Origin of the sequence: Rhodococcus sp. MALMAid1271 (assembly GCF_049195265.1) — a bacterium.
Classification (GTDB): Bacteria; Actinomycetota; Actinomycetes; order Mycobacteriales; family Mycobacteriaceae; genus Rhodococcoides.
In genome coordinates, this window is sequence record NZ_JBMIRQ010000023.1 from 1 (window position 1) to 46,451 (window position 46,451).

Genomic DNA, 46,451 nt, shown 5'->3' on the forward strand with positions numbered 1-46,451 from the left:
GAGGTACGCAAAAGGCGCACGACGGGGGTTGCTGTGCCCTGGCCCGCTTCGAACTTCCTGCTCCGCTCTGGCCAACTGTGTCTGCTGCCACATAGGATGCGCAAGATTGAGTGTGACAGTCAGTTGCAGATATTCCCGCTACCTGGAGGCCAACGTTGAGCAAGACTCTCGAAGCCACGATCGACATCGCCGCGAGCCCCGAGACCGTCTGGAAGATCGTGTCGGACCTTCGGCGAATGAGCGAGTGGAGCCCGCAATGCACGAAGATGAAAGTCCTCGGCGGGTCCGTCGGCACCGGCACCAGGACGCTCAACATCAACCGCAAAGGCCTGCTCGTCTGGCCGACCACAGCCAAGGTGGTCACCTTCGAACCCAATCGCGAACTCGCCTTCCGCGTGATCGAGAACAAGACGACGTGGTCCTACACCCTCACCCCCAGGGCAGGTGGGACGACCGTCGTCGAGAAGCGGGAAGCCCCCACAGGCACCTCGAACGTGTCCTCGCTACTGGTCAAGCGTTTCCTCGGGGGCATCGACGAGTTCGACGTCGAACTCGTCGAAGGCATGAACACCACCCTGCGTCGCATCAAGGCCGAGAGCGAGAAGCTCGGCCGAAAATAAACATTCTCAGGAATGTTTCAGGTTGGGACCCCAGGGGCATGCGGGGTTTCGACAATCACACGACACAAACGGAAAGTGGGGGCATCACACATGTGGGCATTCATCGTCTACATCATCATCGGCGGGATCGCCGGCTGGGTCGCTAGCAAGATCATGAAGACCGACGCTCAAATGGGCATCATTCTGAACATCGTCGTCGGCGTCATTGGAGGCCTCCTGGGCGGCTGGGTTCTGCGCCTGTTCACCGACGTCGATGGAAGTGGCTTGTGGGCTACATTTTTCATCTGCCTACTCGGTGCCGTCATCCTGCTGTTCCTGGTCAAGCTCGTGACCGGTCGCAGCCGCGTCTGATCGCACTCGCACTTCCCGACTGCCGGGGCGTCTCACGTACTCTGTGAGGGCCCCGGCAGTCGTGCATCTGCGCGCCTCGACTGTTGGCAGCACCACGACATGCCAATACCTGCCCGACGAAGTAGTAAGAGGAGACCGTGGCACGCCGTCCCGCCCCGATTGGTCAACCGCCACGCACCGGAGTGGCTCACATCGTCGATTTGGTTCGTGAGACGGTCCCGCCGCTGCACCCGGCAGGCCTACCGTTCGTCGGAGGCCCGCTCGCCGTTGCAGTGCTCGGCCGCAGGTCCAAGTGGGTACGAAACGCCGGCCTCGTGGCCGCCGGAGCCTGCGCCACCTTCTTCAGACACCCGTCCCGAGTGCCGCCGAACCGTCCCGGCGTCGTCGTCGCACCTGCCGACGGGCTCGTCACCCTCGTCGACACCGCAGCACCCCCGGCCGAACTCGATCTCGGCACCGAGCCGGTACCGCGCGTGAGCATCTTCCTGTCCGTTCTCGATGTGCACGTCCAGCGTGTTCCCGTCGGTGGCACGGTCATCGAGGTCGTGCATCGCCGGGGCCAGTTCAAATCCGCGGATCTCGCCGAGGCCAGCGAGGTCAACGAGCGCAACAGCATGCACATCAGAACCGACTCGGGTCACGATGTCGCCGTCGTCCAAATCGCCGGTCTCATTGCCCGACGCATCATCAACAACGCCACCGTCGCGCAGACCCTGACGATCGGTGACACGTACGGCCTCATCCGGTTCGGCTCGCGCGTCGACACCTACTTCCCCGCAGGCACGACACTGCTGGTCGAACGAGGTCAACGCGCAGTCGGAGCCGAAACCGTTCTCGCCGAGCTACCGCAGTAGCGATTCGATGATCACCAGACGCGCCAAGCCGCCTGCTGCCATCCGTCTGCTTCCCTCCGTCGTCACCATTCTCGCGCTGTGCTCCGGGCTCTCCGCGGTCAAGTTCGCACTCGACGGTCAGCTCGGAACAGCCCTCGCGATGATCGGTGCCGCAGCGATCCTCGATGCGCTGGACGGTCGAATCGCCCGATTGCTCGACGCCACCAGCAAGATCGGTGCCGAGCTGGACTCGCTGTCCGACGCCATCTCGTTCGGTGTAGCTCCCGCACTGGTGTTGTACGTGACGCTGCTCGAGGGCAGCAGCGGCGGCTGGATCATCGCGTTGGTCTACGCCGTGAGCATCGTGCTCCGGCTCGCACGTTTCAACACTCTGCTCGACGAGGACGACACCCCCGCTTACGCCCGCGAATACTTCACCGGCGTTCCCGCTCCTGCCGGTGCCCTCATCGCGATGACGCCGATCGCGGCCTTCGAAGAGTTCGGCGAGGGCTGGTGGGCGTCGTTCTACGTCGTCGCCGGTTGGTCGATCTTCGCAGCCGCCCTGATCGTCAGCCGCATCCCCACACTGGCCCTCAAGACCGTCTCGGTGCCGCCGCGGCTGGCCGCGATACTGCTGGTTCTGGTGGCGCTCCTCGCTGCCGCGCTCATCACCTTCCCGCTGGTCCTGCTCATGGGATTGGTACTGGCCTATCTGGTGCACATTCCGTTCGCAGTCCGTTCGCAGCGCTGGACTGCTGCTCGGCCCTACACGTGGGATGCCAAGCCTGCCGAACGCCGCGCCGAACGCCGCGCCATCCGCCGCGCACCGGGAAATGCCCGCCGCTCGCAGGCGCGCCTCGGCCTGCGTCGTCCGCGCAGCTGACGAACCAGCCATTAGGTTGGACCGGTGACCTCATCAAGCTCGCCCGAGCTCGTACTCACTGCTCGCCTCAACACCTCGGCCGCCGATGCCAGGCGCGGCGTCGTGCGACTGCATCCGGAGGTACTGGCCGCCCTCGGTCTGCGCGAGTGGGACGCGCTCTCGCTCATCGGTTCTCGCCGTACTGCTGCCGTCGTCGCCGCGGCCCCCGAGGGTTCGCCGCAGGGCACCGCGCTCCTGGACGACGTCACCCTCTCCAACGCCGGCCTACGTGAAAACGCCTCTGTCGCAGTCGGACCCGTCACCGTCTACGGCGGCAGAACCGTCACGGTGACAGGATCCGCGCTCGCAACCGGCTCCATCTCCGAGACCACCCTGCGGCAGGCGTTGCTCGGGAAGGTGCTGACGGTGGGCGACACGGTGTCACTTCTCCCCCGCGATCTCGGACCCGGCACCTCGACCACATCGGCGACGCAGGCGCTGTCGAGAACATTCGGGGTTGCCTGGACCACCGAGCTGTTGACGGTCTCGGCCGTCGACCCGGCGGGTGGACCGGTCAGTGTGCAGCCCAATTCGGCGGTGAGCTGGGGAACGGGCACCGTCACCACAGCCCCCGCAACGCCGTCGGCATCGGTCCAGGTGCCGAGGGCGACGGAACCGCGGGTGAGCATCGGGGACCTGGTGGGTGTTGGCCCTGCGCAGGCCAAGCTCACCGAGTGGCTGCGGCTGGCACTGGACGAGTCGGAGCTGTTGGCGACTCTCGGCGCGTCACCACATCTGGGGGTACTGATCACCGGGCCGGGAGGGGTGGGCAAGGCCACGCTGGCACGCGCGGTGATCGGCGAACGCCCGTGCGTGGTACTGGACGGTCCGTCGATCGGCGCGCTCGAGGCCTCCGCTCGGGTCGAGCGAGTCACCGCCGCCGTGGACGAACTCGCCGGCTCCGGCGTCCTGTTGATCACCGACGTCGACGCCTTGTTGCCCTCGGATCCCGAACCCGCGTCGACGTTCGTACTCGATGTGCTTCGCCGCGGCGTCGACACTCCGGGTCTGGCCCTGATCGCGACGACGGCTCATCCCGAGGCCACCGACGCGAGACTGCGCGGTCAGGAACTGTGCGATCGCGAGCTCACTCTCACGCTGCCGGATGCGGCCGGGCGCAAAGGGCTGCTCGAGCACCTGCTGAAGAAGGTCCCCCAGGGCGATGTCGATCTGGTCGAGATCGCATCACGGACGCCCGGTTTCGTCGTTGCCGATCTCGCCGCGTTGACCCGTGAAGCGGCGCTGCGGGCGGCGGCGCGCGCGTCGAACGATGCGGCACCGGCGGCGTTGATCCAGGAGGATCTGGTGGGTGCGCTCCAGGTCATCCGTCCCCTGTCGCGCTCGGGCGCCGAGGAACTGGCCATCGGCAGCATCTCCCTGGACGACGTCGGCGACATGGTCGAGACCAAGCAGGCGCTCACCGAGGCGGTCCTGTGGCCGCTTCGACACCCCGATTCCTTCGCGCGACTGGGGATCGAACCACCACGCGGCGTGTTGCTCTACGGGCCACCAGGGTGCGGCAAGACGTTTCTGGTTCGCGCTCTCGCCAGCTCGGGTCAACTGAGTGTGCATGCGGTCAAGGGCGCGGAGCTGATGGACAAGTGGGTCGGCTCCTCGGAAAAGGCTGTGCGAGAGCTCTTTCAGCGAGCCCGCGACTCCGCGCCCTCCTTGATCTTTCTCGACGAGGTGGATGCATTGGCTCCCCGACGCGGGCAGAGCTCGGACTCCGGCGTCGGAGATCGGGTGGTGGCGGCGCTGCTGACCGAGCTCGACGGCGTCGAACCGTTGCGCGATGTCGTCGTTCTCGGCGCAACCAACCGGCCCGATCTGATCGACCCTGCGTTGCTGCGGCCCGGCCGACTCGAGCGTCTGGTCTTCGTGCCACCGCCGGATTCCGACGCCCGGGTGGACATCCTGAAGGCGTCGGGCAAATCCATCCCGCTCGCCGACGACGTCGATCTCGAATCGCTCGCCCGCGATCTCGACGGCTACTCCGCCGCCGACTGCGCGGCGCTGCTGCGCGAGGCCGCTCTGACGGCCATGCGTCGATCGATGGATGCGGCCGACGTCACCGCCGCCGATGTCGCCACCGCTCGGGCGACGGTCAAACCGTCGCTCGATCCCGAGCAGGTGGCGCATCTGCGGGCCTACGGGAGTGCCTAGCGGCAGGAGTGGAGCCTGCGGAACGACCCAGATGAGCAGTGGCGTGGTTAGGTGCCGCTGAGGGCACTCAACCGCACCACTGCCGAAGGCACTCACTTCCAGCGCGCGAGCACCTCTTCGGCCCGCTTGGCCAATTCCATCTGGAAGATCGGCCCGAAGCTGATGCGACCGACGCCGAGGGATGCGAAGTGCGACAGGTCGCCCTCGGCCGGGTTGGCGATGGCGTTGATCGGCAGCGGGAGTTCTTCGGCGAGGCGCTTGTAGTCGGCGTCGCTGTGGAAGCCCACGGGGTAGAGCGAGTCGGCTCCTGCTTCGGCGGCCAGCTTCAGCCGCGCGATGGCGCGGTCGACGCGGTCGTTCTCGTCGCCGATTGCCTTGACGAACAGGTCGGTGCGGGCGTTGATGACGACGTGCACGTCGGTGGCGTCCGATGCCGCGCGCAGTGCGCCGACGAAGTCTGCGTGCTCCTGCGCCTCACGGAGTCGTCCGCCCTCGCTGTGCACGGTGTCCTCGATGTTGAGGCCGACGGCACCGGCGGAGATCAGGCCCTCGATCAGGCGCTTGGGGTCCTCGCCGTACCCGGACTCGATGTCGACCGACAGCGGGGCGTCCACGGCTGCGGAGATCTGCGAGATGCGGGCGAGGAGTTCGTCGAAGGTGATGCCCTCGTTGTCCGGCTTGCCGATGGAGTCCGACACTGGGTGGCTTCCGACGGTCAGTGCGGTGAAGCCTGCCGATACGGCGAGGTTGGCCGACCAGGCGTCCCATACCGTCGGCAACACGACGGGGTTGCCCGGCTGGTGTAGCTCGAGCAGGGTGCTGGCTTTCTGGGACAGGTTCGTCATGAAAACTCCTTCGCGGTGGCCTCGGGAGAACGTACGTTCTCTCGTGCACCAACATACGCGCTTCAGTCGATCAGATCGAGCGCCTTCATCCGGTCGAACACCATCAGCGACCCCGGAGCGACGTCGGGCATGGCTGCGTACTCGTCCCGGGTGAAGTACCTGATCTCGGCGATTTCGCTGGTGGGCGTCGGATCGGCGCTGAGGTCGGCCAGAAAGCAGGTGATCTCGAGCGGCGTGCCTGCCGGGTGCCCCCATGCCTGACACTCGAAGACTCCGAGGACCCTGGCGTCGATCACCGCCGCGTCGAGTTCCTCCCTGATCTCTCGGTGCAGCGCCTGCTCGGGACTCTCGCCGGGATCGATCTTGCCGCCGGCCATGTAGAACGCGGTTTTCCCGACCGATCGCGTCTGGATCATTCGGCGATCGCGAACATAGGCCAGACCGGCAGTACGAATGAGCTTCGGATGGGTCACCGCCACAGTCTCCCCGACTCGTGCCCACACGACCGTTTTGTACCGGTCGGCACGCGGCCCACCACGCAAAGTACGATAGAACCCGATCGATTACGTGCTGCCGTTCGGGAGCCGATTCGTTATTTCACAAACAATCACGCCGAATTTCATACCGATTTCAAGACCCTACTCATCGCCGCCCTACGACCACCGCATCGGCCTCGCCGCCGATGCGACCGAGACGACGGAGTGTTTTTTGCTCGCTATCCTTCTTGCGCATGCCGCGGCTGCGCTTCTTGCACCGCTGCTCGTTCGGTGGTGGGGTCGCAACGCATTCTTTCCGCTTGCTCTCGTCCCGCTGCTGAGTCTGCTCTGGGTGTTCGGCAACTGGAACTCCGAACAGACGCTGAGCATCGAATGGGTCCCCGGCCTGTCGATGAACATCGACATGCGATTCGACTCCCTCGCAGCCCTCATGTCGCTGCTGGTGTTGGGGATCGGTGCCCTGATTCTGCTGTACTGCGCACGCTACTTCGAGGACGACGAGCCCCGGCTGGGTCTGTTCGCCGCCGAGATGGTCGCATTCGCCGGTGCCATGTTCGGGCTGATCACCAGCGACAACATGCTCGTCCTGTACGTCTTCTGGGAGATCACGACGGTCCTGTCGTTCCTGCTCGTCGGCCACTACGCCGAACGGGCCTCCAGTAGGCGCGCGGCCACCCAGGCTCTGCTCGTCACCACCGCAGGCGGCCTGGCGATGCTGGTCGGCATCATCATCCTCGGCCAGGTCTCCGGTACCTACAACCTCTCGGAGCTGGTGGCGAACGCACCGTCCGGCTGGTTGCCCGGGGTCGCGATCGTGCTGGTCCTCATCGGCGCGCTGAGCAAATCGGCCATCGTCCCCTTGCACTTCTGGCTCCCCGGCGCAATGGCCGCCCCGACGCCGGTGAGCGGCTATCTGCACGCCGCCGCCATGGTCAAGGCCGGCATCTACCTGGTGGCGCGCCTGGCACCGGGATTCGCCGATTCGGGTCCGTGGCGCGCCACGGTGATCACGCTCGGGTTGCTGTCGATGATCCTGGCCGGTTGGCGAGCACTGCGCGCATTCGATCTCAAACTCGTTCTCGCGTTCGGCACCGTCAGTCAGCTCGGATTCCTGATCGTGCTGGTCGGCATCGGCTCGGAGAAGGCGATGCTCGCAGGCCTGACGATGGTGATCGCGCACGCGATGTTCAAAGCGGCGCTGTTCATGGTCGTCGGCATCATCGACCACACCACCGGCACCCGCGACATCCGCAAACTCGCCCACCTCGGCAAGAAGGCCCCCTGGCTCGCCGCCATCGCTGCGCTCGCGGCCGCGAGCATGGCAGGCCTACCACCGCTGCTGGGGTTCGTCGGCAAGGAAACCGCCCTGTCGGCCGTGATCAGCACCCCGACGCTCGATCCAACCGTCGCAGCCGTCGTGGTCGCCGGCCTGGTGATCGGGTCGATTCTCACGGTCACCTACAGCATCCGCTTCGTCTGGGGTGCCTTCGGCCGCAAGCAACTCAAGCGTCCGAGCCCGTCGGTGAAGAACATGCACGCACCGGCCGCACTGTTCCTGGCAACGCCTGCTTTCCTGGCGGTACTCGGACTGATCGCGGGATTCGGCTCCTCCATCGTCGACCGCATCGTCAGCCCGTACGCGCGGACCCTGCCGTCCTACGGCCAGGAGCCCTACCACCTGGCCCTGTGGCACGGGTTCAACCTGCCACTGGCGCTGACGGTCATCGTCGTCACCGGCGGTGTCGGATTGTTCATCGCCCACCGAGTGGTCAACCGGCTCAAGTTCGAGCATCCCCCGCTCGGCAACGCCGACCGCACCTACGACAACGTCCTCAAGTTCATGGACACGCTGTCCATCCGCCTCACCGGCACCACACAGCGCGGTTCGCTCCCCCTCACTCAGGGCACGATCCTGCTGACGCTGGTGCTGTTGCCGATCATCGTGCTGGTCGTCGGGCAGAAGCCGGGACTGAACTACACGCTCTGGAACACTCCGCTCCAAGTGGTCATCGGATTGATCATGGTCGCGGGTGGCATCGGCGCAACGGTCATGCGCAACCGTCTGGCCAGCGTCATCCTCGTCGGGCTCACCGGCTACGGCTGCGGCGTCATCTTCGCCATCCATGGAGCTCCCGACCTGGCCCTGACTCAGTTCCTGGTCGAAACAGTCACCCTCGTGGTGTTCGTGCTGGTGCTGCGCAAGCTGCCCGCCGAAGTCGCCGACCGGGGCGCAGCCGGGTCTCGCGGTGTCCGCGCCGCGCTCGCCGTGGCTGTCGGAGCGACCGTCAGCGTGTTGGGAGCGTTCGCGATGAACGCCCGCAGCGCCGCTCCGGTATCCTTGCAGTTCCCCGAGGCCGCGTACGAACTGGGCGACGGCAAGAACATCGTCAACGTGATCCTGGTCGATATCCGCGCCTGGGACACCCTCGGCGAGATCTGCGTCTTGCTCGTCGCCGCGACGGGCGTGGCCAGCCTGGTCTTCCGCAACCGCCGGTTCGGCAGCGCTCCGCGGGTGTCCGACGCCCCGGCATCGAGCGCCCCCACATCGAACTCGGATGCGAAGTTCGCGGCCGAGACGACGTGGTTGCTCGGCGGTGAGCTGATCGATCCGCGGCATCGCTCGTTGATTCTCGAAGTCACCACCCGGTTGATCTTCCCGACGATCATGGTGCTGTCGATCTACTTCTTCTTCTCCGGTCACAATGCCCCCGGCGGCGGTTTCGCGGGCGGACTCACCGCGGGCCTGGCGCTGGTGCTCAGATACCTGGCCGGCGGACGGTACGAGCTCGGTGAGACGGTGCCGATCGACGCCGGAAAGATCCTCGGCCTCGGATTGATCTTCGCGGCGGGCACAGCGGTGGCGTCGATGTTCCTCGGTGCCCCGGCGCTGTCATCGGCCACGTTCGAGGTGACATTGCCGATTCTCGGTGACATCAAGCTCGTCACCGCATTGTTCTTCGACCTCGGTGTGTATCTCATCGTGGTCGGGTTGGTACTCGATGTGCTCCGCAGTCTCGGGGCACGTCTCGACGCACAGGTGGAAATGCAGAGCCAAGCCCGAGTGAGCGCCCCATGACCGCTGATCTCGGAATGCTGTTCATCGTGGCAGTGCTGGTCGCTGCCGGTGTCTACCTGCTGCTCGAACGCAGCATCACCAAGATGCTGCTCGGCCTGCTCCTGTTCGGCAACGGCGTCAATCTGCTGCTGCTCACGGTCGGCGGTCCGGCAGGCGGCCCGCCCATCGTCGGCCGTGACAACGCGGTCAATCAGCAGATGGCCGATCCGCTGGCGCAGGCAGTGATCCTGACAGCGATCGTCATCACCATGGGCATCGCGGCATTCGTCCTGGCGCTCGCGTACCGGTCGTTCACGCTCAACACCAAGGACGACATCGAGAACGACCCCGAGGACGCCAAGGTCTCCCAGCGCCGGTCGATGGCCGAGGCCCCCGACCGTGACCGCTCGGACGACCCGGTGACAGGTGAACCCAGCTTCGGCGGTGACGCGTTCGACTCGAAGGGCAATCCGATTCCGATGGATCAGCTCGAGAATCTCGAAGACCTCGAGTGCTACGAGGACATCCGGGAGAACGACTTCGATGACGACGAGCCGGGCGTCGAGGGACTCGACGGGCTCGACAATGCAGAGAAGGACGAGAGCGCGCCGAACAAGAAGAAGGGAGACCACAAATGACGATCTCCCCGCACGTGATCGATGTCCTGACTCCGCTTCCGGTGCTCATTCCGATGCTGGCGGCTGCCCTGACGCTGGTGCTGGGTCGACGCCCCCGCGCGCAGCGTTTCATCACCCTGGTCGCGTTGACCGCGGTGGTCGCGATCTCGTCGATGATGCTCTATCTGGCCGATCGGGACGGCGTCAGCGCGCTTCAGGTCGGCGGCTGGGATTCCCCACTCGGGATTTCCCTTGTCGTGGACCGGCTTTCGGCGATGATGTTGCTTGTCTCGTCCATCGTGTTGCTGGCCGTCATGGTGTACTCGATCGGTCAGGGTATTCGCGACGGGAACGAGAATCAGCCCGTCTCGATCTTCCTGCCGACCTACCTGGCGCTGACCGCGGGTGTGTGCAACGCCTTCCTCGCAGGCGACCTGTTCAATCTGTTCGTCGGCTTCGAGGTTCTGCTCGCCGCGTCGTTCGTACTGCTGACGCTCGGAGCGAGCGCCGATCGAGTCCGTGCGGGTGTGTCGTACGTGATGGTCTCGATGGTGTCCTCGTTGATCTTCCTGATCGGTATCGCCTTGGCGTACGCCGCAACCGGGACGCTGAACCTGGCGCACATCGCGGTACGGATGGACGACGTTCCGCCGGGCACGAGAACCGCAATCTTCGCTGTTCTGCTGGTCGCGTTCGGCATCAAGGCCGCTGTGTTCCCGCTCTCGACGTGGCTACCGGACTCGTACCCCACCGCCCCCGCTCCGGTCACCGCGGTGTTCGCGGGTTTGCTGACGAAAGTCGGTGTGTACGCCATCATTCGCGCACACACGCTGTTGTTCCCCGACGGCTCCCTCGACAACGTTCTGATGGTCTGTGGTCTGCTGACCATGCTCGTCGGCATTCTCGGCTCCATCGCGCAGAGCGACATCAAACGGCTGTTGTCGTTCACGTTGGTCAGCCACATCGGTTACATGATCTTCGGCGTGGCTCTGTCGACACAATCGGGACTGTCGGGCGCAATTTATTATGTCGCCCACCACATTCTGGTGCAGACGACGCTGTTTCTCGTGGTCGGACTCATCGAACGGCAGGCCGGTTCGTCCTCGCTGCGGCGACTCGGTGGCCTGGCTGCGGCCAGCCCGGTTCTGGCGATCGTGTTTCTGGTTCCTGCCCTCAACCTCGGTGGCATTCCCCCGTTCTCGGGCTTCATCGGCAAGGTCGCCCTCCTGCAAGCCGGTAGCGAACAAGGCAGCGTGCTGGCCTGGTTGCTCGTCGCGGGCGGCACCGTCACCAGCCTGCTGACGCTGTACGTCGTGGCGAGAGTATGGACCAAGGCGTTCTGGCGAGCTCGCGCCGACGCCCCGGAGGGAGACCTCGCGGACAACAGCCCGTCCGCTCTGCTCGACGACTCCTCCGATATTCAGTTCGGTGATCGCGAGGACGTCGGCCGAATGCCTGCCTTCATGTTGATCCCGACCATCGGCCTCGTCGTCGTCGGTTTGGCCATGACCGTATTCGCCGGCCCGATCATCGACATCAGTGATCGCGCTGCCAGAGACCTGCGGGATCGATCTCTGTACATCGATGCCGTTCGCGGTGCGGAATTCGTCGGCGACCAGGCCTACGAACAGGCGCGCGCCGAGGAGGAGGGCACCCGATGACGATGAACCGCTCCCTACTGCTCCGCGTCTGGACGCTGGCATGGTTGACGGCGATCTGGGTCCTGCTGTGGGGCAACGTCTCTGCGGCCAACATTCTCGGCGGCATCGGCGTCGGAGTGCTGATCATGGTGCTCCTGCCGCTGCCGCGCGTACCGGTCGAGGGCCGAATCCACGTGTTCTCCCTAGTCAAACTCGCAGGCGTGTTCCTCTACTACGCCATGGAATCGAGCTTCAGCGTTGCGTGGCTGGCGATCCGGCCGAAAGCTCCGCCGGTCACCGGGGTGCTGCGCTGCCGCATCGCAATCAAGTCCGATCTGGTGCTCACCCTGTTCGTCGACGCAATGAATCTCGTGCCCGGCACCATGGTGCTCGAGATCGACCGGACCAGACGTCTGCTGTACGTACACGTGCTGGACATGGGCACTCAGAAAGCAGTCGACGGCTTCTACGCCTATGTTCGGCACCTGGAGAAACTGTTCATCGCAGGCTTCGAGCGCGACTCCGACTGGAAGCCCAGTCCCCTGCACCATCAGGAGTACGAGCAGTATCACGGAGTGTTCGGCGACGATCCGAAATCCGGCGATCCGGACGCCCCGCGAGACGACAAGAAGACCGACGACAGCAGGAAGGGAGAGTGGTCGTGACCGTCGTTCTCGCCATCGCCGGCGCTCTTCTGCTCGCCGCTGCGGTCCTCACCGCGTACCGACTGCTCGACGGGCCGAGCACGCTGGACCGACTGGTCGCCATAGACACGATTCTGGCGGTCTCGATGTGCGGCCTCGCGGTGTGGGCCGTCTACAGCCGCGACACCACCCTGGTACCGGCCATCGTTGCGCTCTCGTTGGTCAGCTTCGTCGGATCGGTCAGCATCGCACGATTCAGGGTGAAGGACGAATGAGCACTACTGTGAGGGACCAATGAGCACCGTTACTCAGGTCATCGCTTCCGTATTCATCCTGTCGGGAGCTGTGATGGCATTCACCGCCGCCGTCGGCATCGTGCGTTTTCCCGACACGCTGTCGAGGATGCACGCGGCCACCAAGCCGCAGGTGGCCGGCCTGATCATGGTGTTGATCGGGGCCATCATCAGCCTGCGGGGCAACGTCGACATCTGGATGCTGCTGCTCGTCGGAGTGTTCACTCTGGTGACCGCTCCGGTCATCGCACACACCGTCGGCCGCGTCGCCTACCGAGAGCAGCGGGGACGCGACGGGCTGCTGATCGTCAACGAGAGGGAACCGAACGACTCCGATCGGTGACCTGGTATCACGAGTGGAGATCGGACACCAAGTACTCCACGACGGCACGCAAATCGCCGCCTGATGTCGCCGCAACCGCACGTTGACGCTGATACGACGCCCCCAGCCGGGGAATATCGGCCACCGCGGCGAGCTCGTCCACACAGTTCAGACGGACGGCGGTCGGAGTCAACCTCTCGAGCAAGTCGCTCAGGTCATCGGTGACCAATCGCTCGTTACTGTCCGAGTCCACGATGATCTCGGCGTCGAGTCCGTATCGGGCCGCCCGCCACTTGTTCTCCTGCACGTGCCACGGTGGGATCGACGGCAATGTCTCCCCCGCTTCCAGCCGCTCGTCGAGGTTCACGATGAGGCAGTGCGTCAGCGCGACCAGCGCAGCGAGTTCCCGCTTGGTCGACGCCCCGTCGCATACTCGGACCTCGATGGTTCCCCACTTCGGTGCCGGCCGAATGTCCCAGTGCATGCCGCCGAGTTGTTCGATGACCCCGGTCTTGAGTTGGTCGCGAACGAATCCCTCGAACTGCGACCAGTCCTCGAACTGGAACGGAAGCCCTGCCGTCGGCAGCTGCTGGAACATCAACGCGCGATTGCTGGCGTATCCGGTGTCGTTGCCCGCCCAGATCGGCGAGGATGCCGACAGCGCCAGCAGGTGCGGGTACTGCAGCAACAGCGAGTTGAGAATGGGAAAGACCTTGTCCGGGGACGACACTCCCACGTGCACGTGCACACCCCAGATCAGCATCTGCCGACCCCACCACTGAGTTCGAGCGATCAACTCGTCGTAACTCGGCGAGCTGGTGAGCTGCTGGGTGGACCACTCGGCAAAAGGATGCGTACCTGCCGAGAACAAGTCGATTCCCAACGGATCTGCTGCGCGTCGCACCAACTCCAGGGAGCCACCCAGGTCCGCCATCGCTTCACCGACGTTCTCGCACACACCGGTGACGAGCTCGACGGTGTTGCGGAGCAACTCCTTGGTCACCCTCGGGGTGTCCCCGGCCAGTTCGTGGACGCCGTCGATGACCGCCTCGGCGGAGTTGACGAGATCTCGCGTGTTCCTGTCGACCAATGCGATCTCCCATTCGACGCCGAGCGTCGGGCGCGGGGAGCTCGCGAAGTGGATCCGGGGAGCGCTCAAACTACTGGAGTACCGCGCACGCAGCCCTGGCACCGGCGTCGCCGGTCATCAACGTAGTCGTGTCGGGCACCGCCGCACCGTCGGGAAGGGTGTAGCGCGGCGGAATATTGGCGAAGTTGTCGGCACCTTCGTGCACGATCACCGAAGTTCCTGCGCCATCCGCGCGCAGATCGTCGAGCGTGATCGCATCTGTGGTGGTGACGAGGCGGCCGGTGCCGTCCTCGCCTACCTGAATGGACGTCAGATCACCGCTGGCGGGATGACCGGTTCGGCCATCGACCTGCAGGTGGCCGCCCGCGGACAGGAACGCACCCGGTTCGCCGCCGGTGGGTGCCACCGAGTTGGGCTCGCACGCGGCGACGGTGTGGACGTGGAATCCGTGGAAGCCGGGGGTCATGTCCTCGACCTCGGCGGTGACGGTGAGCTTGTCGCCCTCGGACGTGAACGTCACCGTGCCGACCTGCGCCCCGGACGGGTTGCGCAACGTGCCTTCGATGGAGTCGGCGGAGTCCGACCCGCCCCGTCCGTCTCCGGCGACGGCTGCCGCCGACGGATCGGATTCGCCGGTCCATACCGGCGGCACGGTTCCGGGTACGTCGGAGGCGACCTCACCGTTGCTGCAGGCAGAGAGCCCAAGGGCCGCGATCGCGAGGACCGGCACCACATAATGCAGCGATCGTGTCGCAGTAGTGCGTCTGTTGAACATGTCCATCGGAAATCGCTCCTCTTTCAGGCAGTTTCGCCGGGCTCGAAAAATGATAACGTGCCGCCCGATTCGGAAGAACCGGGCACGATCTCGAAGGCCGAAATTACTGGGTCACGATGACTACCACGCCGGTCGTGGACTCGAGCGAGCTCGGCTTGGCCTCGGCCGGGACGCCGAGTTGCGTGGCGATCGCCTGCGCAGCCTGTTCCTCACCTGCAGCGGTGCCGTAGTAGACGGCGCTCTGCGCGAACTGGGCTTCGTTGAAGTTTCCGGTTTCGGTGACCGTCCACCCGTCGGCAGTCAACGTACCGGCCGTGTCGGCGGCGAGACCGGAGATGTTCGAGTTGTTGAGCACTCGCACCTCGACGTCGGCGGGGGTACTCGAGGTGGTGGTCTGGGGTGCACTGCTGGTCGACGCGTCGCCGACGGGTGCCTGCGAGGTAGGCGCGGCTGCCGGTGCGCTCGTGGTCTCGGCTGCGGCGGTCTCGGAGGAGGAGGGCTCGGCCGCCGCCTCGTCGGAGTCCGAACCGGTGAGCGAGAGCGCACCGATCGCTGCGAACAGAATCGCCAGCGAGATCAGCACCATCGCCAGCGCGCGGAGTGGTGGCCCGGTCTGTTCCGGGTTGGGGCTGCTCACGTACTCGACCCTAGCCGACCGTCGACGAGGACTCGGAACACCTGATCACGGACCCGCTCAGACGTCGAAACCCAGGCGTCGAGCTGCGCGGGCCTTCTGCCGACTGGCCCGCAGTCGACGCAGACGCTTGACCAGCATCGGATCCGCGGCAAGGGCTTCGGGACGATCGACCAAGGCGTTGAGGATCTGGTAGTAGCGGGTTGCCGACATGGAGAAGAGTTCCTTGATGGCCTCTTCCTTGGCTCCGGCGTACTTCCACCACTGCCGCTCGAAGGACAGGATGTCGTGCTCTCGTCGACTCAGTCCGTCCGCGCCGACCTCGTTCGGGTCCTGAGTGCTGTCCGAACTTCCCGATTGCTGAGACTGGTTCGAGTCACGCGCTGCTGCGCCGTCCATCCCACTCCTCGACTTCTCGACTCCCAAGGGCCTGCGTGATCACCGAACTCGCGCGACAACCGAACCCTGGGAAATCTGCTACCCCCAGTGCTGCCGGCGTCCGTACGAACACCGACCGAACCTCGAGCGAATTACACAGTTGTACTTCGGCCATCATTCAACCATGCTCGACGCCCGAGGCACGGCTCCGACGAAGTACCGGCGCGTGGCGTGTTCCGCGGCTTCGCTTGCGCGACGCCCAGGGTCGATCCGCACCTGACGGTTCACTATCGCTCTTCGTCGGGGAAATCCCGCGCCTCGACGCCGATACCGAACAACCAGGTGCGGTTGCCCTCGGCCAGGTCACGTGAGCGACCCACTATCCTTGTCGACCATGGCAATTCTTCCCATCCGGATCGTCGGCGATCCGGTGCTGCACACCCCTACCGCTCCCGTCACCGAGTCACCCGCCGAGTTGGCCGAGTTGATCGCCGACATGTACGAGACCTTGGCCGCCGCCAACGGTGTCGGTCTCGCAGCCAACCAGGTGGGCGTCGGCAAGCGTCTGTTCATCTACGACTGCCCCGATCAGGGTTCGGACGGGAAAATGATCCGCCGCCGCGGCGAGGTCGTCAACCCGGTGCTCGAAACCTCCGAGATCCCAGAGACGATGCCCGATCCCGAGGACGACGACGAGGGCTGCCTGTCGGTGCCCGGTGAGCAACACCCCACCGGCCGCGCGGACTGGGCCAGAGTGACCGGCACCGACGCCAACGGCGATCCGGTAGATATCGAGGGACGGGACTTCTTCGCTCGGATGCTTCAGCACGAGGTGGGGCATCTCGACGGCTTCCTGTACACCGATGTTCTCATCGGTCGGCATGCCCGGGCGGCCAAGAAGGCCATCAAACGCGCCGGATGGGGCGTGCCGGGACTGAGCTGGACGCCCGGAACGGTCGACGATCCCTTCGGCCACAACGACGAGGACTGATCGACTCGATGGCCACGCAGTGAGCGCCGCCGTGGGCTCGCGGGTGATGCTCCGATACCGATTGCCACCCGGGCACACCCATCCGATGACGGACATCATCGGCGAACTGGTGGCAATCGACGCGCAGGCGGTCTCGGTCCGCGGCCGCGACGGCGCGCTGGTACAGATCGCGGCCGATCGCGTCGTCGCATTGAAACCGTTGGGCCCCAGACCGATTCGGACTTCCGAGATCCGCGCGCTCGAGGCTGCTGCCGCCGACGGCTGGCCGGGCGTCGAACGTGAATGGATCGATGGCTGGCAGCTGCGCTTCGGGCACGGGTTCACCGGCCGCGCCAATTCGGCGTCACCGCTCGAGCCCGGAGCCTCGACGAGTGCCGAGACGCTGTCGGCGATCACCGCCTGGTACGCCGCACGCGCACTGCCGCCCACGCTGTCATTGCCCGACCGCCTCGGCCGGGCCCCGGACGGCTGGTCGACCTACAACGAGAGCGCCGTCATGGCTGCGGACATCTCGAATCTCGCTCTACGCGATGGCGATTCGGCCATCGCCGTGACCGAGGAGCCGACGACCGAGTGGTTGGCTTCCCTCCACTACCAGGGCGGCACAGCACCCGCGGGCGCAGCGGAGGTGGTGTCCGCGGTCCACGACGGCGCGCTCGGGTTCGGCACGCTCGGTTTCGGGGCCGTTGCAGTGGGGCGCGCAGCGGTCACCACCGCACCCGACGGTCGCCGCTGGGTGGGATTGGCCTCGCTCCGGGTTGCCCCGGAGCATCGCCGCAACGGACTCGGCACCCTGATGTGCGGAGAACTGGTGCGATGGGGGCGCCAGATCGGCGCGACGCACGCCTGTCTGCAGGTATCGGTGGACAACGCCGAAGCCGTTGCCCTGTACCGAGATCTGGGCTTCATCGACCATCACCGGTACCGCTACGCCCGACCGACCGAAGCGATCGGTGCGAACTCTGTCGGCAGGGTTCTATAGGGTTTGTTCCCGTGCGCTTGGCTACTTGGAATGTGAACTCCGTCCGCTCCCGTCAGGATCGAATCGTCGATTGGCTGCAACGATCGGATGTCGATGTACTGGCGATGCAGGAAACCAAGTGCAAGGACGCACAGTTTCCGTACGAGCGGTTCACCGACATCGGGTACGAGGTAGCCCATGTCGGGCTGAGTCAGTGGAACGGCGTCGCGATCGCGTCGCGAGTCGGACTGGCCGATGTGCAGGTCGGGTTCGAGGATCAGCCCGGTTTCAGCAAGGACCCCGAGATCGACCCAGCTCAGGAGGCCCGTGCCATCGGGGCCATCTGCGACGGGGTGCGCGTCTGGAGCCTGTATGTGCCGAACGGGCGCGAACTGGCCGATCCGCACTACACGTACAAGCTCGAGTGGCTCGCTGCGCTCAAAGCCGACGCCCAGGCGTGGGTGGCGGCCGATCCGCAGGCGCAGATCGCCCTCGTGGGCGACTGGAACATCGCGCCCACCGACGACGATGTCTGGGATCCGGCACTGTTCGAGGGCAAGACGCACACCTCCCAGGCCGAGCGCGATGCCTTCGCCGCCTTCGCCGACGCCGGATTCACCGAGGTCACACGGCAGTTCACCCCCGAACCGAGGACGTACACCTACTGGGATTACACGCAGTTGCGGTTCCCGAAGAAGCAGGGCCTGCGCATCGACATGGCGTTGACCTCGCCTGCCCTGTCGGCCCGCGTGACCGGAGCGTCGATCGACCGCGAGGAACGCAAGGGCAAGGGTGCCAGCGATCACGCCCCGGTTGTCGTCGAGATCGGCTGACCAGACGCATCCGACGGGGCCGCGACTGCGCGGGCGGCGACAATCGCGCCGAGGGCGATCAGCAGTCCGTGCGCTATGCGCACGGCAGGGGGCGCGTAGAACTGCGGCAGAAAGAGCACGAATCCGGCCGCCAGCACCATGGCGTAGCGATTGTGCAGCGCGAATACCACCAGACCGACGGCGAGCAGCGCCAGGCCGAGGCCGAACATGACCGACTGCGCCGGCGAGTAGCGGATCGGTTCGGCCAATTCGATCAGGCCGGGGTTCGAGTTCGCGAGAGCGTCGACGCCCAGCGCGTGCAGGGCGAACGTCTCCGCGCCGTAGTACGGCAGCACCAGTCCGACACCGATCCAAGTGGCGACCACTGCGACATCGGACCGCCGACCGGTGTACGTCACGGCCAGTCCGACAGCGATGAAACCGAGCATCGCGGCGGTGTGGGCAAGGACCCAGGCCGGGGATGCGAAAGCCTCCGCTCCGGCTGTACCCACCTCGTCCGAGTAGGGCCGAAGCGCCGGGTACACGGCGAACATCAGTCCGATGACGAGATACAGAGTTGAGCGCATCGGGATCCACATCCTTTCGAGAGCGGCGCTCTCTACAGGAAGCAGTATTCACCCAACCCCGCCCCATCGCAAGAGCAGTGCTCTCTATTCGGCTACGAGATCCTGAAAATCCTCGTGCTCAGCCAGGTAACGTCGCACGAACGTACAGATGGGAACGATGCGCCACCGGCGATCGCGCGCGGTGTTGAGCGAGGCGCGCACCAGCACTCCGGCCCAACCACGGTCGCCGTACTCCTCCTTGACGACGGTATGCATCAGGGCGACGACGGAGCCGTCCCCGACGCTGCCATCACCTGAGCGGTACCCCAGAATGCCGACGAGCTCGTCGTCGACGAAGAGATCGAACCTACTGTGATCGACGTCGTCCTCGATACGGACGACGGGTCGCTCGACGGGGGTCACCGCGTCGGCGCGTCGGGAAATGATGTGACTCATGTCACTTATGAGACCAGTGTTACTCGTGTGACGGGAGAAAAGTGCTCCGATTGTCGCCGAGTCGAGTCCTCGATGTGATCGAGCTCTACCGTGATCAGGCCCTACCGTGATCGAGCCTTACCGGGAGCTGCGTCAGAGCGGAACGAGCATGTCGTTGTACTCCGGATTGGCGGCGGCGAATCGCTGCACGTAGGTGCAGACGGGCCGGACTTTCCATCCGTACGAACGGGCACTGTCGAGAGCGCGGCGCACCAGAATGCCGGCGAGACCCTGATGGCCGAAATCCTCGGTGACGACGGTATGCATGAACGACACGACATGCGTTCGCGTCGCGCGCGTTCCGTTCCCCTCCACCTCGTAGAACCCGACGATCCCGACGAGATCGCCGTTCAATCGCAGCTCGAACCGGTTCTGATCCTTGTTGATCGAGACATCAGCGCTAGGAGTATTCGCAAGCATAGGACGCCCCCTTCGCTGTGTATGAAGTGATGAACGAGTGGATTCGATGTGACGTGCACCACTATTAAACATGCGCGCAGTGGCCCTGTCACCTTTTCTACCAACAAACCTTCGGATGCGTAGGTTTGCATGTCGTTCCCGAGTCGAATGCTGGTATCGGTCATAAGGGCCCCTGTTCGACCTTGTGATACAACAACATTCGAAGCCGACCACATTTTCTACCGATATTCACAGGTTCGAGTTCGGCCGCCGGGGCTGCACTCGGTGCGCCGCCGGTACTGTCGTCTCTCGTGAAGTTCCTACCGCTCACGCCCAACGGCGAGACTCCCGTTCGCGCTCTGACGATCGCCGGAACCGACTCCGGCGGCGGAGCCGGAATCCAAGCCGACAGCCGCACGATGGCACTGCTGGGTGTCCACGCGTGCGTTGCCGTAGCAGCGGTCACGGTCCAGAACACCGTCGGCGTGACGGGCTTTCACGAGGTTCCCCCCGATGTGGTGGCGGCGCAGGTGCGCTCCGTCGTCTCGGACATCGGCGTCGGCGCCGCGAAGACCGGGATGCTGGCGTCCACCGGGATCATCGAGGCCGTCACCGCCGTGTGCACCGAAGTCGGCATCGGCCGTGACCAGCCGGTTCCCCTCGTCGTCGACCCGGTGTGTGCATCCATGCACGGCGATCCACTGCTGCACGCCGAGGCCCTCGACGCCATCCGGCACACCCTGTTCCCGATCGCATCGCTGGTGACCCCCAATCTCGACGAGGTACGGCTCATCACCGGCATCGACGTGGTGGACGACGCCAGTGCCCGCCGCGCCGCAGAGGCCCTGCACGACCTGGGAGCACAGTGGTCCCTGGTGAAGGGTGGCCATCTACGCACGTCGACGCACAGCACCGACCTTCTCTTCGACGGCGACACGTTCCTCGAATTCACCAGCGAGCGCATCGACACCGGCAACGATCACGGCGGCGGCGACACCCTCGCCGCGTCGATCGCGTCGGCGCTGGCCCACGGTTACTCGATGCCCGACGCGGTGGCGTTCGGAAAGCAGTGGGTCACCCGCTGCCTGGCCGCGTCCTACGACCTGGGCGCAGGGCACGGCCCGGTATCACCGCTGTGGCGACTGCACGAGTCGGAGGATGCGTAGATCGTCCGGTGCACCCTTGATCTTCGGAGCGAAGAAGCTGCGTCGATAAGGCTTGGACACCACCTCCAACGCGTCGAGCACCTCCGGCGGTACCGCCGCCAGCGCCGCCTCCGAGATCATCACGTTGCCGTTTCCACCGGTCTGCATCACGCGGGCGGCGACCGTGACGTCGACGCCGAGCCAGTCCGATCCGACCTGGCGGGGATTGCCGGTGTGAATCCCCACTCGCATGGTCGGGGTGTAGCCGTCCACGTCGACGCCTGCGAGAGCCTCCCGGGCCGCGAACACCGCCTCGACGGCCTTGCCCGCATCGGTGAACACCGCCATGATGCCGTCGCCCAGTCGCTTCACGACGTGGCCGCCGCGGAACGCGACCTCGGGTTCGACGGCTTTGGAGACCTTGCGCAGCAGTGTCAGAGTGGCGGTGTCACCGGCCCGCAGCGACCATGACGAGAACCCGACCAGGTCGGTGAACACGATGGTGACCTCGCGCTCACCGCGGCCGCGTCCGGTGCGCTCGAGGATCGCCTGCCATACCTGCAGTGCCCCGAGGCCGACTTCCCGGGACGCGCCCGGTTCGTCGTCCAGTCCGTTCGCAGCGAGGAATCGATCGGCCACCCGGGCCACTGCCAGTGCTCGCCCAGGACCGTCGATGGACAGCGGATCACCGAACGTGGGGTCACCGGGCAATGCTCGACGTACGCGCCGGACGGCCCCGACGACCGTAGGCGCTCGGTTGGTGGTGCGAACCCACTCCACCACCGAGTCGACGACTGCGTTCACAGCACCGAGCGTAACTCACTGTCACACATACCCACGGTCATCCTTCGGCGCGCGCAGCCTCACGCTCCGCCCCGACCGGCACCCCGTTGGGGCCTTCCACCGACTGTGCGTAGACGCCGATTCCGTAGGCGACGGCCGCACCGTTCTTCGCCAGTGCGTCACGGTCGACGTTGGCCAGGGTGTCCTGGTCGGTGTGGTAGTTCTCGTCGAAGGCCTGATCGGCCGTGCCACCCCACTTCTCGGCCTGCGCGGCAGTCTTGTTCTCGTCCGCGCCGCTGAAGACGCCGCCCGCGGGGATACCGACCTCGATGAACGGGCCGTAGTCGGAGCGGCCGTCGAAATCGGTACCGTCGACGGCAATCCCTTCATCGCCCAATCGCTCGACGAAGGTGCGCTCGATGGCATCGGACCCGGCCGGTCCGGCGGGCTCACCCACCTGGTCGGAATCATCGCCGTCGTAGGCGAGATAGCCGGCGTTGTGTGAGCCGATCATGTCGAAGTTCAAGTACAGCGCGATGTTCTGCTTCTCGTCATCGGAGAGGTTCTCGACGTATTTGGTCGAGCCGACGAGGCCGTTCTCCTCGGCACCCCAGAACGCGAAGCGCACCGCGTTGGTCACCTCGGGCGCGCTGCCCATCTGCAGTGCCGTTTCGAGCACTGCCGCGGTACCGGTGCCGTTGTCGTTGATGCCGGGACCTTCCGGGACGCTGTCGAGGTGTGCGCCTGCCACCACCACATTCTCGGTGGATCCAGTGGTGGTTTGCGCAATGATGTTGCGGCTCTTGGTCTTGTCGGTCGCCGTGACGAGTGTGAGCGTGACCTCGGGGGCCGCGAGCACCGCCGGGCCGTCCTCCTGGCTGACGCCGCCGGTGGGAATCCTTCCGGTCTCGGGATCGCCGAGCGTCCCCGAATCGAGTGGTCCGGCTTCGTTGTTGACGATGATTGCGGCAGCGGCTCCCAGATCGGCTGCGACAGACTGTTTCACGCCGAACGAACACACTCCACGCGGTACGACGGCAACGGCACCGCTGAGATCGAGGCCTTGGTAATCGGCTGCCTCACACCCGTCCTCGTCAGCCGGGGTGCCGACGACCCGTGCGGTGATGCCCTCGGCACTGGTGGTCGGCGAGTAGCTGAGGGCGAACACCGGAACCTCGGTGCCCGCCAGTGACAGAGTTTGAGTCTGCGCCTCGAAGGTTTCGAATTCGAACTCCGGAGTGGTGACGTCGAAGCCCGCCGATTCGAGTTGCGAGAGAACATAATCAACGCTCGCGTCGTATCCCGCGGTACCGGCGGCCCGATTACCGTCGTGCGCGGCTGCGATGGCTTCGAGTTCCTCGAGATGCCCGACGAGGCCGTCCTCGGTGACCGCAGCCGCAAGACCAGGCCCGTCGGGTGTGGCGAAAACTCTGGCCGGTTGCTCGTCCGAGGTGGACGAACAACCGGCCAGAATCAAGACCGAGACGGCGCTACCTGCAAGCAAGGAAATCCGCATATCGGACACCCTACCCAGAGTGAGGTCAGGCGTCCCGACGATTGACGACCAAGACCGCTACTCCGAAGATCACCGCGGTGAAGACAACGAAGTAGATCAGGCTGCCGATCGGACCCCAGTGGAAATCGGTCCCCGCCGAGCCGCCGAGGAAATGGTCGGCATTCTTGAACGGCAGGAACGGCTGGATCTTCTCGCCGACCTTCGGAATGAGTCCGACGAGGCTTTCGATCAGCAACGGCCACAACAGCAGCACGGCGATGGCACCGGCGGACTGCCGAACGAGCGCACCCACCGCGACGGCCAGGACTATCTGCACGAATGCCAGGATGGCCGTGCCGTAGATGACGCGCCAGGTGCCGTCGACATCGAAGCTCAGCAGCGCCCCTGCCTCCTCACCCGCGATCGCCTTGGCCAGGAACAGCGCACCGAACGCCAGGATCAACGACAGCACCGCGCCGTACACGCCGACGATGAGCGCCTTCGCACCGAGCACCGATGCCCGGTTGGTAACCGCCTGGAAGGTGGTTCGGATCAGGCCGAAGCGGTATTCGCTGGTGACGGTCAGTGCTGCCAGGATCATCAGCACCATCAGCCCCAGGCCGCCCACACCGCTCCCGACGACGTCGTACGCGGTGGTCGGCGGCAGGCCCTCCGGCGCATCCGGACCGAGGGCAGTCTTGGCCGCCCAGCCCAGGATGGCTCCGAACCCGAGGCCGAACACGACAACGATCGCGCTGCACCACCACGGTGATTTGGTCGAGGTGAACTTGATTCTCTCTGCTGCCATGACGCCCATCAGAGTGCACCGCCCATCGCTTGCTGATTGTTGGGATCTTCCGCTCCCGAGCCGTGATACTGGACTGTGTCTCCGGTGAGTTTCATGAAAGCTTCCTCGAGCGAGCCACGCTGAGAGGCCAACTCGTGCAGAGTTATTCCGGCTCGACCGGCGATATCGCCGATCGCATCGGTCGTGGAGTTGAGCACTACCAGCGAAGGTTGCAACTCGTCTGTCCTGTCCGGCTCACGCACGGTGAGACCGGCGGTGGTCAGGGCCTGACGGAGGCCGTCGAGCTGCGGGCTGCGCACGCGCACCGACGCTTCGGAGGCGTGATCGATGAACTCCTGCACCGAGGAATCCGAGATCAGCTTGCCGCGTCCGATGACGATGAGATGTTCGGCCGTCTGAGCCATCTCCGAGAGCAGGTGGCTCGACACGAGCACCGTTCGCCCCTCGGCTGCCAAGCGCTGCATGAACTTTCGGATCCAGACGATGCCCTCGGGGTCGAGGCCGTTGACCGGCTCGTCGAACAGCAGCACCTTGGGATCGCCCAGCAGCGCACCGGCGAGACCGAGCCGCTGAGACATACCGAGCGAGAAACCGCCGGCATTCTTCTTCGCCACCTCGGACAATCCCACCAGACGCAACACCTCCTCGACCCGCGACTTGGGGATGCCGTTGGAGGCGGCCATCCACTCGAGGTGCGCACGTGCCGATCGATTCGGATGTACCCACTTGGCGTCGAGCAGAGCGCCGACGGTTCGCAGCGGCTGCTTCAGATTGCTGTAGTTCTTGCCCTCGATCGTCGCCGTACCCGAGGTGGGTCTGTCGAGACCGAGGATCATCCGCATCGTGGTCGACTTGCCTGCGCCGTTGGGACCCAGGAAGCCGGTGACGATACCGGGTTTGATGGTGAAGGTGAGGTTGTCGACCGCCGTCACCGCTCCGTACTGCTTGGTCAGTCCTGTCACTTCGATCATGGGTACCACTGTGCTCGATCGAGACCGGCCGCACATCGACCCACAGTCGCCAATCGCATCATCCTTTCGGATGAGTCGAACCCTGAGGCCGTGTGCGCGGCCGGGGGCGCAGACGACGCGGCGGTCACATGGGCGAGCTGGCCTGCGCCCAGAATCGCTTCGGGATACGCCCTGCGTGCCGAGCCTGGTACCCCGCGGCGACCGCATGACGCATCGCCGACGCCATCATCGCCGGATCCTTCGCACGGGTGACCGCCGTCGCGAGCAACACTGCGTCGCAGCCGAGTTCCATCGCCAGGGTCGCATCGCTGGCGGTGCCGATGCCCGCATCGAGGATCACCGGAACCGACGCGGCGTCGACGATCATCTCGATGTTGTGTGGGTTGGAGATTCCCAGGCCGGTCCCGATGGGCGAGCCGAGCGGCATGACGGCGACACAACCGATGTCCTCGAGGCGCTTGGCCAGAACCGGGTCGTCGGTGGTGTACGGCAGCACCTGGAAGCCGTCGTCCACGAGAAGCTCTGCGGCCTTGACCAACTCGATGGCGTCGGGCAGCAGGGTTCGCTCGTCGGCGATCACTTCGAGCTTGACCCAATCGGTCTCGAGCGCCTCGCGTGCCAGCTGTGCGGTGAGGACCGCTTCGGCCGAGCCCCGGCACCCCGCAGTGTTCGGCAGCGGCGCGATGTTCAACCGGCGCAGCAGATCCAGCACTCCGGTCCCACCCGCGGCGTCGACGCGGCGCATCGCGACGGTGGTCAGCTCGGTTCCGGACGCGACGAGGGCGTCTTCGAGTACCGCGAGATTGGCCGCTCCCCCGGTGCCGGTGATGAGCCGGGAGGTAAAGCTACGGCCGGCGATGGTGAGAGCGCTAGCCACCTTGCACCGCCGTGAGCACGTCGATGGTCCAGCCCTTTTCGACGGTGGTGGTATCCCAGTTGCTTCTGGGCAGCACGGTGCCGTCGACCGCCACCGCGATTCCTTTCTCCGGCAACCCCAGGAACTCGAGGAGTCGACGCATGGTCATGTCCTCGGTGAGCAGGTGGTCCTCACCGTTGACGGTGATGCCGATGGCGACCTGAGTCATGGTGTCCTTTCGATCTGTGGGCTGCACATGTGCGAGAAACGTTCGGGGGTGGCTGCTTTCGCCTCGCCGAGTTCGCGGCCGTCGATCAGCGCAGCAACGGCGTCGGCGGTGATGGGGGCCAGGAGGATGCCGTTGCGGCCGTGACCGGTCGCGACGACGACGTTGTCGGTCAGGCGGCCGATGATCGGTATGCCGTCCGGGCTCATCGGGCGCAGTCCCGCTGCGGTTTCGTACAGTTCGTACTCGCCGATGCTCGGCATGAGGCGTTCGGCATCGGAGATCAGGTCTCGTACTCCGGCGACGGTGACCTGGGTGTCCTGGCCTGATTCGTATTGTGTTGCACCGACGACCAACCCGTCGCCGCGTGGCACCAGGTAGATCGGCCTGCCGTGCACCGTGCCGCGGACGGTGCGCTGCGGCGGCGCAGCGGCGCTGGGCCGTCGCCGCAATCGCAGAATTTCGCCCTTGACCGGCCGAATGGGCAGCGTCGGCCACAGCGCGGCCGAGTTGGACCCTGCGGCCAGGACCACGTGATCGGCGTCGGGCACGGTGTGCACCGGCTCCGTCACGAACTCGACTCCGGCACCGATGCAGCCCTGCTCGAGGGCGGCGACCAGCGCTCGATTGTCGACGGACAGTTCGGTCGGGGCCAGCAAGCCGAGGCGGATGTTGGGCGCCAGCGCGGGTTCGAGTTCTCGCAGCTGCGCACGGCCGAGAATCTCCAGCTCGTGCCCCTGCTCGGCCACCCATTCCGCGATGGTCCGCAGATCGGCGGCATCGGCCGAGTCGAGGGCCACGGTGACGGATCCGGTCGAGGAGAACACCGAGGGGCCGGGGAGGCGTCGGGCAAATTCCGGCCAGCGCGCCAACGAGGCGGCACCGAGATGCAGTAGTTCGTGTTCGCCGGGCCAGCCCTCGGACAGCGGTGCCAACATTCCGCCTGCGACCCAGGACGCGCCTCGACCGAGAGCGGGATCGTGGACGACCACCCGGTGACCGTCCTGGCCCAGTCGCAGCGCCGTCGACAGCCCGATGACGCCTCCGCCGATCACAACGATATGCACGCGATTCACAACCTCACTCCCTGCGCCCGCATGATCGGGTTCAGGTATTGACGGTAAGGGCGGCGAACCCACTCTCAGCCCCACGATCCTCGGGACTCCCGCGATTTCTCGGCCACTCCGTCTTCGGTGGTGGCCACTATGAGAATACAGTTCGTCTCGTGCATCCATCTCAGACCGTCCGCAATCAGACTCCCCGCGAGCGTCTTGCGTCCGCCCGCCTGTACCTGTGTACCGATGCCAGGCGCGAGAAAGGCGACCTCGCCCAGTTCGCCGAAGCGGCGTTGTCCGGTGGCGTCGACATCATTCAGCTACGCGACAAGAACTCTGCCGGTGAACGCGAGTTCGGCCCTCTCGAAGCCAAGGACGAGCTCGCTGCGTTGGCCGTCCTGGTGGCCGCGACCAAGCGACATGGAGCGCTGCTTGCGGTCAATGATCGGGCGGATCTGGCGTTGGCCTCGGGCGCGGACGTGCTGCACCTCGGCCAGGGGGATCTGCCGGTGCATTACGCGCGGCAGATCCTCGGCCCGGACGTGGTGATCGGCCGTTCGACGCAGAACCGCGCCCAGGCCTCACTCGCCGCGATCGAGGACGGGGTCGACTACTTCGCCGTCGGTCCGGTGTGGCCGACGCCCACCAAGCCCAACCGCAAGGCCGCAGGGCTAGAGACGCTGCGGGCCACTGCCGATGCATTGCCGGAGCGGCCGTGGTTCGCCATCGGCGGAGTCGACGGGACCAATGTGGATCAGGTTCGGGCCGCCGGAGCCGATCGCATCGTGGTGGTCCGCGCGATCACCGAGGCCCGCGATCCGCAGGCCGCTGCTCGTCAGCTGGTGCAGGCGTTGCAGGCCTGACGCCGACGCTCACCTGCCGAACGAGGACATCCAACGGTGCGTAGTGTCACCCGGCGTGGCACGTAAGGGGTGGGGGCTCGTCGTTGCGGCTGCGGTGGTCGTGGCCCTGGTGTCGCTGGCCTCCAACGTGACGAGTGTGAGCCAGCTGTCAGCAGAGGCCGACACCCTGCTGGCGGTGCGCTCGACGATCAGCAAGCTGGTCAATTCGGGTGCAGTGTGGGCAGGTCTGCCCATTCTGTGCGGCTGGTTCGTCCGCCGTCCGCTGCAGGCATTCGCGGCCGGGATCGCGGCAGGCCTGATCGCGCTGGGGGTCCATTACGGTGTCGGACTGCTGTTCGGCATGTTCGACGCGACCGTGTGGGCATCGAACCAGTGGTGGTTCCTTCTGGCCCTCGTCACGGGCGGTCCCCTCGGTCTTCTCGGGGCCGCAGCGCGAAACACAGGCCCCGCGGGATTGCTCGCGCGTCTGGTTGCCCCCGCCGGAGCGGTGCTGGAGCCGTTCTGGCTGAACATGTTCGATGTTCCGACTTTTCTGCCGTGGCCGAGCCGCGTGTCCAGTGTGGCCGCAGGGCTGATTCTCGTCGTAGCTGGGCTGGTGGGCGGCGCGATACTGATCCGCCGCTGGCATACGCAGCGTTCCGCGCACTGACGTAGGTAGACCCTTCACGAAATCCCCTCCGCAGCAGGAAACCTCGGTCGGGCCTGGCCCGAACGACCCACCGACAGGTGATCCGCATCGCAATCGCGAAAGGGATTGGCGGCCGTGGCCGGCCGCTGCCAGAATGGTGAAGAACACCTCTGTAAGACACCCCCGAGTCGACGCCGATGCGTCTTCCCGGTCGTCCGTGCTGGGCAAGAACAGCAGCGACGTACGCGACGAGAGAAAGGAGACGGCCGTGACAGTAGCTTCCGACACACCACCGACCAGAGATCCCGAGAACTCTGTACTGGCGCGGTGGTGGGACCGACGCCCCAGGACCCGAGCGCAGCTGACCGAGCTCGCGATCATGATCGGTGCCCTGTCCGTCGTCACCTTCTGGGCCGCAGGTATCGGTATCGTGGCCGGACTCGTCGCCGTCGCGACTGCGCTGTGGGCCTATCGAGGCCCGGACCTCGAAGGCGAGAGGGCTCCCCGCGAGGACACCGCCCTGGCGCTCGGCAGCGGCGCGCTCGGCATTGCCGTCGGCGTGAGTTTTCTGTTCGTGGCGCTGCCGAACTGGTGACCAGGAGCCCGCGCTCACGCTGGACGGCCGAAGACGGAGGTACCTCCCGGGCGTCGAGCTCCGGCGCTGTTCTACAACCAGCCGAGCACGACCGAGGGCTCGAGAATCTGCACCGATGCGGGCAGCCGGTCCCGCAGGCCGCGGTCGGCGGTGACCATCGCCGTGAGACCGCCGTCGAGCTGGGCCTGCGCGGCGAGGGTGTCGTCACCGCTGCCGTCGGCGATGATCACCGGGACTCGTGGATCGTTCACCACAGCCTCCCGGGCCCGGCCCTCGAGCACCGCTTCGATGCGGGTGAGCCACCCGTACTGGCCGCCGGGTAGTTCGACTGTGCGGGGCAGCGTCTCGGCGAGCGAGGCCAGAAGCGCGCCGGTGGCCCCCGCGCGGTCCTTCCACCATCCGTTCGGCCGCGAACCGAGCACGTTGGCGGTATCGAGCAGCACCCGGAGCGGCACGGTGCGCAGGGCAGGCCAGCTCGATGCGAACCCCGGGTGCAGTGGCAGCTCGGCGACGACGGATTCCGGTACCCAGCGCAGCTCGGTGCTCTCGCCGTTGGGCACCGTGGTGAGGGCACGGTCGGTATCGGCGACGACGGTGGTGTAGGACCAACCACTCGAGGCACTCGCGGTGACCCGCTCGCTGCGGACACAGACCTGCTCGGCCGTGATCCCGGCTTCTTCGTGGGCCTCCCGAACCGCCGCGTGCTCGGTGCTCTCGTGAGAATCACGGGCACCGCCGGGCAAGGCCCACGTCCCTCCCTGATGGCTCCAGAGGGCGCGGTGTTGCAGCAGCACGACGGGCTCTCCCCAGTTCGCACCACCGGGGTTCGAGGTACCGGGGTTCGAGGTTCCCGGGTTGGAGGGTGCCCGCAGCAACAGTCCGGCGGCTCCGTGCTTTCCCCAGTGCCGAGAACCGTTCTCTCCGATCACCCAACCGTCCCCGTCACCTCGCATGTTCCCCACCCTAGGTGAATCATCCTGGCGAGTGGCTGCAGTACGGTCCGGCTACTTATATGCTCGGTGACGTGATCGCGGCCGGCGTTACTCCCTCTGCTGCCGTCCCACCGACAACGGCGACTCCCGTCGGTGCTGCTGCAGGTAAGCCGCCGGTTCGATACACCATGCGCTCGACGCCTGCGCGTTTGGTCGCGATGGTATTCGCCCTCGTCGTCCTGGCATTGACGGTCGGGGGCCTGGCCTCCACGGCCGTGACCGAACGAGTGGACACCCTGGGCACCTTGCTGGTGCGAACGGAGCCGTTCGCGAACTCGGCGCAGAATCTCTACGGTGCCCTGTCGGTAGCCGACGCCGCTGCCGCCACCGCGTTCATCGCGGGCGGCCTGGAACCGCCCGAGGTGCGTGAACGCTACTCGCAGGCGCTCGGCGAGGCGTCCTCGGAGCTGATCGTGGCCTCCGCAGGAGTGAGTGAGAATGACGAGGCCACCAGCGCCGTATTGACGCAGATCGCGACCGGACTACCGGTCTACAGCGGACTCGTCGAGACCGCTCGCGCCAACAACCGGAGCGGCAACCCTGTGGGCGCTGCGTATCTCGGCGAGGCGTCGACGATGATGCAGACCAGTTTGCTGCCGCTGGCCGAGAAGTTGTACACCGAGCAGGCCTCGCGGGTGTCGGCCGATCAGGAGCGGTTCACCAGCCCGCCGTTGTTTCCGATCGGGTCCGTGGTCTTCCTGTTGGTCATGGCAGGCCTGAGCCAGTGGTACCTCTCGCGCACGACGCGCCGGACGCTCAATGCCGGGTTCCTCACTGCGACGGCAGCCGTTGCCGGGCTGCTCGGCTGGATGCTGGTGGTCGGACTCGTCTCCTCCATCGCCACCGATCGCGCACTCGATCGCGGCGTCACTCCGTTGAAGTCCTACACAACGGGTTTCATCCTGGCCCAACAGGCCCGGGCGGACGAGACGCTCGATCTTGCGCGCCGCGGCGGGAGCCAGGACTACGGACAGTCGTTCGACGCCAACGTCTCTCGCATGTCGGAGATGTTCGAGGGCGACACCGCGGTCACCGACGCACTCGACACCTGGTCCGCCTCGCATTCGCGAATCGATTCCGCGCTCGAGGCAGGCGATTTCAACGGTGCGGTTGCGATCGCCACCGGCACCGGGGAGTCCGATTCGGCTGCGGCGTTCAATGCGCTCGACAGCGTCCTGGTCGACGGGATCGAGAACGCACGAGGCGAACTGCGGTCCAATATCGACCGCTCGGTGTGGGTGCTGTCCGGCTTGTCCAACGGCGCATGGGTTCTCACCATCGCCGCCTCGGTGGCATTCGTCATCGGCCTGTTCCCGAGGTTGCGTGAGTACCTGTGAAACGCCTGCTCGCCGTCGGCATCCTGACCACTACCTTGCTGGTCGGCTGCACGCCGCCGGAAAGCCCTCCGCCGCAGGTCGATACGACGTTCACCGAACCGCCGCTACCGGACGGCGCTTCCGTGGCCGCTCGGCCCACGGAAACTCCCGCCGACGACGAGTGCGCTCGCCCCACCGCAAGCCTGCGCCCACTGCCACCCGGCTCGGATGCGCCGCAGCCGACGCTCGACGCTTTACGAGCCAAGGGCCGCTTGGTCGTCGGACTCGACACCGGCAGCAATCTCTTCAGCTTCCGTGATCCGATGAGCGGGCAGTTGGTCGGGTTCGACGTCGATATCGCTCGCGAGATCTCGCGAGACATCTTCGGTGATCCGAACCGGCTGGACTTCCGCATCCTCACCTCGGCGCAGCGACTGGAAGCTCTGCAGGACTCTTCGGTGGACATCGTGGTCAAGACCATGACCATCACCTGTGCTCGGCGCAACGAAGTGCAGTTCTCCACCGTGTACTTCCAAGCGCAGCAACGTGTTCTGGTTGTGCAAGGCTCCGGTATCCGCAATGTCGACGACCTGGCGAACAAACGGGTGTGCGCGGTGGAAGGCACCACCTCGTTGCGTCGACTGCAGCGAATACAACCCGCTGCGACCGTGGTCACGGTTCCGATGTGGTCGGACTGCCTGGTGGTATTGCAACAGCGGCAGGTCGACGCCATCAGCACCGACGATGCCATTCTTGCCGGTCTCGCGGCGCAGGACCCGTACCTCGAGATCGTCGGTGCCAGCCTGAGCCCGGAACCGTACGGCGTCGGAATCAACAAGAACAACGAGGATCTGGTGCGCTTCGTCAATGGCACATTGGCGCGGATCCGCTCCGACGGCACGTGGAATCGCATCTACAACCGGTGGCTGACGGTACTCGGGCCATCCCCCGGGCCGCCCAGCGCGTCGTACAGCGATTAGAGGACCGCACCATGAACGAAGGCGAACAACGTTCCACCGCTCCGGCCGAACGAACGCAGGCAGTGGTTCGGGCGGACGACGGCGAGCGCACCCAGTCCGTCTCGCGGTCGCCGGTGGACGACGGAACTGCTCCGACGCCGCGGCCCTCCTCACCGCCGGCCGACAACACCGGACAGGGCACAGCGAAATCCGCTGCACCACCGTCCACGTCCGCGCGCACCCGATCGGGCAGATCGAGATCGGGTCGATCGCGCAGCACCAGCATTCGACGTCGACTAGGCGGCGGCCTGGTCGACGTACCCCGAGTGGAACCGGTCGATCCCGAAACCGCAGTGATGTCGGATCCGTCGGTGCCGCAACACAAGAGATTCTGTTGGAAATGCAACGCGAAGGTGGGCCGCAGCGAACCCGGTGAGCCGGACATCGCCACCGGAATATGCCCACACTGCGGCGCTACGTTCGACTTCACTCCACTGCTCGAACCAGGCGATCGTGTTGTCGGCCAATACGATGTGCAGGGCTGCATTGCACACGGCGGGCTCGGCTGGATCTACCTCGCCATCGACCGCAACGTCAGCGATCGCTGGGTGGTACTCAAAGGACTGCTGCACTTCGGCGACGAAGAGGCACACGCCGTCGCCGTGGCGGAGCGTCAGTTCCTGGCCGAGGTCGCACACCCCGGCGTGGTGAAGATCTACAACTTCGTCGAACAGCCCCGCGATGACGGGTCGAGCGTCGGCTTCATCGTCATGGAATACGTCGGCGGGCGGTCGTTGCGCGACATCCTCACCGCCTGCGAAGGCACTCGCCTACCCGTCGAGCAGGCACTCGCCTACGTCCTCGAAGTACTTCCGGCACTGGGCTACCTGCATTCGATCGGCCTGGTCTACAACGACCTCAAACCCGAGAACATCATGGTCTCCGAGGATCAGATCAAACTCATCGACCTCGGTGCGGTCGCCGGCATCGGAGACTACGGCTACCTGTACGGCACGGTGGGCTACCAGGCACCGGAGATAGTCAAGACCGGACCGACCGTGGCATCGGACATCTTCACGGTCGGCCGCACCCTCGCGGTACTGACACTGGACATGCCGTCGAAGAACGGAAAGTATCTCGACGGACTACCTCCGGTGGACAGTTCCGAAGTGCTGCAGCAGTATCCGTCGCTCCACCGATTGCTCCTCCGCGCCATCCACGAGGACCCCAAGAAGCGGTTCCGATCCGCCGAAGAATTCGCCGGGCAAGCGATCGGTGTGCTGCGCGAAATCCTGGCCCTGCGGACCGGGGTCGAGCGCCCCGGCCTGTCGACGGTGTTCAGCCCACCCAGAACCACCTTCGGCACCGAGCAGTCGGTAGGTCGCACCGACACCTACGTGGACGGAACTGTGCGACACGAGCGCATGACAGCAGCCGAAGTTGTTGCCGCGCTCCCCGTTCCGCTGGTAGACCCCAACGATCCGAGTGCAGCGCTGCTTGCAGCGGCCGTGCACGTCGAACCCCGACAGACCCTGGACTCACTGCAACATGCCAAGCGAAACGGCATCGAGCGCGTCGCCTCGAGCGCCGAAGCAGAAGAATCTGCAAAAACCACTGTTGGCGAACTGGGACTGGAGATCACCCTCGCCGAGGTCAAAGCCCACCTGGACCTCGGGAACGTCGTCGAGGCGACCGCCGTCCTCGCCGCCGTGCAGTCCGAGGTCCGGGAGGACGATCCATGGCGCGTGCAGTGGTACGCGGGTCTGATCGCATTGCTTCATCACGAATACGACTCTGCGTTCGCCAGTTTCGACTACGTGCTCGGCGCGATGCCCGGCGAGCTCGCCCCCAAGGTCGCGCTCGGTGCCACCTCCGAACTGCTCGGTCATGCTGCCTCCGGTGACGCCGACGAAGCCGAGCGGTGGCGGGCCCGAGCCGAGGGACTCTACCGAGCCGTGTGGCGGACCAATCGCGGTATCGTCAGCTCGGCGTTCGGCCTGGCCCGGCAGCTACAGCGGCGCGGCGATCAGGCCGGAGCCATTGCCGCACTCGATCAGGTCCCGATCAGCTCGCGCCATTATTCGATGGCCCGCATGACCAGTGTGTTGACGCTCCTCATGGATCGCTCACGGGCCGAGCTGACCGAAGCCGACTTCCGTTCTGCCGCAAGACGAGTCGCATTGCTTCCCAAAGCCGAGAGCCGGGCCTTGCAAATGCGGACACTGGTGTTGGCGATGGCCCTGGACTGGATCGTCTCCGGCCACGCTGCCACCGCCGAACGAGAGCCGATACTGTCCGTCCCGTTCACCGAGGACGGGCTGCGGCGTGGAACCGAGAAGGGCCTACGGGCGCTGGCCCGCAATGCAACCGACCGCTCACACCGCTTCTCACTGGTGGATCTGGCGAACTCGATTCGGCCGCGTTCGCTGTTCTAGCTGCCGCCTCGCACCAGATCGTCCGTCGAGCGCGCTATCGCCAGTTCCTCGTTGGTCGGCACCACCAATACCGTCACCACCGACGAGTCGGTGGAGATTACCCGAGGCTGCTTGCTGCGCACCCCATTACGTTCTGGGTCGATCTCGATCCCGAAACCGCCGAGACCGGCGAGCGCGTCCGCGCGCACCGCCGCGGCGTTCTCACCGACGCCTGCGGTGAACGTGATGACATCGAGCCGGCCCAGCCCGAGCATGTACGCGCCGATGTACTTGCGCAGGCGGTGAATGTAGACGTCGTAGGCCAGACGCGCCGAGGCGTCTCCATCGTCGATGAGTTGCTGCAACTGCCGAAAGTCGTTGACCCCGGACAGCCCGATCAACCCGGATCGACGGTTGAGCACATCGTCGATCTCGTCGATGTTCATGCCGGCGCTGCGGCGAAGGTGCATGATCACGCCGGGGTCTATGTCCCCGCTACGGGTGCCCATCACCAGGCCCTCGAGCGGCGTCAGCCCCATCGAGGTGTCCACTGCTCGACCGCCCGCCACCGCCGAGGCCGATGCCCCGTTGCCCAGGTGTAGCACGATCTGGTTCAGCTCCTCCGGATCGCGATCGAGGAACGTCGCGACCTGGCCCGAGACATAGTGATGCGAGGTGCCGTGAAAACCGTAGCGCCTGATGTCGTGCTCGGCGGCAACGGTCGCATCGATGGCATAGGTCGCGGCCGCGGCCGGTAGCGAATGAAAGAAAGCCGTGTCGAACACCGCCACGTGCGGAACGTTCGGCAGCTGCGCCCTGGCGACCTCGATACCCAGCACATTCGGGGGATTGTGCAGTGGCGCAAGGCTGCTGAGGTCGGATATTTGCTGAACGACGCCATCGTCGATGATCGTCGGACGATAGAACACCGTGCCGCCGTGTACGACGCGATGCCCGACGGCGGTGACGCTCGAGCCCAGGTCGACACCGGCGTCGGCGAGCATCTCGAAGGCCAGCGCGAGACCGGCACCGTGATCGTCGATGTGCTGGGTTCGTTCGAGGCTCTCACCTCGGTAGTCGAGTTCGACTCTGCCGTCGGACTCACCGATCCGTTCGACGAGCCCACCGGCAATGGACTCGCCCGAACCGGGCTCGACCAGTTGGAACTTCACCGAGGATGATCCGGAGTTGACGACGAGAATGCTCACGATGCGCCCTCCTGCTGCGCTGTGTCCTCCTGCTGCGCTGCATCCGAAATGCCCTGCGCCTGAATGGCGGTGATGGCGACCGTGTTGACGATGTCCTCGACGAGTGCGCCGCGAGAGAGGTCGTTGACGGGTTTGCGCAGGCCCTGCAGAACCGGTCCGACGGCGACGGCACCGGCGCTGCGTTGCACGGCCTTGTAGGTGTTGTTGCCGGTATTGAGGTCCGGGAAGATGAACACCGTCGCCCTGCCTGCCACCTCCGATTCGGGGAGCTTCGAGGCGGCGACGGACGGCTCGATAGCGGCGTCGTACTGGATCGGACCCTCCACGAGGAGCTCCGGGTTGCGTTCGCGGACAAGCGCTGTGGCCTGCCGGACCTTGTCGACGTCCGCCCCCGACCCGGACTCGCCGGTGGAGTAGGACAGCATGGCCACTCGCGGCTCGATTCCGAACTGAGCCGAGGTCTGCGCCGAGGACACGGCGATGTCGGCGAGTTGCTCGGCCGTCGGGTCCGGAACCACAGCGCAATCGCCGTAGGCGAGCACCCGATCGGACAGGCACATCAGGAATATCGACGACACCGTCGACACTCCGTCCGTGGTCTTGATGATCTCGAACGACGGCTTGATCGTATGGGCGGTGGTGTGCGCCGCACCCGAGACCATGCCGTCGGCGATTCCCTTGTGCACCATCATCGTTCCGAAGTAGGAAATATCGGTCATGATCTCGCGTGCGCGCTCGAGCGTCATACCCTTGTGCTTGCGCAGTTCGGTGTATTCCACCGCGAAGTCCTCGGCGTATTCGCAATCGGTCGGGTCGAGGACCGTGGCCTTGTCGAGATCGACGCCCAGCTCCGATGCCCGTCGGCGAATCGGGCCTTCCTGGCCGAGGATGGTCAGGTCCGCGACCTGCCGCTGCAGCAGTCGCCCGGCGGCCCGGAGGATGCGGTCGTCGCCGCCCTCGGGTAGGACGATGTGCTTTCGGTCCGCGCGGGCCCGGTGAATCAACTGGTACTCGAACATCTGCGGTGTCGTGATGGTGGGGATGGCGATGTCGAGCCGTCCCAGCAGAGTTTTCGCGTCCACCCGTTGTTCCATCAAACCGAGCGCAGTATCGACCTTGCGCTGCGATCCCACCGCGACTCGGCCTCTGGTCCGCGCCGCCGCGGAGGCCGTGTCGTACGTGCCGAGTGCGGTCGTGAGGATCGGCAACCGGGGGCCGAGTCCTGCCACCAGACGTGCGATTGCCGGATGGGGCTCGATACCGCCGTTCATGACGATGCCGGCAAGGGACGGAAAACCCTCGGCCTCATGAGCGTTGACGAGAGCGAGAAGTACATCGGAACGATCCCCCGGCGCGATGACGACGACGCCTTCGGTGAGACGTTCGAGGATGTGCTCGGCCGTCATCCCACCGACCATGACCCGCAACGCTTCTCGCTGCAGCAGAGACGAATCGCCGCTGTAGAGCGTGCCGTCCACCGCCTCGAGCAGCTCGGCCATGGTCGGAGCTACCAGCAGAGGGATTTCCGGCAGACTCCATGCGGGTACGCCGACGGAGGCCAGCGCGTCGGTCACCGCATCGAGATCGTCCGGCGCACAGCGGTTTGCGACGATCGCCGCCAAGTGTGCGTGATGCTGGCGAAGCTCGGCCCGGCACAGCGTGGCCAACTGCGCGATCTCGTCGGGTGTGCGGTCGGATCCACGCAGCGCGAGCAACACCGGGGCACCGAGATTGACCGCGATACGGGCGTTGAAGCCGAGCTCACTGGGACTACCGACATCGGTGTAGTCGCTGCCCACGATCACCACGGCGTCGCAGTGGGCGGCAACCTCGTGGTACCGATTGACGATCTCGCTGAGCGCCGCGTCCTGATCTGTGTGCACCTGCTCGTAGGTGACACCGAGGGACTGCTCGTACGTGAGGTCTGCGGTGGTGTGTTCGACGAGAAGTTCGAGAATGTAGTCGGGCTCGTTGGTCGAGCGCGCTATGGGCCGAAACACCCCGACCCGGGCCGCGGTAGCGGCGAGCATCTGCAGCACCCCCAGCGCGATGGTCGATTTCCCGGTGTCGCCTTCCGGTGATGCGACATAGATGCTGGAGGGGTACATACCGGCAGGGTCGGCAGTGGTGGGCTCAGCCATGACCAACAGCTTAGTGGTCCAGGTGTTGACAGCGAGTGGCGTCCAGTTGTCCCATGAACCATGGCCGATTCACCATTCCCGGATGTGCGCTGGGGCAGCGAGAACTCGTTCATCCGTAAACCCGCTGTGAAATTCGCCTCGACCAAGCCCGGTTCCTGGGTCATCAAGAATCTCGCAGGCATCGACCGATGGCTGCTGACCAAGTCCAACGGCCGCTTCACCGTCCTCGGCCCGATCGCTGCGCCGGTGCTGTTGCTGACGACCACGGGCCGCAAGTCCGGTGAGCCGAGAACGAGCCCGCTGCTGTACTACCGGGAGGGCGAGAAGATTTTCGTCGTCGGATCCAATTTCGGCCAGCAGCACCACCCGGGGTGGACCTCCAATCTCCTCGCCGACCCGAGAGCGGTTGTCGCTATCGGCGGCAGGAAGATCCCTGTCACGGCAACCCGGATCACCGGTGACGAGAAGGCCCGCATCTACCGACAGTTCGACGCGATGATCGAGGTGTACGGCGAGTACGAGACTCGGACCGACCGCGACATGCGACTGTTCGCTCTCACGGCCGATCGCTGACCTCGTCCAATCACCGGCTCCCCGGCGTCAGCCGAGTGTGCGTAGGCGCGGGGCCAGATCCTTCTCGAACAGCTCGAGGAAGCGCTTCTGATCGTGTCCCGGTGCGTGGAACACCAAGTGGTTCAGGCCCGCATCGGTGTACTGCTTGACCTTCTCCACCGCCTCGTCGGGGTCCGACGCGACAATCCAACGCTTGGCGACCTGTTCGATCGGCAGTTCGTCGGCTGCCTTCTCCATCTCGATCGGATCATCGATCGAATGCTTCTGCTCGGGTGTCAGCGACAGCGGAGCCCAGAAACGGCAGTTCTCCAGTGCGAGTTCAGGATCGGTGTCGTAGCTGATCTTGATCTCGATCATCTTGTCGATCTCACCGCCGTCGCGCTCGGCCTTACCGGCCCCCTCCTCGACGGCGGGCAGAAGTTTGTCGGTGTAGAGCTCCATGCCTTTACCCGATGTGCAGATGAACCCGTCGCCGGCCCGTCCGGCATACCTGGCAACCACCGGACCACCCGCGGCGATGTACACGGGAATGCCGCCCTCGGGGACGTCGTAGATCGACGCGCCCTTGGTGGTGTAGTACTCGCCCTCGAAATCGACCCGATCGCCCAGCCACAGCTCACGCATCAAGCGCACCGACTCACGCAGCCGCGCGAACCGTTCCTTGAATTCCGGCCACTCGCCGGTGAACCCGGTGGCGATCTCGTTCAAAGCCTCGCCGGTACCGACCCCGAGCATGACGCGCCCGGGATACAGGCAACCCATCGTCGCGAACGCCTGGGCGATGACCGAGGGGTTGTATCGGAACGTCGGCGTCAACACCGATGTACCGAGCTGAATCGTCTTCGTCCGCTCACCGACAGCCGTCATCCATGCAAGAGAGAACGGCGCATGGCCACCCTCGTGCCGCCACGGCTGAAAGTGGTCACTGACCGTTGCGGAATCCATACCGTGCTGCTCGGCCAGAACACCGAGCTCGACCAAATCCCGCGGCCCGAACTGCTCCGCCGATGCCTTGTACCCGAGCTTGAGACCCTGCGCCACGCCGAACTCCTGTCGTTGGTCGTCCTAGTTGTTCGATTGTGCACCTGCCGCGGTGGGCCGCGCGCTACTGGATCCCCAGAACGGTGACGACCGCGGCAAGCACAGCCACTGCACCGATACCGACGGCGAAGACCCACAGGTCTCGGGACCTCGGCATCGGTGCGCCGTTCTCGAGCGCGTCTCGGACGCGCATCCACCGTCGCAGACCGATGATCGGGGCCGCTGCGGCAAGTCCGATCAGGATCAGGCCGAGGGTGGTTCGGACCCATCCGGTGCTGAAGTCGGGAACGAGATGAACGATTGCGATGCCGCCGGCGAGTAGACCGAGTGAGGTCCGCAACCAAGCGAGAAAAGTGCGTTCGCTCGCAAGGGTGAACCGCTCGTCGGGCCGGGTCACGTCGACGCGGTCATGCGCTCGCGGATCAGCTGGGCCACTCGCTCCGGATCATCGGGAGTGAAGATCGGCGAGATGCGGCGAAGGGTGAGCACCACTGCAGTGTCCTTCGTGGGGCGCTTCACGTCCAGCGGAAGCCACTGATCGATCCACGGAGCACCCCACAGCCGCCACTTACCGTTCCACATGCCGAGAACGGCGGTGTCGACGGCGCGGATCTTCGAGTAGGGCACGAACTTCGCGGTGGCGACAGGAAAGTAGTAATACCTCAGCGTGACTCCGGCCTCGTCGAGGACAACGAGACCATCGTCGTAGACGACGTCGCCATTTATTTGCACAAGTAACGATAAATCCTCGACGGCAGCTCCCGCAACGGCGGATCTCGGCACCTACCCGAGGTTCGATGCAGGCGTTCTCACCAATGTCAGCCGCGATGTTCGCCGCAGCTCGAATCCGATGGACAGGTACAGCTCGATCGCGCGCACGTTCGCATCCGAGGCATGCAGGAACGGTTCCTCGCCTCGGGCACGAATACCGTGGCCGACCGCACGCACCAGGTCCGTGGCAAGACCTTGCCCGCGGAAGGCAGGGTCGGTGCACACCGCGCTGATCTCCGTCCACCCCGGTGGATGCATGCGCTCACCTGCCATGGCGATCAACGAACCGTTCCGTCGGACTCCGAGGTAGGTACCGAACTCGATGGTCCGATGCAGGAACGGTCCGGGCTCGGTGCGCCGAACGAGACCGAGCATCTCCGGAACATCCGCAGCACCCAGCTCGACCGACTCGCCGAAGGGCCGCGTCTCGAGATGCGTGCCGACGAGTTGCACCAAGCCGAAAGTCTCCACACGTGACCATCCGGTCGGCAATTCGCGTTCGGGTCCGTTCAATCCCACGATGGTTCGCGGTCCGAACAACGTGGCGATGTCCTCCCAGTCCTGTGGCTCGAGAATCTCGGGGTGCATCAGAAAGGGGGACACGTCGGGATCCATACGCACTACCCGGCCGCGCCGAACCGCGAACCGCGCGAGCGGGCCTTCGAGAGAACTGCGGACGGGATCGTCGAGCGGATGGGCGGACACAGCAAATAGAGTCGCACGAACGCCCCAGGGCACACACACCCGTCGAGTCTCGACACCAATAGTTATACCGGTATAGTTATTCGTCATACGACGAAAGGCAGCACATGATCGAAATCCTCCCGCCGAGCACAATCCCCCTCGCGCGTGAATCGGGCGCGTTGGTCGCAGAGATCCTCGGGACCATCAGAGAGCGCGCCACCATCGGCACCAATCTGCTCGAAATCGACCAGTGGACCAAGGACATCATCCTCGGAGCGGGAGCGACATCCTGCTACGTCGACTACGCCCCGTCCTTCGGCCGCGGCCCGTTCGGTCACTACATCTGCACCTCCGTCAATGACGCTGTACTGCATGGCCTTCCACACGACTATTCGCTGGCCGACGGCGATCTACTGACGCTCGATCTCGCTGTCGTACTCGGCGGCGTGGCAGCGGACTCAGCCATCAGCTTCGTCGTGGGCGAGCCTCGCCCCGAGGACATAACGATGATCGACGCGACCGAACGAGCGTTGGCCGCGGGCATAGCCGCGGCGCGTCCAGGCAACAAGATCGGCGACATCTCGCACGCGATCGGGACGGTACTGAGCGGTGCCGGCTACCCGATCAACATGCAGTTCGGTGGTCACGGCATCGGCTCGACGATGCACCAGGACCCGCACGTGTCGAACAACGGCAGGCCCGGACGGGGTTACGGGCTCCGCCCCGGGCTGATGCTGGCACTCGAGCCCTGGGTCATGGCGGACACCGACGAACTCGTCACCGATGCCGACGGATGGACCCTTCGCAGTACGACCGGATGCCGCACCGCCCACAGTGAGCACACCGTCATGATCACCGAGGACGGCGCGGAGATCATGACGCTGCGGGCCTGATCGACGGCAGAACGGTTGAAATCTCGGCACGCGGGCCCCAGGCACACGCAGCGTCGATGACGGATGGCGTCGAACCGACGAGATTGCGCAGCGCCGGACGGTCAGTGCGGCAGCGCGGCAACTCTGCGTCGACGGCTTCTGCGCACCACCACGAACACGAGCAGGGCAACCAGGACCACGGCGATGATCGCACCGAGTGCCGTCGCACCGCGGAAACCCGGTGCGCTCGTATCGAGGGTGCGCTCGCCGGCATGGGCGGCGTTGCTGGTGCCGAGAACGATGGTGAGGGTCAACAGGTTCGGGATGGCTGTGACGACGGCCAGGATCACCGCTCCGATGGCCAGCGGCTTTCCGGCTCTGCCCTTGCGAACCGACCAGGCGCTCCAGAAGAACACCAACGGAGCGAACGTGCACACGATGCCGAACAACAGGCCCCACAGAATGCCCTTGGTGAACGTGCGATCGGCGAGGCTCTCCACTCGGAGGCTCCACCAGCGCGGCAGGAATGCAGCCAGAACGAAGTAGGCGATCAACAGCAGGACGATTCCGGCTCCAACGAGGATCCCCCGCCTCTTCCAGTTCACCGAGCTGTTCGACGGTGCGGGCGTGGTCGGATCGGCAGTCATGAGCCCATCGTAGATCGTGCCGACCACTACCCCACGCGCGTCGAGACCCGATCGTTAACTGGCACGTCCGCTGGAACGAGGGGCGTTAGGCTTCGCCGTCATGATCGCCGATTCGCTTCGCAACTGGCTTGTCGATTCCGATCCTGCGCTGCGTTGGCAGGTCGAGCGCGACCTCTTGGGAGAACCCGCCACGGTATGGGAAGCAACTCGCGCCCGAGTCGCCACCGAGGGTTTCGGTGCGAGACTTCTTGCGCTGCAGGACCCGGACGGCCAATGGGCGGGCGGTGCGTTCTTCCCTGCGAACTTCGATGGTGCCACGGCAGTGGGCCAGCCCTGGACTGCAACCACCTGGTCGCTGAATTCGTTGCGCGAGTGGGGCGTCGACGCCGCCGTTCTGCGGGCCCGCCGAACAGTCGAACTGCTCGACACGAACAGTCGGTGGGAGTACGAGAACCTGCCGTACTGGGGCGGCGAAGTGGACTGCTGTATCAATGCGTGGACCGTTGCCAATGGAGTCTGGCTCGGCGCGGACGTCGACGGCATCGTCGAATGGTTTCTCGACCATCAACTGCCGGACGGTGGATGGAATTGCGAGTGGGTCGAGGGATCGACTCGCAGTTCGTTCCACTCGACGTTGAACTCACTGAAAGGGCTACTGGAGTACGACGCCGCAGTCGGCGGCACCGATCGAACTCGTGCGGTCCGGCGCATCGGCGAGGAGTACCTGCTCGAGCGCAAACTCCTCTACACCCTGTCCACGGGCAGACGGGTCGGAGAATGGGTCGGGCAGTTCTGCTACCCGTTCCGGTGGAGGTACAGCGCACTCAATGCTGTCGACTACTTCCGACGCGCCTCTCTGCTCGATGGGACAGCGCCGGATCCTCGCCTGGAGGAGGCAATCGGAGCCATCAGGTCCGCCCGCCGAAGCGATGGATCATGGTTACAGGCCAGGCCTCACCCGGGCGAGGTGTGGTTCGAGACGGATGTATCAGAGGGTGAACCCTCGAAGTGGCTGACGTTGATCGGAACCAGAGTGTTGACCTGGTGGGACGACTACTACCGATAGTTCTCCCCTCACGGCCGAGCTACGGAATCAGGACGAACTTTCCGCGCGGGTGCGCGGACTGCAGCTCTGCGTGCGCCCTCGCGGCGTCGGCGAGCGGGAAGGTCTTGGCGACCGCCACTTCGAACACTCCTGCACCGGCCTGCTCCAACAGCGTCGGTGACGCGAGGCGTCGACGTTTCATACTCTCCGGCCCTCCCACGGTGAGGAACCCGTCTGCCGCTGCCCGACCGAACGCGGCCATCGTCACCAATCTGGCTCGGTTGGTGAGCAATTCGAGCGAGACGTCCACGGCCTCGTCGGTACCCACCGCATCGATGGCGGCGTCGATTCCCTTCGGAGCGGCTGCCCGGACGCGGTCGATCAGCCCATCGCCGTATTCGACGGGTTCGGCACCATAGGCCCGGAGTGCATCGTGATTCTGCCGGCGCGCGGTCCCGATGACGGTGGCACCGCGCTCCCGAGCGAGCTGAGCTACCACCGACCCGACGCCGCCTGCCGCGCCGTGCACCAGCAGCGTGTCGCCGCTCTCGACTCCCACGGATTCGAGTGCGTCGTAAGCAGTTCCAGCGACAGCAAGAACACCGGCAGCAACCTCCCAGTCCAGTTCTGCCGGTTTCGGGAACACGAACCGCGCGGGAGCCAGAATCGTATCGGCGTACGTTCCGGTGTGGCCGGACACGATCACCTCGTCGCCGACGGCAATGGGTCCCGCAGGCCCCTCGACGGCTCCGCCCAACCCAACCACGATCCCCGAGGCCTCGCTGCCCAATGCAATCGGAAGCTTCGACGCGTCGGTGCCGAACGAACCGCTGTAGCTCTTGTAGTCGAAGGGGTTGACGCCGATCGCCTTCACCGCGATCAGTACCTCACCCTCGGACGGTTCCGGTAGATCGACGTCGACGATCTCGATGACGTCGGAACTACCGTAGGACGCTGCGACCGCTGCTCGTGTCATGCGCGGTACAACGGTCACCACGACGCAAATGTTCCGCGCGGCGTTCGGCGACGACTGTTCCGTTACGACCAGTCACACGGCTACCGACAGTTCGGTGCTCTCGCTGCCGACAAGACCTGAATCGATGTGCTGCTCGGCCACATTCGACTCACATCTGTACACGTACTCGACCCAATACCCGACGGTATCGCCAGCGGCGGCAAACCTGTCCAAGACATCCATGCACAGCCAGGTCGCAACCGAGAAATCCTGTTCCGCCCCGTCGAGCCCGATCAGTGCCAACTCGTCACCCACGGCGATGAGAGCGCGATCGACACCGGAACTGCCACGCTCGAGCCATCCCAACGCTCGCCGCAGATACTGCCAGTCGGCCGCGGGCACAGACTCGGTGGCCGATTGCCTGCACAGTTCCGCCGTCGCACCGAGTGCGTCCGCAACCGGTGTGGACAGGGCACCGTCGAACTCGACGAGCAAGCCACGATCGGAATCTATTAGGTCGGCCATGTAGCGCCAACGGGCCGGAAGGGCGATGTCCTCCGGCCACACGTCCGTAGTACCGAACTGAAGTCGAGTGATCAGTTCCTTCGGCGAACTGCACGATACGGCGAAACGAGATGCGTCGTTCATGTCGATCATCCCCACTGGGTCAACACACAACATCGGACACCGGCTCGACACTCGAGTTCGGAGATACTGCCACGCGGTGGCTTTCGTCACCGATGCAAGCAACGCTGCTGTGATCGTTACGTCCGCCTTGGGAATATTGAACGTCGCCTCCAGCATCTACGCGACTCGTCGTTACTCGAAATCGACAACGTCACACTTGTGGGCCATGTGTAATCCGCCACATAGGCCCTCCGACTTCGATTGGCCCGTTCCACGACGCAGGGCCGTTGGGAACGTGTGTTCGAAAATGTGTCGGTGGGTCGCGATAGATTTCGTGCATGCTTTCGGGGGACGGCGGATCAGGGGCGGACGGCATCGAGACCGTGCCGCCCGCCCCCGAGGTGTCCGACCCCGAACTATCGGTGTTGGTCGCTCGTGTCGAGTCCGCGGTCGCCGCATTGACGGAACAGGCGTCGGTGTCGTGGACGAACGCCGACCGGCGCGCGGTGATCCAACGCATGGACGCTCTCACGAGGTCGGTGACGGCGCACTCGCACACCTGGTTGAACGAGTTGATCGCTCAGCACGGACTCGATGTGTATCCGGGCTCGGTGCCGTCGTCGGTGGCGTGGATGCTGCGGATCACCCCACGCGCGGCCGGAGCACGGGTACGCCTGGCCGCGGAGCTGGGCGACCGGACAGCATTGTCCGGTGACGTCCTGCCCGCACTGCTGCCACACACCGCCGAAGCATTACGGGCCGGGTTGCTCGATACCAAGCATGTGCAGATGATCCGCGAATTCTTCCGCCATCTGCCCTCGAGTGTGGACCCGCAGACCCGCGATCTCGCCGAAGAGCAGTTGGTGGGCTACGCATCG

General features: G+C 65.3%; 51 protein-coding genes. 25 read left to right on the forward strand and 26 right to left on the reverse strand.

What is annotated here, in order from left to right; all coding sequences use genetic code 11:
* Positions 1 to 155 precede the first annotated feature (155 nt).
* The 5 genes from ACOQFP_RS01025 (at position 156) to ACOQFP_RS01045 (ending at position 4,889) form a co-directional block, all read left to right on the forward strand.
* Positions 156 to 620, forward strand: coding sequence for an SRPBCC family protein (locus ACOQFP_RS01025; RefSeq protein ID WP_421583175.1), 465 nt, complete (start codon positions 156 to 158; stop codon positions 618 to 620).
* Between the two features lie 90 nt (positions 621 to 710).
* Positions 711 to 971, forward strand: a complete 261-nt coding sequence (locus ACOQFP_RS01030) for a GlsB/YeaQ/YmgE family stress response membrane protein (RefSeq protein WP_421583199.1) — start codon at positions 711 to 713, stop codon at positions 969 to 971.
* A 137-nt stretch (positions 972 to 1,108) separates the two neighbouring features.
* Positions 1,109 to 1,825, forward strand: a complete 717-nt coding sequence (locus ACOQFP_RS01035) for a phosphatidylserine decarboxylase (protein ID WP_206488910.1) — start codon at positions 1,109 to 1,111, stop codon at positions 1,823 to 1,825.
* A gap of 7 nt (positions 1,826 to 1,832) precedes the next feature.
* A complete protein-coding gene (pssA, locus tag ACOQFP_RS01040) occupies positions 1,833 to 2,687 on the forward strand; it encodes a CDP-diacylglycerol--serine O-phosphatidyltransferase (RefSeq protein ID WP_206488909.1) in 855 nt (284 codons plus the stop codon).
* A 24-nt stretch (positions 2,688 to 2,711) separates the two neighbouring features.
* Entirely contained in the window at positions 2,712 to 4,889 is a 2,178-nt protein-coding gene (locus ACOQFP_RS01045; protein ID WP_341243648.1) for an AAA family ATPase, read from the forward strand.
* A 92-nt stretch (positions 4,890 to 4,981) separates the two neighbouring features.
* Here ACOQFP_RS01045 and ACOQFP_RS01050 read toward each other — a convergent pair whose 3' ends face one another.
* Both ACOQFP_RS01050 and ACOQFP_RS01055 read right to left on the reverse strand, forming a co-directional pair.
* On the reverse strand, positions 4,982 to 5,734 hold the full coding sequence (locus ACOQFP_RS01050) for an isocitrate lyase/PEP mutase family protein (protein ID WP_206488908.1): 753 nt from the start codon (positions 5,732 to 5,734) through the stop codon (positions 4,982 to 4,984).
* Positions 5,735 to 5,796: 62 nt separating this feature from the next.
* Positions 5,797 to 6,207: an NUDIX domain-containing protein gene (locus tag ACOQFP_RS01055; RefSeq protein WP_341243647.1), complete on the reverse strand. Its 411-nt coding sequence runs from the start codon at positions 6,205 to 6,207 to the stop codon at positions 5,797 to 5,799.
* Between the two features lie 235 nt (positions 6,208 to 6,442).
* On the opposite strand from ACOQFP_RS01055, the gene ACOQFP_RS01060 reads away from it, so the two are divergent.
* Genes ACOQFP_RS01060 through mnhG form a run of 6 tightly spaced genes read left to right on the forward strand, consistent with a single transcriptional unit; the run spans position 6,443 to position 12,823 of the window.
* Complete coding sequence (locus ACOQFP_RS01060) at positions 6,443 to 9,307, forward strand: Na+/H+ antiporter subunit A (RefSeq protein WP_206488906.1); 2,865 nt, start codon at positions 6,443 to 6,445, stop codon at positions 9,305 to 9,307.
* A complete protein-coding gene (locus ACOQFP_RS01065; protein ID WP_206488905.1) occupies positions 9,304 to 9,924 on the forward strand; it encodes a Na(+)/H(+) antiporter subunit C in 621 nt (206 codons plus the stop codon). The genes ACOQFP_RS01060 and ACOQFP_RS01065 overlap by 4 nt, the downstream gene beginning before the upstream one ends.
* Positions 9,921 to 11,564 carry a Na+/H+ antiporter subunit D gene (locus ACOQFP_RS01070; RefSeq protein ID WP_206488904.1) on the forward strand — a complete coding sequence of 548 codons (1,644 nt, stop codon included), beginning with the start codon at positions 9,921 to 9,923 and terminating at the stop codon, positions 11,562 to 11,564. Before ACOQFP_RS01065 ends, ACOQFP_RS01070 begins: the two co-directional genes overlap by 4 nt.
* 2 nt (positions 11,565 to 11,566) lie before the next feature.
* On the forward strand, positions 11,567 to 12,208 hold the full coding sequence (locus tag ACOQFP_RS01075) for a Na+/H+ antiporter subunit E (protein ID WP_206489091.1): 642 nt from the start codon (positions 11,567 to 11,569) through the stop codon (positions 12,206 to 12,208).
* Positions 12,205 to 12,462, forward strand: coding sequence for a monovalent cation/H+ antiporter complex subunit F (locus ACOQFP_RS01080; RefSeq protein ID WP_206488903.1), 258 nt, complete (start codon positions 12,205 to 12,207; stop codon positions 12,460 to 12,462). Before ACOQFP_RS01075 ends, ACOQFP_RS01080 begins: the two co-directional genes overlap by 4 nt.
* 19 nt (positions 12,463 to 12,481) lie before the next feature.
* Complete coding sequence (mnhG, locus tag ACOQFP_RS01085; protein WP_206488902.1) at positions 12,482 to 12,823, forward strand: monovalent cation/H(+) antiporter subunit G; 342 nt, start codon at positions 12,482 to 12,484, stop codon at positions 12,821 to 12,823.
* Between the two features lie 7 nt (positions 12,824 to 12,830).
* Here the strand turns inward: mnhG and ACOQFP_RS01090 are convergent, their stop codons facing one another.
* From ACOQFP_RS01090 to ACOQFP_RS01105, 4 genes are all read right to left on the reverse strand, one after another.
* Entirely contained in the window at positions 12,831 to 13,961 is a 1,131-nt protein-coding gene (locus tag ACOQFP_RS01090) for a glutamate--cysteine ligase (protein WP_421583176.1), read from the reverse strand.
* Position 13,962: 1 nt separating this feature from the next.
* Positions 13,963 to 14,673, reverse strand: a complete 711-nt coding sequence (sodC, locus tag ACOQFP_RS01095; RefSeq protein WP_421583177.1) for a superoxide dismutase[Cu-Zn] — start codon at positions 14,671 to 14,673, stop codon at positions 13,963 to 13,965.
* 97 nt (positions 14,674 to 14,770) lie between these two features.
* Positions 14,771 to 15,304, reverse strand: a complete 534-nt coding sequence (locus tag ACOQFP_RS01100; protein WP_421583178.1) for a LytR C-terminal domain-containing protein — start codon at positions 15,302 to 15,304, stop codon at positions 14,771 to 14,773.
* 57 nt (positions 15,305 to 15,361) lie between these two features.
* Positions 15,362 to 15,700: a DUF3263 domain-containing protein gene (locus ACOQFP_RS01105; RefSeq protein ID WP_206488900.1), complete on the reverse strand. Its 339-nt coding sequence runs from the start codon at positions 15,698 to 15,700 to the stop codon at positions 15,362 to 15,364.
* Positions 15,701 to 16,073: 373 nt separating this feature from the next.
* Between ACOQFP_RS01105 and ACOQFP_RS01110 the strand changes: the two genes are divergently transcribed.
* The 3 genes from ACOQFP_RS01110 to ACOQFP_RS01120 are packed head-to-tail and all read left to right on the forward strand — an operon-like array spanning position 16,074 to position 18,464.
* Positions 16,074 to 16,670: a peptide deformylase gene (locus ACOQFP_RS01110; RefSeq protein WP_421583179.1), complete on the forward strand. Its 597-nt coding sequence runs from the start codon at positions 16,074 to 16,076 to the stop codon at positions 16,668 to 16,670.
* 46 nt (positions 16,671 to 16,716) lie between these two features.
* Positions 16,717 to 17,652 carry an N-acetylglutamate synthase, CG3035 family gene (locus ACOQFP_RS01115; protein ID WP_421583200.1) on the forward strand — a complete coding sequence of 312 codons (936 nt, stop codon included), beginning with the start codon at positions 16,717 to 16,719 and terminating at the stop codon, positions 17,650 to 17,652.
* Between the two features lie 11 nt (positions 17,653 to 17,663).
* Positions 17,664 to 18,464: an exodeoxyribonuclease III gene (locus ACOQFP_RS01120; protein WP_421583180.1), complete on the forward strand. Its 801-nt coding sequence runs from the start codon at positions 17,664 to 17,666 to the stop codon at positions 18,462 to 18,464.
* Here ACOQFP_RS01120 and ACOQFP_RS01125 read toward each other — a convergent pair.
* From ACOQFP_RS01125 to ACOQFP_RS01135, 3 genes are all read right to left on the reverse strand, one after another.
* Positions 18,434 to 19,030, reverse strand: a complete 597-nt coding sequence (locus ACOQFP_RS01125; RefSeq protein WP_421583181.1) for a hypothetical protein — start codon at positions 19,028 to 19,030, stop codon at positions 18,434 to 18,436. The two genes, ACOQFP_RS01120 and ACOQFP_RS01125, sit on opposite strands and share 31 nt — an antisense overlap.
* 84 nt (positions 19,031 to 19,114) lie before the next feature.
* Entirely contained in the window at positions 19,115 to 19,465 is a 351-nt protein-coding gene (locus ACOQFP_RS01130) for a GNAT family N-acetyltransferase (protein WP_421583182.1), read from the reverse strand.
* Positions 19,466 to 19,597: 132 nt separating this feature from the next.
* Positions 19,598 to 19,924 carry a GNAT family N-acetyltransferase gene (locus ACOQFP_RS01135; protein WP_206488896.1) on the reverse strand — a complete coding sequence of 109 codons (327 nt, stop codon included), beginning with the start codon at positions 19,922 to 19,924 and terminating at the stop codon, positions 19,598 to 19,600.
* 290 nt (positions 19,925 to 20,214) lie between these two features.
* Between ACOQFP_RS01135 and thiD the strand changes: the two genes are divergently transcribed.
* Complete coding sequence (thiD, locus tag ACOQFP_RS01140; RefSeq protein ID WP_421583183.1) at positions 20,215 to 21,069, forward strand: bifunctional hydroxymethylpyrimidine kinase/phosphomethylpyrimidine kinase; 855 nt, start codon at positions 20,215 to 20,217, stop codon at positions 21,067 to 21,069.
* Here the strand turns inward: thiD and ACOQFP_RS01145 are convergent.
* The 7 genes from ACOQFP_RS01145 to thiO form a co-directional block, all read right to left on the reverse strand.
* Entirely contained in the window at positions 21,031 to 21,852 is an 822-nt protein-coding gene (locus ACOQFP_RS01145) for an adenylate/guanylate cyclase domain-containing protein (protein WP_206488894.1), read from the reverse strand. The two genes, thiD and ACOQFP_RS01145, sit on opposite strands and share 39 nt — an antisense overlap.
* A gap of 37 nt (positions 21,853 to 21,889) precedes the next feature.
* The gene (locus tag ACOQFP_RS01150) at positions 21,890 to 23,347 is read right to left on the reverse strand and encodes a M28 family peptidase (RefSeq protein ID WP_421583201.1); all 1,458 of its coding nucleotides are present in this window, start codon (positions 23,345 to 23,347) and stop codon (positions 21,890 to 21,892) included.
* 25 nt (positions 23,348 to 23,372) lie between these two features.
* A complete protein-coding gene (locus tag ACOQFP_RS01155; protein WP_206488892.1) occupies positions 23,373 to 24,143 on the reverse strand; it encodes an ABC transporter permease in 771 nt (256 codons plus the stop codon).
* Positions 24,143 to 25,105 (reverse strand): ABC transporter ATP-binding protein, encoded by a 963-nt coding sequence (locus ACOQFP_RS01160; protein ID WP_206488891.1) that lies wholly within the window; start codon positions 25,103 to 25,105, stop codon positions 24,143 to 24,145. Before ACOQFP_RS01160 ends, ACOQFP_RS01155 begins: the two co-directional genes overlap by 1 nt.
* Before the next feature lie 124 nt (positions 25,106 to 25,229).
* Entirely contained in the window at positions 25,230 to 25,982 is a 753-nt protein-coding gene (locus tag ACOQFP_RS01165) for a thiazole synthase (RefSeq protein ID WP_206488890.1), read from the reverse strand.
* Positions 25,975 to 26,190 (reverse strand): sulfur carrier protein ThiS, encoded by a 216-nt coding sequence (gene thiS / locus ACOQFP_RS01170; protein ID WP_206488889.1) that lies wholly within the window; start codon positions 26,188 to 26,190, stop codon positions 25,975 to 25,977. Before thiS ends, ACOQFP_RS01165 begins: the two co-directional genes overlap by 8 nt.
* Positions 26,187 to 27,254, reverse strand: a complete 1,068-nt coding sequence (gene thiO / locus ACOQFP_RS01175) for a glycine oxidase ThiO (protein ID WP_421583202.1) — start codon at positions 27,252 to 27,254, stop codon at positions 26,187 to 26,189. The genes thiS and thiO overlap by 4 nt, the downstream gene beginning before the upstream one ends.
* Before the next feature lie 158 nt (positions 27,255 to 27,412).
* On the opposite strand from thiO, the gene thiE reads away from it, so the two are divergent.
* The 3 genes from thiE (at position 27,413) to ACOQFP_RS01190 (ending at position 29,328) form a co-directional block, all read left to right on the forward strand.
* On the forward strand, positions 27,413 to 28,105 hold the full coding sequence (gene thiE / locus ACOQFP_RS01180; protein ID WP_341243643.1) for a thiamine phosphate synthase: 693 nt from the start codon (positions 27,413 to 27,415) through the stop codon (positions 28,103 to 28,105).
* A gap of 55 nt (positions 28,106 to 28,160) precedes the next feature.
* Entirely contained in the window at positions 28,161 to 28,754 is a 594-nt protein-coding gene (locus ACOQFP_RS01185; RefSeq protein WP_307830752.1) for a hypothetical protein, read from the forward strand.
* Between the two features lie 247 nt (positions 28,755 to 29,001).
* Positions 29,002 to 29,328, forward strand: a complete 327-nt coding sequence (locus ACOQFP_RS01190; protein WP_421583184.1) for a hypothetical protein — start codon at positions 29,002 to 29,004, stop codon at positions 29,326 to 29,328.
* 71 nt (positions 29,329 to 29,399) lie between these two features.
* Here the strand turns inward: ACOQFP_RS01190 and ACOQFP_RS01195 are convergent, their stop codons facing one another.
* Entirely contained in the window at positions 29,400 to 30,281 is an 882-nt protein-coding gene (locus ACOQFP_RS01195) for an NUDIX hydrolase (protein WP_421583185.1), read from the reverse strand.
* A 14-nt stretch (positions 30,282 to 30,295) separates the two neighbouring features.
* Between ACOQFP_RS01195 and ACOQFP_RS01200 the strand changes: the two genes are divergently transcribed.
* Genes ACOQFP_RS01200 through ACOQFP_RS01210 form a run of 3 tightly spaced genes read left to right on the forward strand, consistent with a single transcriptional unit; the run spans position 30,296 to position 35,030 of the window.
* Positions 30,296 to 31,657, forward strand: a complete 1,362-nt coding sequence (locus tag ACOQFP_RS01200; RefSeq protein ID WP_421583186.1) for a hypothetical protein — start codon at positions 30,296 to 30,298, stop codon at positions 31,655 to 31,657.
* Positions 31,654 to 32,616, forward strand: coding sequence for a glutamate ABC transporter substrate-binding protein (locus ACOQFP_RS01205; protein WP_421583187.1), 963 nt, complete (start codon positions 31,654 to 31,656; stop codon positions 32,614 to 32,616). The genes ACOQFP_RS01200 and ACOQFP_RS01205 overlap by 4 nt, the downstream gene beginning before the upstream one ends.
* An 11-nt stretch (positions 32,617 to 32,627) precedes the next feature.
* Complete coding sequence (locus tag ACOQFP_RS01210; protein ID WP_421583188.1) at positions 32,628 to 35,030, forward strand: tetratricopeptide repeat protein; 2,403 nt, start codon at positions 32,628 to 32,630, stop codon at positions 35,028 to 35,030.
* Here the strand turns inward: ACOQFP_RS01210 and ACOQFP_RS01215 are convergent.
* Both ACOQFP_RS01215 and pta read right to left on the reverse strand, forming a co-directional pair.
* Entirely contained in the window at positions 35,027 to 36,217 is a 1,191-nt protein-coding gene (locus ACOQFP_RS01215; protein ID WP_421583189.1) for an acetate kinase, read from the reverse strand. The genes ACOQFP_RS01210 and ACOQFP_RS01215 overlap by 4 nt on opposite strands.
* Entirely contained in the window at positions 36,214 to 38,358 is a 2,145-nt protein-coding gene (gene pta / locus ACOQFP_RS01220) for a phosphate acetyltransferase (RefSeq protein ID WP_206488883.1), read from the reverse strand. Before pta ends, ACOQFP_RS01215 begins: the two co-directional genes overlap by 4 nt.
* 60 nt (positions 38,359 to 38,418) lie before the next feature.
* Between pta and ACOQFP_RS01225 the strand changes: the two genes are divergently transcribed.
* Entirely contained in the window at positions 38,419 to 38,931 is a 513-nt protein-coding gene (locus tag ACOQFP_RS01225) for a nitroreductase/quinone reductase family protein (protein ID WP_421583190.1), read from the forward strand.
* A 27-nt stretch (positions 38,932 to 38,958) separates the two neighbouring features.
* Here the strand turns inward: ACOQFP_RS01225 and fgd are convergent, their stop codons facing one another.
* From fgd to ACOQFP_RS01245, 4 genes are all read right to left on the reverse strand, one after another.
* The gene (gene fgd / locus ACOQFP_RS01230) at positions 38,959 to 39,972 is read right to left on the reverse strand and encodes a glucose-6-phosphate dehydrogenase (coenzyme-F420) (protein WP_421583191.1); all 1,014 of its coding nucleotides are present in this window, start codon (positions 39,970 to 39,972) and stop codon (positions 38,959 to 38,961) included.
* A 64-nt stretch (positions 39,973 to 40,036) separates the two neighbouring features.
* Positions 40,037 to 40,369, reverse strand: a complete 333-nt coding sequence (locus tag ACOQFP_RS01235; protein WP_206488880.1) for a YidH family protein — start codon at positions 40,367 to 40,369, stop codon at positions 40,037 to 40,039.
* Positions 40,366 to 40,704, reverse strand: coding sequence for a hypothetical protein (locus ACOQFP_RS01240; RefSeq protein ID WP_421583192.1), 339 nt, complete (start codon positions 40,702 to 40,704; stop codon positions 40,366 to 40,368). Before ACOQFP_RS01240 ends, ACOQFP_RS01235 begins: the two co-directional genes overlap by 4 nt.
* Positions 40,705 to 40,755: 51 nt before the next feature.
* A complete protein-coding gene (locus tag ACOQFP_RS01245) occupies positions 40,756 to 41,448 on the reverse strand; it encodes a GNAT family N-acetyltransferase (protein WP_421583193.1) in 693 nt (230 codons plus the stop codon).
* 104 nt (positions 41,449 to 41,552) lie between these two features.
* Between ACOQFP_RS01245 and map the strand changes: the two genes are divergently transcribed.
* Entirely contained in the window at positions 41,553 to 42,320 is a 768-nt protein-coding gene (map, locus tag ACOQFP_RS01250; RefSeq protein WP_421583194.1) for a type I methionyl aminopeptidase, read from the forward strand.
* Between the two features lie 101 nt (positions 42,321 to 42,421).
* On the opposite strand, the gene ACOQFP_RS01255 is transcribed toward map, so the two are convergent.
* Positions 42,422 to 42,946 (reverse strand): permease, encoded by a 525-nt coding sequence (locus tag ACOQFP_RS01255; RefSeq protein ID WP_206488876.1) that lies wholly within the window; start codon positions 42,944 to 42,946, stop codon positions 42,422 to 42,424.
* Between the two features lie 100 nt (positions 42,947 to 43,046).
* Between ACOQFP_RS01255 and ACOQFP_RS01260 the strand changes: the two genes are divergently transcribed.
* Positions 43,047 to 44,012, forward strand: a complete 966-nt coding sequence (locus ACOQFP_RS01260; protein WP_421583195.1) for a squalene cyclase — start codon at positions 43,047 to 43,049, stop codon at positions 44,010 to 44,012.
* A 19-nt stretch (positions 44,013 to 44,031) separates the two neighbouring features.
* Here the strand turns inward: ACOQFP_RS01260 and ACOQFP_RS01265 are convergent, their stop codons facing one another.
* Positions 44,032 to 44,967 (reverse strand): NADP-dependent oxidoreductase, encoded by a 936-nt coding sequence (locus ACOQFP_RS01265; RefSeq protein WP_421583196.1) that lies wholly within the window; start codon positions 44,965 to 44,967, stop codon positions 44,032 to 44,034.
* 72 nt (positions 44,968 to 45,039) lie between these two features.
* Complete coding sequence (locus ACOQFP_RS01270; protein WP_421583197.1) at positions 45,040 to 45,594, reverse strand: hypothetical protein; 555 nt, start codon at positions 45,592 to 45,594, stop codon at positions 45,040 to 45,042.
* Between the two features lie 317 nt (positions 45,595 to 45,911).
* Between ACOQFP_RS01270 and ACOQFP_RS01275 the strand changes: the two genes are divergently transcribed.
* On the forward strand, positions 45,912 to 46,451 hold a 540-nt coding region (locus ACOQFP_RS01275), incomplete at its 3' end, for a DUF222 domain-containing protein (RefSeq protein ID WP_421583198.1).

Bases quoted from the DNA above. Each gene is read 5' to 3' on its own strand.
- sodC (WP_421583177.1), bottom strand. From the start codon at position 14,673: ATGGACATGTTCAACAGACGCACTACTGCGACACGATCGCTGCATTAT.
- ACOQFP_RS01125 (WP_421583181.1), bottom strand. From the start codon at position 19,030: ATGCGCTCAACTCTGTATCTCGTCATCGGACTGATGTTCGCCGTGTAC.
- ACOQFP_RS01030 (WP_421583199.1), top strand. From the start codon at position 711: ATGTGGGCATTCATCGTCTACATCATCATCGGCGGGATCGCCGGCTGG.
- ACOQFP_RS01130 (WP_421583182.1), bottom strand. From the start codon at position 19,465: ATGAGTCACATCATTTCCCGACGCGCCGACGCGGTGACCCCCGTCGAG.
- pssA (WP_206488909.1), top strand. From the start codon at position 1,833: ATGATCACCAGACGCGCCAAGCCGCCTGCTGCCATCCGTCTGCTTCCC.
- ACOQFP_RS01225 (WP_421583190.1), top strand. From the start codon at position 38,419: ATGGCCGATTCACCATTCCCGGATGTGCGCTGGGGCAGCGAGAACTCG.
- ACOQFP_RS01050 (WP_206488908.1), bottom strand. From the start codon at position 5,734: ATGACGAACCTGTCCCAGAAAGCCAGCACCCTGCTCGAGCTACACCAG.
- pta (WP_206488883.1), bottom strand. From the start codon at position 38,358: ATGGCTGAGCCCACCACTGCCGACCCTGCCGGTATGTACCCCTCCAGC.
- ACOQFP_RS01110 (WP_421583179.1), top strand. From the start codon at position 16,074: ATGGCAATTCTTCCCATCCGGATCGTCGGCGATCCGGTGCTGCACACC.
- ACOQFP_RS01135 (WP_206488896.1), bottom strand. From the start codon at position 19,924: ATGCTTGCGAATACTCCTAGCGCTGATGTCTCGATCAACAAGGATCAG.
- ACOQFP_RS01105 (WP_206488900.1), bottom strand. From the start codon at position 15,700: ATGGACGGCGCAGCAGCGCGTGACTCGAACCAGTCTCAGCAATCGGGA.
- ACOQFP_RS01160 (WP_206488891.1), bottom strand. From the start codon at position 25,105: ATGATCGAAGTGACAGGACTGACCAAGCAGTACGGAGCGGTGACGGCG.
- ACOQFP_RS01115 (WP_421583200.1), top strand. From the start codon at position 16,717: ATGCTCCGATACCGATTGCCACCCGGGCACACCCATCCGATGACGGAC.
- ACOQFP_RS01075 (WP_206489091.1), top strand. From the start codon at position 11,567: ATGAACCGCTCCCTACTGCTCCGCGTCTGGACGCTGGCATGGTTGACG.
- ACOQFP_RS01255 (WP_206488876.1), bottom strand. From the start codon at position 42,946: ATGACTGCCGATCCGACCACGCCCGCACCGTCGAACAGCTCGGTGAAC.
- ACOQFP_RS01265 (WP_421583196.1), bottom strand. From the start codon at position 44,967: ATGACACGAGCAGCGGTCGCAGCGTCCTACGGTAGTTCCGACGTCATC.
- ACOQFP_RS01270 (WP_421583197.1), bottom strand. From the start codon at position 45,594: ATGAACGACGCATCTCGTTTCGCCGTATCGTGCAGTTCGCCGAAGGAA.
- map (WP_421583194.1), top strand. From the start codon at position 41,553: ATGATCGAAATCCTCCCGCCGAGCACAATCCCCCTCGCGCGTGAATCG.
- ACOQFP_RS01155 (WP_206488892.1), bottom strand. From the start codon at position 24,143: ATGGGCGTCATGGCAGCAGAGAGAATCAAGTTCACCTCGACCAAATCA.
- ACOQFP_RS01070 (WP_206488904.1), top strand. From the start codon at position 9,921: ATGACGATCTCCCCGCACGTGATCGATGTCCTGACTCCGCTTCCGGTG.
- thiS (WP_206488889.1), bottom strand. From the start codon at position 26,190: ATGACTCAGGTCGCCATCGGCATCACCGTCAACGGTGAGGACCACCTG.
- ACOQFP_RS01260 (WP_421583195.1), top strand. From the start codon at position 43,047: ATGATCGCCGATTCGCTTCGCAACTGGCTTGTCGATTCCGATCCTGCG.
- ACOQFP_RS01210 (WP_421583188.1), top strand. From the start codon at position 32,628: ATGAACGAAGGCGAACAACGTTCCACCGCTCCGGCCGAACGAACGCAG.
- mnhG (WP_206488902.1), top strand. From the start codon at position 12,482: ATGAGCACCGTTACTCAGGTCATCGCTTCCGTATTCATCCTGTCGGGA.
- ACOQFP_RS01150 (WP_421583201.1), bottom strand. From the start codon at position 23,347: ATGCGGATTTCCTTGCTTGCAGGTAGCGCCGTCTCGGTCTTGATTCTG.
- ACOQFP_RS01195 (WP_421583185.1), bottom strand. From the start codon at position 30,281: ATGCGAGGTGACGGGGACGGTTGGGTGATCGGAGAGAACGGTTCTCGG.
- ACOQFP_RS01065 (WP_206488905.1), top strand. From the start codon at position 9,304: ATGACCGCTGATCTCGGAATGCTGTTCATCGTGGCAGTGCTGGTCGCT.